The organism is Sporosarcina sp. SAFN-015 (assembly GCF_051966875.1).
Taxonomy (GTDB): domain Bacteria; phylum Bacillota; class Bacilli; order Bacillales_A; family Planococcaceae; genus Sporosarcina.
Window position 1 is genome coordinate 424,564 of the sequence record NZ_JBQCKP010000002.1, and the last position, 52,229, is coordinate 476,792.

General features: G+C 44.2%; 54 protein-coding genes. 36 read left to right on the plus strand and 18 right to left on the minus strand.

Going from position 1 to position 52,229, the window contains the following annotated elements; translation table 11 throughout:
* The first annotated feature begins 123 nt into the window (after nucleotides 1–123).
* The 7 genes from ACTHPA_RS05235 (at nucleotide 124) to ACTHPA_RS05265 (ending at nucleotide 6,545) form a co-directional block, all read left to right on the plus strand.
* Nucleotides 124–822: an ABC transporter ATP-binding protein gene (locus tag ACTHPA_RS05235; protein ID WP_440499103.1), complete on the plus strand. Its 699-nt coding sequence runs from the start codon at nucleotides 124–126 to the stop codon at nucleotides 820–822.
* Entirely contained in the window at nucleotides 812–2,089 is a 1,278-nt protein-coding gene (locus ACTHPA_RS05240; protein ID WP_440499104.1) for an ABC transporter permease, read from the plus strand. The genes ACTHPA_RS05235 and ACTHPA_RS05240 overlap by 11 nt, the downstream gene beginning before the upstream one ends.
* A gap of 111 nt (nucleotides 2,090–2,200) precedes the next feature.
* Nucleotides 2,201–3,130: an HD-GYP domain-containing protein gene (locus ACTHPA_RS05245; protein ID WP_440499105.1), complete on the plus strand. Its 930-nt coding sequence runs from the start codon at nucleotides 2,201–2,203 to the stop codon at nucleotides 3,128–3,130.
* Between the two features lie 79 nt (nucleotides 3,131–3,209).
* Complete coding sequence (fumC, locus tag ACTHPA_RS05250; protein WP_440499106.1) at nucleotides 3,210–4,592, plus strand: class II fumarate hydratase; 1,383 nt, start codon at nucleotides 3,210–3,212, stop codon at nucleotides 4,590–4,592.
* Between the two features lies 1 nt (nucleotide 4,593).
* Nucleotides 4,594–5,007: an HIT family protein gene (locus tag ACTHPA_RS05255; protein ID WP_440499107.1), complete on the plus strand. Its 414-nt coding sequence runs from the start codon at nucleotides 4,594–4,596 to the stop codon at nucleotides 5,005–5,007.
* A 62-nt stretch (nucleotides 5,008–5,069) separates the two neighbouring features.
* Entirely contained in the window at nucleotides 5,070–5,567 is a 498-nt protein-coding gene (locus tag ACTHPA_RS05260) for a PCYCGC motif-containing (lipo)protein (RefSeq protein ID WP_440499108.1), read from the plus strand.
* 456 nt (nucleotides 5,568–6,023) lie between these two features.
* Nucleotides 6,024–6,545 carry a DinB family protein gene (locus ACTHPA_RS05265; protein ID WP_440499109.1) on the plus strand — a complete coding sequence of 174 codons (522 nt, stop codon included), beginning with the start codon at nucleotides 6,024–6,026 and terminating at the stop codon, nucleotides 6,543–6,545.
* Nucleotides 6,546–6,602: 57 nt separating this feature from the next.
* Here the strand turns inward: ACTHPA_RS05265 and ACTHPA_RS05270 are convergent, their stop codons facing one another.
* The gene (locus tag ACTHPA_RS05270) at nucleotides 6,603–7,478 is read right to left on the minus strand and encodes a DUF3298 domain-containing protein (protein ID WP_440499110.1); all 876 of its coding nucleotides are present in this window, start codon (nucleotides 7,476–7,478) and stop codon (nucleotides 6,603–6,605) included.
* On the minus strand, nucleotides 7,471–7,971 hold the full coding sequence (locus ACTHPA_RS05275) for an RNA polymerase sigma factor (protein ID WP_440499111.1): 501 nt from the start codon (nucleotides 7,969–7,971) through the stop codon (nucleotides 7,471–7,473). Before ACTHPA_RS05275 ends, ACTHPA_RS05270 begins: the two co-directional genes overlap by 8 nt.
* Before the next feature lie 132 nt (nucleotides 7,972–8,103).
* On the opposite strand from ACTHPA_RS05275, the gene ACTHPA_RS05280 reads away from it, so the two are divergent.
* Nucleotides 8,104–8,760, plus strand: a complete 657-nt coding sequence (locus tag ACTHPA_RS05280) for a diphthine--ammonia ligase (protein ID WP_440499112.1) — start codon at nucleotides 8,104–8,106, stop codon at nucleotides 8,758–8,760.
* A gap of 328 nt (nucleotides 8,761–9,088) precedes the next feature.
* Nucleotides 9,089–9,649, plus strand: a complete 561-nt coding sequence (locus ACTHPA_RS05285) for an integrase (RefSeq protein ID WP_440499113.1) — start codon at nucleotides 9,089–9,091, stop codon at nucleotides 9,647–9,649.
* Between the two features lie 75 nt (nucleotides 9,650–9,724).
* On the opposite strand, the gene ACTHPA_RS05290 is transcribed toward ACTHPA_RS05285, so the two are convergent.
* The 3 genes from ACTHPA_RS05290 to nfsA form a co-directional block, all read right to left on the minus strand.
* Nucleotides 9,725–10,051, minus strand: a complete 327-nt coding sequence (locus tag ACTHPA_RS05290) for a nucleoside triphosphate pyrophosphohydrolase (protein WP_440499114.1) — start codon at nucleotides 10,049–10,051, stop codon at nucleotides 9,725–9,727.
* 40 nt (nucleotides 10,052–10,091) lie between these two features.
* On the minus strand, nucleotides 10,092–11,261 hold the full coding sequence (locus ACTHPA_RS05295; RefSeq protein WP_440499217.1) for a class I SAM-dependent methyltransferase: 1,170 nt from the start codon (nucleotides 11,259–11,261) through the stop codon (nucleotides 10,092–10,094).
* A 221-nt stretch (nucleotides 11,262–11,482) separates the two neighbouring features.
* Nucleotides 11,483–12,214 carry an oxygen-insensitive NADPH nitroreductase gene (gene nfsA, locus ACTHPA_RS05300; protein WP_440499115.1) on the minus strand — a complete coding sequence of 244 codons (732 nt, stop codon included), beginning with the start codon at nucleotides 12,212–12,214 and terminating at the stop codon, nucleotides 11,483–11,485.
* Nucleotides 12,215–12,300: 86 nt separating this feature from the next.
* On the opposite strand from nfsA, the gene ACTHPA_RS05305 reads away from it, so the two are divergent.
* Complete coding sequence (locus ACTHPA_RS05305; protein ID WP_440499116.1) at nucleotides 12,301–13,860, plus strand: FMN-binding glutamate synthase family protein; 1,560 nt, start codon at nucleotides 12,301–12,303, stop codon at nucleotides 13,858–13,860.
* A 123-nt stretch (nucleotides 13,861–13,983) separates the two neighbouring features.
* Nucleotides 13,984–15,627, plus strand: a complete 1,644-nt coding sequence (locus tag ACTHPA_RS05310; RefSeq protein ID WP_440499117.1) for an AMP-binding protein — start codon at nucleotides 13,984–13,986, stop codon at nucleotides 15,625–15,627.
* A gap of 115 nt (nucleotides 15,628–15,742) precedes the next feature.
* On the opposite strand, the gene ACTHPA_RS05315 is transcribed toward ACTHPA_RS05310, so the two are convergent.
* Nucleotides 15,743–16,108 (minus strand): DUF2188 domain-containing protein, encoded by a 366-nt coding sequence (locus ACTHPA_RS05315; RefSeq protein ID WP_440499118.1) that lies wholly within the window; start codon nucleotides 16,106–16,108, stop codon nucleotides 15,743–15,745.
* Nucleotides 16,109–16,324: 216 nt separating this feature from the next.
* Here ACTHPA_RS05315 and putP point away from each other — a divergent pair, with 216 nt between their 5' ends.
* From putP to hflX, 3 genes are all read left to right on the plus strand, one after another.
* Nucleotides 16,325–17,809: a sodium/proline symporter PutP gene (gene putP / locus ACTHPA_RS05320; protein ID WP_440499119.1), complete on the plus strand. Its 1,485-nt coding sequence runs from the start codon at nucleotides 16,325–16,327 to the stop codon at nucleotides 17,807–17,809.
* An 81-nt stretch (nucleotides 17,810–17,890) separates the two neighbouring features.
* Nucleotides 17,891–18,577, plus strand: coding sequence for a VOC family protein (locus ACTHPA_RS05325; RefSeq protein WP_440499120.1), 687 nt, complete (start codon nucleotides 17,891–17,893; stop codon nucleotides 18,575–18,577).
* A 20-nt stretch (nucleotides 18,578–18,597) separates the two neighbouring features.
* Complete coding sequence (hflX, locus tag ACTHPA_RS05330) at nucleotides 18,598–19,869, plus strand: GTPase HflX (protein ID WP_440499121.1); 1,272 nt, start codon at nucleotides 18,598–18,600, stop codon at nucleotides 19,867–19,869.
* Between the two features lie 261 nt (nucleotides 19,870–20,130).
* Here the strand turns inward: hflX and ACTHPA_RS05335 are convergent, their stop codons facing one another.
* Complete coding sequence (locus ACTHPA_RS05335; protein ID WP_440499122.1) at nucleotides 20,131–21,849, minus strand: ABC transporter ATP-binding protein; 1,719 nt, start codon at nucleotides 21,847–21,849, stop codon at nucleotides 20,131–20,133.
* A 230-nt stretch (nucleotides 21,850–22,079) separates the two neighbouring features.
* Between ACTHPA_RS05335 and ACTHPA_RS05340 the strand changes: the two genes are divergently transcribed.
* The 17 genes from ACTHPA_RS05340 (at nucleotide 22,080) to ACTHPA_RS05420 (ending at nucleotide 37,097) form a co-directional block, all read left to right on the plus strand.
* Nucleotides 22,080–22,967 (plus strand): DUF6612 family protein, encoded by an 888-nt coding sequence (locus tag ACTHPA_RS05340; protein WP_440499123.1) that lies wholly within the window; start codon nucleotides 22,080–22,082, stop codon nucleotides 22,965–22,967.
* A 280-nt stretch (nucleotides 22,968–23,247) separates the two neighbouring features.
* The gene (locus tag ACTHPA_RS05345) at nucleotides 23,248–24,198 is read left to right on the plus strand and encodes an ABC transporter permease (protein ID WP_440499124.1); all 951 of its coding nucleotides are present in this window, start codon (nucleotides 23,248–23,250) and stop codon (nucleotides 24,196–24,198) included.
* Nucleotides 24,191–25,141 carry an iron chelate uptake ABC transporter family permease subunit gene (locus ACTHPA_RS05350; protein WP_440499125.1) on the plus strand — a complete coding sequence of 317 codons (951 nt, stop codon included), beginning with the start codon at nucleotides 24,191–24,193 and terminating at the stop codon, nucleotides 25,139–25,141. Before ACTHPA_RS05345 ends, ACTHPA_RS05350 begins: the two co-directional genes overlap by 8 nt.
* Nucleotides 25,138–25,899, plus strand: a complete 762-nt coding sequence (locus tag ACTHPA_RS05355; protein WP_440499126.1) for an iron ABC transporter ATP-binding protein — start codon at nucleotides 25,138–25,140, stop codon at nucleotides 25,897–25,899. The genes ACTHPA_RS05350 and ACTHPA_RS05355 overlap by 4 nt, the downstream gene beginning before the upstream one ends.
* A gap of 17 nt (nucleotides 25,900–25,916) precedes the next feature.
* The gene (locus ACTHPA_RS05360) at nucleotides 25,917–26,879 is read left to right on the plus strand and encodes a siderophore ABC transporter substrate-binding protein (protein WP_440499127.1); all 963 of its coding nucleotides are present in this window, start codon (nucleotides 25,917–25,919) and stop codon (nucleotides 26,877–26,879) included.
* Nucleotides 26,880–26,978: 99 nt separating this feature from the next.
* A complete protein-coding gene (locus ACTHPA_RS05365) occupies nucleotides 26,979–27,965 on the plus strand; it encodes a FapA family protein (protein WP_440499128.1) in 987 nt (328 codons plus the stop codon).
* Between the two features lie 146 nt (nucleotides 27,966–28,111).
* A complete protein-coding gene (locus ACTHPA_RS05370; protein ID WP_440499218.1) occupies nucleotides 28,112–29,254 on the plus strand; it encodes an MFS transporter in 1,143 nt (380 codons plus the stop codon).
* Nucleotides 29,255–29,557: 303 nt separating this feature from the next.
* A complete protein-coding gene (locus tag ACTHPA_RS05375) occupies nucleotides 29,558–29,905 on the plus strand; it encodes a DUF6054 family protein (RefSeq protein WP_440499129.1) in 348 nt (115 codons plus the stop codon).
* A gap of 1 nt (nucleotide 29,906) precedes the next feature.
* A complete protein-coding gene (locus ACTHPA_RS05380) occupies nucleotides 29,907–30,848 on the plus strand; it encodes a phosphotransferase enzyme family protein (RefSeq protein ID WP_440499130.1) in 942 nt (313 codons plus the stop codon).
* A gap of 44 nt (nucleotides 30,849–30,892) precedes the next feature.
* Nucleotides 30,893–31,546, plus strand: coding sequence for a uracil-DNA glycosylase (locus ACTHPA_RS05385; RefSeq protein ID WP_440499131.1), 654 nt, complete (start codon nucleotides 30,893–30,895; stop codon nucleotides 31,544–31,546).
* Nucleotides 31,539–32,069 (plus strand): DNA topology modulation protein, encoded by a 531-nt coding sequence (locus ACTHPA_RS05390; RefSeq protein WP_440499132.1) that lies wholly within the window; start codon nucleotides 31,539–31,541, stop codon nucleotides 32,067–32,069. The genes ACTHPA_RS05385 and ACTHPA_RS05390 overlap by 8 nt, the downstream gene beginning before the upstream one ends.
* Nucleotides 32,066–32,638 carry a hypothetical protein gene (locus tag ACTHPA_RS05395; protein WP_440499133.1) on the plus strand — a complete coding sequence of 191 codons (573 nt, stop codon included), beginning with the start codon at nucleotides 32,066–32,068 and terminating at the stop codon, nucleotides 32,636–32,638. The genes ACTHPA_RS05390 and ACTHPA_RS05395 overlap by 4 nt, the downstream gene beginning before the upstream one ends.
* A 15-nt stretch (nucleotides 32,639–32,653) precedes the next feature.
* Complete coding sequence (locus tag ACTHPA_RS05400) at nucleotides 32,654–34,387, plus strand: ABC transporter ATP-binding protein (RefSeq protein WP_440499134.1); 1,734 nt, start codon at nucleotides 32,654–32,656, stop codon at nucleotides 34,385–34,387.
* A gap of 47 nt (nucleotides 34,388–34,434) precedes the next feature.
* Complete coding sequence (locus ACTHPA_RS05405) at nucleotides 34,435–34,647, plus strand: hypothetical protein (RefSeq protein ID WP_440499135.1); 213 nt, start codon at nucleotides 34,435–34,437, stop codon at nucleotides 34,645–34,647.
* A 26-nt stretch (nucleotides 34,648–34,673) separates the two neighbouring features.
* Nucleotides 34,674–35,267, plus strand: a complete 594-nt coding sequence (locus ACTHPA_RS05410) for a DNA-3-methyladenine glycosylase (protein WP_440499136.1) — start codon at nucleotides 34,674–34,676, stop codon at nucleotides 35,265–35,267.
* A gap of 63 nt (nucleotides 35,268–35,330) precedes the next feature.
* Entirely contained in the window at nucleotides 35,331–35,846 is a 516-nt protein-coding gene (locus tag ACTHPA_RS05415; protein WP_440499137.1) for a type 1 glutamine amidotransferase domain-containing protein, read from the plus strand.
* A gap of 195 nt (nucleotides 35,847–36,041) precedes the next feature.
* The gene (locus ACTHPA_RS05420; RefSeq protein ID WP_440499138.1) at nucleotides 36,042–37,097 is read left to right on the plus strand and encodes a YkvI family membrane protein; all 1,056 of its coding nucleotides are present in this window, start codon (nucleotides 36,042–36,044) and stop codon (nucleotides 37,095–37,097) included.
* A 77-nt stretch (nucleotides 37,098–37,174) separates the two neighbouring features.
* Here the strand turns inward: ACTHPA_RS05420 and hmpA are convergent, their stop codons facing one another.
* The gene (hmpA, locus tag ACTHPA_RS05425) at nucleotides 37,175–38,362 is read right to left on the minus strand and encodes an NO-inducible flavohemoprotein (RefSeq protein ID WP_440499139.1); all 1,188 of its coding nucleotides are present in this window, start codon (nucleotides 38,360–38,362) and stop codon (nucleotides 37,175–37,177) included.
* 163 nt (nucleotides 38,363–38,525) lie between these two features.
* Here hmpA and ACTHPA_RS05430 point away from each other — a divergent pair, with 163 nt between their 5' ends.
* Both ACTHPA_RS05430 and ACTHPA_RS05435 read left to right on the plus strand, forming a co-directional pair.
* A complete protein-coding gene (locus ACTHPA_RS05430; RefSeq protein ID WP_440499140.1) occupies nucleotides 38,526–38,969 on the plus strand; it encodes an RrF2 family transcriptional regulator in 444 nt (147 codons plus the stop codon).
* Between the two features lie 36 nt (nucleotides 38,970–39,005).
* Complete coding sequence (locus ACTHPA_RS05435) at nucleotides 39,006–39,932, plus strand: manganese-dependent inorganic pyrophosphatase (protein WP_440499141.1); 927 nt, start codon at nucleotides 39,006–39,008, stop codon at nucleotides 39,930–39,932.
* A 57-nt stretch (nucleotides 39,933–39,989) separates the two neighbouring features.
* Here ACTHPA_RS05435 and ACTHPA_RS05440 read toward each other — a convergent pair whose 3' ends face one another.
* A complete protein-coding gene (locus ACTHPA_RS05440) occupies nucleotides 39,990–40,775 on the minus strand; it encodes an AAA family ATPase (RefSeq protein WP_440499142.1) in 786 nt (261 codons plus the stop codon).
* Between the two features lie 46 nt (nucleotides 40,776–40,821).
* Nucleotides 40,822–42,198 (minus strand): FAD-dependent oxidoreductase, encoded by a 1,377-nt coding sequence (locus tag ACTHPA_RS05445; protein WP_440499143.1) that lies wholly within the window; start codon nucleotides 42,196–42,198, stop codon nucleotides 40,822–40,824.
* Nucleotides 42,199–42,300: 102 nt separating this feature from the next.
* On the opposite strand from ACTHPA_RS05445, the gene ACTHPA_RS05450 reads away from it, so the two are divergent.
* Nucleotides 42,301–43,008 carry a DsbA family oxidoreductase gene (locus ACTHPA_RS05450; protein ID WP_440499144.1) on the plus strand — a complete coding sequence of 236 codons (708 nt, stop codon included), beginning with the start codon at nucleotides 42,301–42,303 and terminating at the stop codon, nucleotides 43,006–43,008.
* Between the two features lie 19 nt (nucleotides 43,009–43,027).
* Here ACTHPA_RS05450 and ACTHPA_RS05455 read toward each other — a convergent pair whose 3' ends face one another.
* Genes ACTHPA_RS05455 through ACTHPA_RS05485 form a run of 7 tightly spaced genes read right to left on the minus strand, consistent with a single transcriptional unit; the run spans nucleotide 43,028 to nucleotide 48,821 of the window.
* Nucleotides 43,028–43,414 (minus strand): Na+/H+ antiporter subunit G, encoded by a 387-nt coding sequence (locus ACTHPA_RS05455; protein ID WP_440499145.1) that lies wholly within the window; start codon nucleotides 43,412–43,414, stop codon nucleotides 43,028–43,030.
* Complete coding sequence (locus ACTHPA_RS05460; RefSeq protein WP_440499146.1) at nucleotides 43,392–43,676, minus strand: Na(+)/H(+) antiporter subunit F1; 285 nt, start codon at nucleotides 43,674–43,676, stop codon at nucleotides 43,392–43,394. The genes ACTHPA_RS05455 and ACTHPA_RS05460 overlap by 23 nt, the downstream gene beginning before the upstream one ends.
* Complete coding sequence (locus tag ACTHPA_RS05465; RefSeq protein WP_440499147.1) at nucleotides 43,673–44,155, minus strand: Na+/H+ antiporter subunit E; 483 nt, start codon at nucleotides 44,153–44,155, stop codon at nucleotides 43,673–43,675. The genes ACTHPA_RS05460 and ACTHPA_RS05465 overlap by 4 nt, the downstream gene beginning before the upstream one ends.
* A 23-nt stretch (nucleotides 44,156–44,178) precedes the next feature.
* Entirely contained in the window at nucleotides 44,179–45,663 is a 1,485-nt protein-coding gene (locus ACTHPA_RS05470; protein ID WP_440499148.1) for a Na+/H+ antiporter subunit D, read from the minus strand.
* The gene (locus tag ACTHPA_RS05475) at nucleotides 45,656–45,994 is read right to left on the minus strand and encodes a Na(+)/H(+) antiporter subunit C (protein ID WP_440499149.1); all 339 of its coding nucleotides are present in this window, start codon (nucleotides 45,992–45,994) and stop codon (nucleotides 45,656–45,658) included. Before ACTHPA_RS05475 ends, ACTHPA_RS05470 begins: the two co-directional genes overlap by 8 nt.
* 3 nt (nucleotides 45,995–45,997) lie before the next feature.
* Nucleotides 45,998–46,420 (minus strand): Na(+)/H(+) antiporter subunit B, encoded by a 423-nt coding sequence (locus tag ACTHPA_RS05480; protein WP_440499150.1) that lies wholly within the window; start codon nucleotides 46,418–46,420, stop codon nucleotides 45,998–46,000.
* Complete coding sequence (locus ACTHPA_RS05485; RefSeq protein ID WP_440499151.1) at nucleotides 46,407–48,821, minus strand: Na+/H+ antiporter subunit A; 2,415 nt, start codon at nucleotides 48,819–48,821, stop codon at nucleotides 46,407–46,409. The genes ACTHPA_RS05480 and ACTHPA_RS05485 overlap by 14 nt, the downstream gene beginning before the upstream one ends.
* Before the next feature lie 283 nt (nucleotides 48,822–49,104).
* Between ACTHPA_RS05485 and ACTHPA_RS05490 the strand changes: the two genes are divergently transcribed.
* Nucleotides 49,105–49,779, plus strand: coding sequence for a histidine kinase (locus ACTHPA_RS05490; RefSeq protein ID WP_440499152.1), 675 nt, complete (start codon nucleotides 49,105–49,107; stop codon nucleotides 49,777–49,779).
* 63 nt (nucleotides 49,780–49,842) lie between these two features.
* Here the strand turns inward: ACTHPA_RS05490 and murB are convergent, their stop codons facing one another.
* A complete protein-coding gene (gene murB, locus ACTHPA_RS05495; protein WP_440499153.1) occupies nucleotides 49,843–50,754 on the minus strand; it encodes a UDP-N-acetylmuramate dehydrogenase in 912 nt (303 codons plus the stop codon).
* Between the two features lie 475 nt (nucleotides 50,755–51,229).
* Here murB and ACTHPA_RS05500 point away from each other — a divergent pair, with 475 nt between their 5' ends.
* The gene (locus ACTHPA_RS05500) at nucleotides 51,230–51,757 is read left to right on the plus strand and encodes a YceI family protein (protein WP_440499154.1); all 528 of its coding nucleotides are present in this window, start codon (nucleotides 51,230–51,232) and stop codon (nucleotides 51,755–51,757) included.
* Nucleotides 51,758–52,229: the final 472 nt, after the last annotated feature.

The following is a 52,229-nucleotide window of genomic DNA, read 5'->3' on the forward strand; positions in this document are numbered from 1 at the left end:
AAGAGAGTCTTCCCGCGTTCAAAGTCTACCACTATCTTAAGAATATCTTCATTTTTCTCCTCACTCCCCCTTAAGAATCTCTCCGTACAATGGGAAACAGTTAATACGTTGGAGGAGGAAATTATGATACAAGTTCAGGAATTAACGCATTCATTCAGGATTGGCAAGAAAGGCAAGGAGAAACGAGTGCCGGTGTTAAAGGGGCTGTCCTTTGCAATCAATGAAGGAGAAATTGTTTCGATTGTCGGCCGAAGCGGGTCCGGGAAATCGACGTTGCTTCATATTTTGGCAGGATTCCTTAAACCGGATGCTGGCATCATTCAAATCGGCGATGCCCGGACATCCGCGTTTAATGAAGCGGAAAGTGCAAAGTTCCGTCTCGGTCATTTCGGCTTCATCTTTCAAAACTTCCAGCTTATGCCGGGTCTCACCGCATTTGAAAATGTAGAGCTGCCATTGAAACTAGCTGGAGTAGCTAATAAGGAACGCAAGCAAAAAGTCCGCCAGCTGCTTCAGCTCGTCGGCCTTACAGACGTTCAAGATCATTATCCAAATGAGTTATCGGGTGGGCAGCAACAGCGGGTGAGCATTGCGCGTGCTCTCATCACCGATCCGCCCATCATCTTTGCGGACGAGCCGACGGGGAGCCTCGACTCGGAGACGGAGCAGGACATCTTGCTGCTCATCCAATCGCTGAATAAATCACGTGGCATTACATTCATCATCATTACGCATGATGACACGGTGGCGGAAACAGCGGATCGCATTTACCGTATGCATGACGGTGAATTGACAGAAGGGAGTGTCGTACATGCAATTTAACGATCAAATCGATTTCGTAAGGCAACATATCAAAAAAAATAAACTGCGCGTCTTCATGACAATTCTTGCCGCAACGATGGGAACAGCATTTTTGATCGTCCTTGCATCCGTCGGGTTCGGCATTCATGACACGATGCGAAAAGAAATACTCGATAACCGATTGGTAAACCAAGTTGAAGTATATTCAAGTGAGATGGATCAAGCGAAAGTGGAAGAACTGAAACAACGAGACCATGTGAAAGCGGTCGTCTTTCGCCAGTCTGTAAGCATTAATCAGCAAACCGATCTCGACGGGTTCATCGGCAGTCATAACATGACAGTTACAGAGTTTCAAGAGGAAGCAAAAGTGGGCTTTGCTTTACAAGAAGGACGCTTGCCGGAAAATAATAATGAAGTCGTTGTCGGCAGTCATTTCGCCGAAAGCCTGATCGAGATGGAAGCGGGTGACAGCGATCAAGAGGCGGAACCGCCAACTTATAAAGAGCCGCTTATCGGCAAGCAATTCACATATAAAATGGGATTGTTTGAAGAAAAAGAGCTTTTCCCGGAAGAAACAACATTGACGATCGTCGGCATCGCGAAAGAACCGGCGAAAGACTGGGTCATGGACACAAACATTTATGCGGACGCGGCAATCATGCCGGAATTGAATCAGATTTTCATCAGCCACGTTGAAGACGCAGACAGCCAGTTATTCTATGGAAATGTCAATGTCTATGCTGATAATCTAGAGAACGTGACAGCTGTCAGCAAAGCGCTTAAAGACGAAGGATACTCCGTTTATTCCATTGCAGATCAGCTTGAACAACTCGATGTCTTCTTTCTTGCATTCAAAGCAGGTCTCGTCTTCGTCGGCACAATCGCAATCTTAATTGCATCAATCGGGATTTTCAACACGATGACGATGGCAGTAACGGAGCGGACGCGTGAAATCGGGGTCATGAAAGCGATCGGAGCAAGCCCTAAATTAATTCAAAGACTGTTCCTCATGGAGAGTGCCTGGATTGGCATTGTAGGAACGATCATTGCAGTTGCAATCTCTTACGGTGTCAGTTTCATCGCCAATATAGTTTTGCCGATCATCGTTTCTACTGCACTCGGAGAAGAGGAGTTTACTAACTTGGATATTACTTTTTCCATTATTCCATGGCAGCTTGTTATTATCGCATCTGTCATCAGCATTACTGTCGCTATGGTTTCCGGTTGGCGTCCTGCTCGCAAAGCGACAAAAATTGATGTCATTCAGGCGCTTAGACAGGAATTGTAAAAGAAAATATATTCTATTTATTCTAAAAGTATTGTAGAAGTTCCCTGCATTCTCCGTTATAATGAAAAAAACATGCGAAAAAAGTCGAAACCTGTAAAACGGAGGATGCCTATGGGAACAACTCAAAACCCTTCACAGCGACAAGTAGCTGGCCAATACCCCGTTCTTCGGATGACATCAGGACAGATTACGCTTATCGGACGATGGGATAATGTTGCGGAAGCCCTCTTTTCAGTGAATGAAGGGGGGTCTTTCTGTGCCCAATATAACCCTGATAACACGATTGTCGAAACGTATACGCTATTGGATGGAGAAGTGGATATCGAATACCGCGATACTCGAATAAAGATGAAAGTCGGGGAGACGCTTGACGCTTCCTGCTACGACAAGATCGTCACATTTTACGGAACATCTGACGCAGAAATACTTATGAAAATGGATGCTGACTTCTATGAACAATTATTTTTTGAAACGTTGACATTACAAAACGAAATGGATGCCGTTTCGAGCGTTGACGGCTATACGTATCATCATTGCGACCGGATCAGACAATACGCGATCGAAGTGTGGAAACGGATGGACCAGCCGAAAAGCAGACTTAAATTGCTTCGGTGGGGTTCTTACTTCCATGACATTGGCAAGCTCGCGATTCCACTAAAAATACTAAATAAGCCCGGGAAGCTTACGCCGGATGAATGGGAAACGATGAAATCCCATTCCTTGAAAGGTGCTGACATGATGCGTTCCCATCCAGTGGAGTGGCTGAAAGATGCCGCATTTATCGTTGAGCAGCATCACGAACGATATGACGGCAAAGGCTATCCATATGGATTACAAGGAGACGAAATCTCCATCGAGGCAGCCATCGTCTCAGTCGTAGATGCCTTTGATGCAATGACAACGGAACGCGTCTATAAACAAGCGTTAACGGTGGAGGAAGCACTTGCTGAACTGAAAAAGGGCAAAGGGACACAGTTTCATCCCGATGTTGTGGATAGATTCATAGAAATAATTTTAGAAAAGAAATTGCCGGGTGCTTAAAGACTTGGATTCAACTCCGAAAAGGTGCATGATAGAAGAGGAAGTATTCAATTATTCATATGTGAAAGGCGGAGGGAACATGGAATATCGTATCGAGCATGACACATTTGGAGAAATTAAAGTACCGGCGGATAAGTTATGGGGCGCGCAGACACAGCGGAGCAAGCAGAACTTTAAAATCGGCGGAGAACGCATTCCCCTTGGCGTCATACGTGCATTCGCCCATTTGAAAAAATCGGCAGCGATTGCAAGCAACTCATTTGGCAATCTATCTGATGCGAAAATGAAAGCAATCGTCGCAGCGGCAGAAGAAGTAATTGAAGGCAAATGGGATGACCATTTCCCGCTCGTCGTTTGGCAAACTGGCAGCGGCACGCAATCGAACATGAATATGAACGAAGTGCTTGCGAACCGAGGCAATCAGCTGTTAGAGGAATGGGGCGAGGAAGAGCGCCTTCATCCGAATGACGATGTGAATAAATCACAAAGCTCTAACGATACATTCCCGACAGCATTGCATGTAGCTGGTGTAATTGCAGTTGAACGTGAATTGCTGCCTTCCTTGCAAGTGCTGAAAGAAACACTCGGCAAGAAATCTGAAGCGTTCATGGACATCATCAAAATCGGTCGTACGCATTTGCAAGATGCGACGCCGCTCACATTAGGCCAAGAAATTAGCGGCTGGCATCGCATGCTTGAGAAAACGGAAAAGATGTTGAACGAAAGCGTCCAATCGATGAAAGAACTTGCCATCGGCGGAACTGCAGTCGGAACAGGGTTGAATGCACCGAAAGGATTCGGAGAGAAAGTCGCTGAAGAAATTTCGAAATCGGTCGGTATCCAATTCACCTCGGCGGCAAATAAATTCCATGCCCTCACTAGCTATGATGAAGTCGTCTATACGCATGGTGCCATGAAGGCTCTTGCAGCAGATTTGATGAAAATCGCGAACGATGTAAGATGGCTAGCGAGCGGTCCGCGTTCAGGAATCGGCGAAATTACGATTCCTGAAAATGAGCCAGGCAGCTCCATCATGCCAGGCAAAGTGAATCCGACACAAAGTGAAGCACTCACAATGGTCGTTGCACAAGTAATGGGGAATGATGCGGCAATCGGATTTTCTGCTAGCCAAGGAAACTTCGAATTGAACGTATTCAAACCGGTCATCATTTACAACTTCCTGCAATCTGCAAAGCTGCTTGCGGACGGCATGCGCAGCTTCAATGATAATTGCGCGGTCGGAATCGAACCGAACCGGGAAGAGATTGATCGCAAAGTCAAAAACTCGCTTATGCTCGTAACGGCTTTAAATCCGTATATCGGCTATGAAAATGCGGCGAAAATTGCGAAGACGGCACATAAAGAAGGAACGACATTGAAGGAAGCAGCATTGAAAACTGGATTATTAACGGAGGAGCAATTTGACGAGTACGTTGATCCTTCGAAAATGATCGGCCGGTAATATGTACGAAGCAACTTGTCCATACTGCAATTTGACCGCGGATCCAGAGCAGCAAATCATTTTTGAGACAGAAACATGCGCTTATATTCAAAAGCCTTCCGAACAAAAAGTGTTGGAAGGCAGCGGCTTAATTGTGCCGAAACGGCATGCGGTCGACGTATTTTCATTGACGCCAGAAGAATGGCGGGATACGCAGGAGTTGTTACTGAAGGCAAAAGCTTATTTGGAAGAGCGTTATGCCAATGAGGGCTATACAGTCGGCTGGAATACAGGCGAAGTGGGCGGGCAATCGATACCGCACGCTCATCTGCATGTCATTCCACGGTTTTCGGATGAACCGTTAGCCGGCAAAGGCATCCGTTATTGGATTAAGCAGAAAGAGAATAAACGCGGCGCAATGTCCACAAAGTTGTAACCTTCTCCACGCCGTTTTCCGCTATGATGGAAGGACAAGAAATCCTAAAAGGAGCAACATGAATGAAGAAACTTACTCCACTCATACTAATTTTGATTCTTATTCTTTCCGCTTGCGGAGAAAAGGCGCAGCAACATTCCGAAGATGAACATTTGGAAGTGGGCCATGAAAAACATTTGCCGAATGGGGACTTGCAGGAAGTGACCGAATCAGCAGCAGTGCTGCCGAAATTTTTGGATGACAAGCCTGAAGATATGCGACTCGTCTACCAAGTGGCTGCATCCGCTTCGGACGTGCTGTCCTATATGCCATGCTACTGCGGCTGCGGTGAAAGCGCAGGCCATGGAAGCAATTTGAACTGCTTCGTCGACGAAATACGCGAAGATGGCTCCGTCGTCTGGGACGACCACGGAACGCGCTGCCTCGTCTGCCTAGAAATTGCTGTGAAATCGGTGCAAATGAAACAAGAAGGTAAAACGATGAAGGAAATCCGTGAATTCATCGATGAAACGTACAAAGAAGGCTACGCAGAACCGACAGATACGCCGATGCCTGCATAATTAAATGCTCCATCCTTTCCGGATGGAGCATTCAGCCTGTTGACAAACGCTCGCATCCGTTGTTGCTCGTCTCGCGCGTCCGCTCATGAACTTTAGTTCTATTCGCGTCTTCGCTCGACTTCGCGCCTAGGCTGGCAAGCGTTTTCAATCAGGCTGAGGAAATTCCTGCCCATTGCCACTTGCCTTAAAAAAGAGTGTAGACAAAGTCCAAAAACGACTTTGTCTACACTCTGAATGCTCCATCCTTTCCGGATGGAGCATTTTTTCATTTTCGCGCATAAACTCATAAAAAGACGCATAAATTGCTGCAATGACGCATAAAACATTTTATTACAAATATAACCAACAACTTATTTTTCTGAATATGTTTTTACTACTTTAATTTTTCTTCAAAACATCGTATGCTGTGGATGAGAATTGAATGCTCCTATTTCGTTCTACATAAGGAGAGATATAATGGTTTTTGAAGGGAATAATAAAATCCGAAGAAAGATCTATCAGACCATCGATGGGATGACTGATGTCGAATTCAATAGAACTCCATCCACTGGCGGGTGGTCTCCGAAGCAAATTTTGGAGCATCTTGCATTGATGGAAACATATATAGCTTCAAAAATATCAGGAGAATTAAAGAATCCAAATAGCCGAAAAGCCTCCAAGAAAATCATCGTCCTATCCGGAAGCTTGCTTGTAAAAGGGAAACTCCCTTTGCAAACACAACCGACCGATACGTACAAATCGATCGCGGAAATCAAAGAAGAGCTTCATAATTCAAGGATTTATTTGCTCGATGTTTATGATGGCAGCTGTAAGGAGCATTTACGCGAAAAGTCCTTCAAGCATCCAAATCTCGGTTTGATTCCTTTAGAACAATGGTTTCCGGTTGTTGGCCTATACGAAAAATGCCATTTGAAGCAATTGAAAAAAACGATTGATGAATTGCGAATAAACGGCTATTCATGGGAAGCGGCAGAATAATGAAAGTCCCCGAACGCTTTTACGCAAGGGGACTTTTTTTATATCGGATCGCATTTTTTATCGAATATACACATCACTCACCAACAAATCCTTCACTACACTAGTCGGGATTTCAAAGGTTACAACACCCATGTACCCAGGGGCGACTTCATATTTATCGAATGAAATGACAAGTTTTTGATCATCTGTAATATAGAAATTCTGATCCGGCTTGATTGTCGTAAAGCCTTCGCCATATTCATTGTCAGTGAAATAAGAAATCATTTCATCCGTCGCCATCTGCCGTTCCATCTCTTCTGCGATATAAGCATTAATTGCTTCGATATACGAGTCATCTTTGAATAGGCTTGGCAATGTAATCAAGACATTATCGACTTTATCGATTGTATCATATCTCATCGTTGTCGATGAGGAGCCGACTGTATTTACTTGATAACGCATGATCGAAAGAATTCGGTCATTATCCGTCAATACTTCATAGCCCGCGTCAACACCGAGATGACCGCCACCATCTTCCTTCAGCTCGGCAATCTCCTTCTCGAATTGCTCGAAAAGCTCCTTGTTCTCTTTCGCATATTTTTCGTTCAATGCTGCTTGCAATTCATCGTCCTCTAATCCGGTAATGATAGGCGTCGATACGTCTGCTTGATAAGTGCCTTCATCTATAGTGAATTGCTGTACAGTGAACACTTCTACGATTGAACCCAGAACAGGCACATCTGCCATCGACTTAGCGAATGCTGGACTGACATTGATGCCGCCTACGAAGAGAACCGCCGCAGCAGCAACTCCAATTAAGCTATTCCTAAAAACCGGCCATTTCTTTTTGCGTTTCATTTTGGCTTCGTGAATGGAAGCCCTCACAACACGATCCAATTCTTCGGGAATCTCAATGTTTTCATAATCATCCTTCAGTTTATCCAAATTACTCATTCGCTTGCTCCTCTCCCATTTCAACACGCAACTTCCGTAAAGCTGCGTATAGCCTCGTCTTCACCGTGTTAAGATTATCTCCGGTGATCTCGGCAATTTCCTCGAGTTTTAGATCCTCAAAAAACCGCAGAATTATTATTGTTTTATAAAGTGGTGGAAGGTGTTCGACCGCTTCTTGCAAATCTAAATCGCTCAATTCATTTTTCGAAGCAGGTAAATGGCTTTCCAAGATTTCGTCTTCCATAATGGACACCCGCTCATGTTTCCGGATGAAATCAATGGCGGTATTGACGATGATCCGGTACAGCCATGTCTTCAAATAGTTCACTTCTTCCAGTTTATCGATGGAACGAAGAGCTTTGAAGACCGCTTCTTGTACAATATCAAGCGCATTCTCTTTGTTTTTCACATAACTATAAGCTAATCGATAATAGGTTTGTTGATTTTCAATTATATATCTTTCCACCAGTTCGAACTTTTCTTCTTTTGTCATGACAGTTACACCTTCTTCAAAAATAACGCAGCGCGCTCACGTCTCATTAGTATGGACGGTTGATGCTAGAAAATAGTTTTCCACGATTATGCTATAATTTGAGCAATATACTGCAAGGGGATGTATTGCACAATGAACAATGAACCTTTTGTCGCTTCGTGGAGCGGCGGAAAAGACTCGGCGATGGCTTATTATCGTGCACTTCAATCAGGCGGAGTCGCCAAACGAATTTGGACAATGTTCGAAGAGGATAAGGAGCGTTCGAAATCACATGCATTGCCATTGGAAATTATTCAAGCGCAGGCTGAGAGTCTCGCACTTCCTTTGATGATACGTGGTGCAAACTGGAAAGGGTACGAAGAACAATTTTTAGATGCAATGAAGGAATGTGTAGATGCAGGCATTCCGAACGGCGTTTTCGGAGATATTGACCTGGAGGACCATTTAACATGGGTTCAAACGGCATGCGCCAAAGTCGATATGAACGCAATCCACCCGCTTTGGATGGAACCGCGCCGGAAGTTGTTGGAGGAATTCGTAAACGCTGGCTTTGAAGCATATATTATTGTCGTCAATACGAGAATGATGCCTGTTGAATTCATCGGGCGTAAATTCACGATCGAATTGATGGATGAGTTGGAGGCGCTCGGGATCGATTCATGCGGAGAATCAGGGGAGTTCCATACCGTTGTCGTCGACGGACCAATTTTTAAGGAACGTGTTCCTATCGTGTTTAAGGAGAAGCATAGGCGGGATGGATATGTATTTTTGTCCGTCGGGTTGGAATGAAATAATTAATAAAGAGAACCTGCCAACTTAGACAGTTAGCAGGTTTTTGACAATTTGGTGTAAGTTGGGATTTTTCTATTGAAAAAAAGATGTTACATATTTATAATGAAAAAGTCGCTTATTTGTAAAATTGCATTTGACGCAGATTTACTGAGTTGTACCGCGAAAAGCGCATAATTTGATACAGCCACATAAAAATCTCCTCAAAAACGCATTGAACACTTCAAATACGCATAAATCCACTTATTCACTTATAACCGTGTTGAAATATGCATAAAAACAGTTATGCCTTAATTTACAAAATAGAAAAGGATGTCAGGGAAATAGAATGGAAGAACGAATGACGGAATCGCAAATCGTCGCTTTGATTGAATCGACCATCCACGCCGTAAATATGGACGTGGAATTAAAGCAGGAAAGTACAGGTGTCAATATGATGTATGATTTCATTAAAGATGAAGTGATTGTCGATATTGCTCGTGTACGAAAGGCCTGCCAGGAACTTCCTGAACCGATGCCACTGGAAATCTATCTTCGCGTATTGACAATCCACGAGTTGGGGCATGCGATGGACCGTAAAGCCTTACTCGACTCACTTGACCGCACGAAAGAGATCATCCATATGAAAAAACAAGCCGCTGCAGAAATGCGGTCTACAGATTTGCCGTTCATGACGATGGTTATGGAAGAGCATGAAACCGATATCGCCTTCGAAGAAACTGCATGGGCCAATGCTGAAATATTGAATAGCTTTTTCGAAATCGTCGATGGAGCCAGTTTTGAAAAAGTGAAAGTTCATAGCCTTGCGACATACCGTACTGTGTATGAGGCTGATTTGGAAATCTATAATGGATTTATTCGCAAGCAAGAGAAATTATTAACTATATAACATGAAAGAAACCGCCTGCCTGAGAAATTCAGCGGCGGTTTTTCGTTGATAAAAATAGCATCCAGTTCCTTCTATTCACTCATCTTCTACATTAATCAAGAAGATTCTCTCATCAAATCCTCCACGCTTTTCTGCTTTTTGTAGACGGACTTTCTCCAATTCATCAAAGCTAGATTCATGGGAAAGGGCGGCTGCGTGGATCAGTTCCAATAAATCGGCCAATTCCTCTATCGCATCCTCCGCTGTTTCTGCTGCTTCATACTCAGCGAGTTCCTCATGCATTTTCTTGTTAATTTCGATTGTGAACTCATCATCGTTCATAATGCGAGTCGTGCAAGTTTTCCCTGAGCTTTCGATTATTTGGGGAATCAAGTCGCGGACAAGTTTATTGTAAGTGGGCATCATATCAACTCCTTAGGAGAACCGTTGTAACAGGTTAGCATTATTGTAAATAGCCCGCAGCTTTCAATTCCCGTTCCAAAAACGGTTTTGCGTTCAGCAAATCCCGAAACGCTTCATATTTTACGACAGAATCGGAAGTTGGCTTCTTACCCGTTTTATAAGCACGGATTAAAATATTCTTCGGCGTATGCTCCATATCGATGAATTCAAGCAGTTGTGCATCATATCCAACGAGCGTCAAAAGTTCAGCGCGGATGGAGTCTGTTGCAAGTGCCGAGAAGCGCTCTTTAATAAGACCGTGCTGCAACAAAACGTCTAGAGCCGGGGATTGGATTTGTGAAAACAGTTCATGCTGGCAGCAAGGGACGCTTAAAATTACTTCGGCTCCCCATTTGACAGCGCGGGCAAGTGCCATATCTGTTGCAACGTCGCATGCATGCAATGTGACGACCATATCGACGGACGTTTCATTGTTATAGTCGTTAATATCACCGACGAGGAATTCAAGTTGTTCGTATCCAAGATCTTTTGCGATTAGGTTACATTCTTCGATAACTTCTTTTTTCAAATCAAGCCCGGTTACGCGAATGTCTAATCCTTTTTCGATATGCAAATAATGATAGAGGGCAAACGTCAAATACGATTTGCCGGAGCCGAAGTCCAAAATACGAACGGGACGGTCTTTTGGCAAGTGGACGAGCGCGTCATCAATAAATTCAACGAATCGGTTGATTTGACGGAACTTATCGTATTTCTGCTTTTTCACCTTACCTTCGGGAGATTGCACGCCGAGTCGAATAAGGAAAGGATATAGAGTTTCGTCATCCAATAAATAATTCTTTTTCCGGTTATGCGACAAATCAACCGTTTTCGTCATTGCCGTCTTTTCACCTTTCCAGGAAACTTTGAACTTTTTCGTTAACTGGATATGGACTTTTTCATCTGCAAATTCCGCATGCATCTGCTTGAATTGCTCCAATAATTGTTTGAGAACTGGTTGAATATGTGGAACTCTTATATTTTCATGTTTCAAAATACGCTCATAGTGATATTCAAATTGAATATGGACTTCTTTTTTTATTTCCACAGGTTTTAGTTTCACTTTTTGCAAGCCGGTCGATTTATAACGGGGCTGACTGATCGTCCCTTGGATGAACGTCCCTTCTTCTATACGGCGGGCGACTTCTTCCACTAGTTCTTCAAATTGCATCATGATGGACCTCTTTTCGTACAAATATGTACATATAACAATACAACAAGGGATTGAAAAAATGTGCTCCTAACGCTTCGCTTTTACTCTCAACGCTTTGCTTTTGTTCGCAGAGCCCGTTCTACGTGACGGGCTGTACTCGCAAAAGCCGTTCTTCGTAACGGCTTTGGCTAATCCCTTGCAGTAAGACCCGTTTATGCGTTATGAGCATGTTTAGTGCTTTACTTAAATGTAAATCCTTTCTTTGCTAAGAAGTCTTTCATGAATGCTCGTCTTGGTGCGGAGAGGAAGTCGGCCATTTGCACGGACCAAGCCGTATCTTTCTGGTTTGACCCGCGGTTTAAATAATAGTCGTGCATTGTTTGATCATAGGCTGGCAGGAGTTCATCGTATTTGGCAGCATTGTAGCTGTTCTCATGGATGATCGCTTCGACCGGCAATCTCGGTTTCACTTCGTTCGCTTCGTCAGGAACGCCGATCGACATGGCGAACATCGGCGCGACGCCGTTCGGGAGCTCCAATAGGTCGCTAATCTCTGCCGGGGCGTTGCGGATGCCTCCGATATAACAGATGCCGTAACCTTTTGATTCCGCAGCGATGGCGACGTTTTGTGCGAAAAGCGCTACATCGATGGCGCCGACAAGCATGTTTTCTGCATGAGTATAATCGATTTCCTTGCCGTGAAGTGCAGCCGCACTAGCCAAACGGCAATAATCAGCACAAAATATGAGGACGGCTCCTGCGGTTAGGAATTGTCTTTTATTACTGGCCAGTTCCGCAAGTTGTTCACGTTTTTTCTGATCGGTTACATGGATGACCGAATAGGCTTGGACGAAATGGGAGCTTGCCGCGTGTTGCCCTGCATGGACCAGTTCTTGGACGTCTTCCTTTGATAGGGGTATGTCCTTGTATTTTCTAACGGATGCGTGTGATGTCAATAATTCGATGACCATATGTATCCCTCCAAAAATATGTTATTCAAATTGTGCGAATATATTCATGTTACACTACATGAAACGCATAGAAAAGGGGTGTGCTCATGGGGTGGTTTGAAGGTATCTCGTTAACGACGACATTGCTCGTCCTAATTTTAGTCGTCATTCCGATATCCTTTGCCATTTATCTTTATTTTTATGACAAACGGCAGAAGCAACATGCTATTCTGCGGAATTACCCGGTCCTCGGACGGATGCGGTATATGCTTGAAAAAACGGGTCCTGAGCTGCGACAATACTTGTTTAATGCCGACCATGAAGGAAAGCCGTTCAATCGGGAAGAATATTTGCATATGGTGCTGCCGGGGAAGTATTTGAACAGCATTATCGGTTTTGGATCAAAACGTAATTTTGAAGAAGCTGGCTACTATATCCGCAATGCACTGTTCACGAAGCAGAATGAGGAAATGCGTGTCGATAATGACGGGTTGATCAATACGATGCGCTACCGTATTGATGAAGATAATCTGTTTTCTCGGAAAGAGCATCGAGAGGAGATACCTGCATTGCCTTGGTTGTTGCCCAAAGAAGATGCGATAGTTATCGGGCCGAACTGTGAGCATCCTTTCCATGTCCGAAGCTTGCTCGGACAATCTGGCATGAGCTATGGGGCACTCGGTGAAAATGCAATCTCAGCTTTGTCGAAAGGGATCGGGATGGCGAAAGAAGCTTGGATGAACACTGGAGAAGGTGGTCTTTCCCCTTACCATTTGGCTGGGGACGCTCATATCATCGCGCAAATTGGATCGGGACTATTTGGATTTCGCACAGAGGAAGGGGAATTCAGCTGGGAGCGCCTCCGTGAAAAGGCGGAAATCCCGCAAGTGAAAGCATTTGAAATTAAAATGGCGCAAGGCGCGAAAATGCGGGGAGGCCATGTTGAAGGGGAGAAGGTGACGGAAGAGATTGCAAAAATCCGAAATGTCGTCCCTTATACGACGATCAACAGTCCGAACCGCTTTAACCAATTCTCGGATTACCCGACCTTATTTGATTTTATCGAACAAATTAGAGACCGTGGAGGCAAGCCTGTTGGTATTAAGATTGTCATCGGCGGCAAGGAGGACGCGGAGGAGCTTGCGTCGTTCATGCATGAGACGGGCAAAGGTCCGGATTTCATTTCCTTGGATGGAGCGGAAGGGGGATCCGGTGCTACGTATCAAGATTTGGCGGACAGTGTCGGATTGCCGCTAAAATCGGCACTCGTCTTATTGGACGATGCACTGCGAAAATATGAAGTGCGAGACCAAGTGAAAATTATAGCTTCCGGGAAAATAACGACGCCGGATAAAGCTGCAATCGCTTTGGCGATGGGAGCCGATCTTGTTCAAATTGCCCGGGGCTTCATGATTTCAGTCGGATGCATTATGGCTGAACGATGCCATACGAATGAGTGTCCAGCGGGTGTAGCAACGACGGATAAACATCTGCAAAGAGGACTTGTCGTGGAGGAAAAGAAATTCCGCGTCACAAATTATATTTTGACGATGCGTGAAGGGTTATTTAGAATCGCGGCTGCTGCCGGACTCGATTCACCGACAAAATTCGAGCGTCATCATGTCGTTTACAAAGATGAAAGGGGACGTGTATTCCCTGTTGAATAAACTGTTTGAGTCGTTCCGCCTAGTTGGTGGGACGACTTATTTTAATGTAAAGTACCTAAGACACCTTCTGAATTTTGTGATAATATATAAATAAATATAGATTCGTAGAAAGGGGTTTGATGGATGTCTTTGTTAAGTAAAACGGTTGGCGAGGTCGTAAGGGATTGGGCAGCAGCGTTGCCAGAGCAAGAGGCCTATGTATATCCGGAACTTGGAATTAGAAGGACATATAAACAGTTTGATCGAGAGACAGATGAGCTGGCGAAGGCATTCATCGGGATGGGGATCAAACGCGGAGAGCATATCGCCATTTGGTCCGATAACAAACCGCAATGGTTGTTGAGTCAGTTTGCAACAGGGAAAATGGGAGCTGTCCTCGTTACGGTGAATACAAATTACCAAGCGAAAGAGCTCGAATATTTGTTGAAGCAATCAGATGCGACGACGTTAATACTGGATGAAGGATTCAAAGGGACGAGTTATATCGACATTATCCGTTCGATCTGTCCAGAACTGCATGATAGTAAAGATGGTGTCGTTTCCTGTGACAAGCTGCCTAAATTGAAAAGAATTATTCTTATGTCGGATCGTGAAGAATCCGGAATTTATAAATGGTCAGAATTTCTTGCCCATGCTGAAGGTATTACAGACGAGGAATTGGCTGAACGGGAGAATGGCATGTCACCCGATGATGTCATTAACATACAATACACGTCAGGGACAACAGGTTTTCCAAAAGGTGTCATGTTAACACACCATAATATTGTGAATAACGGAAAGATTATCGGGGATTTTATGAAATTGACGGAGAAGGACCGTCTATGCATTCCTGTGCCGTTCTTCCATTGTTTCGGAGCTGTTTTGAGCAATCTGGCGGCAGTGACGCATGGTTCGACTATGGTCATCCTTGAGCAATTCCATCCTCTCCGCGTCTTAGAAGCGGTTCAAGAGGAGAAGTGTACAGCTCTTAATGGTGTACCGACAATGTTTATTGCCGAATTGAATCATCCGGATTTCAAGAAATTTGATACATCGACATTACGAACTGGTATTATGGCAGGATCCACTTGCCCGATTGAAGTTATGAAACAAGTGATTCACGAGATGGGTGCAGATGAAATTACGATTTGCTATGGACAGACGGAAGCATCACCTGTCATTACACAGACGCAAACTGATGATCCGATTGAAAAGCGGGTGTCCACTGTTGGAAAACCACATCCATTTGTCGAAGTGAAAATTATAGATCCTGTGACGGGAACCGAGATGCCTGTTGGCAGTCCGGGCGAACTATGTACACGTGGTTATCATGTGATGAAAGGGTATTATAACAATGAAGAAGCAACGCGAGAGGCGGTCGATGGAGATGGTTGGCTTCGTACAGGAGATATCGCAATCATGGACGAGGACGGCTATATCGACATTACGGGTCGAATAAAAGACGTAATCATCCGTGGGGGTGAAAACATCTATCCACGTGAAGTAGAAGAATTCCTTTACACACATCCAGGAATATCAGACGTTCAAGTTGTCGGAGTGCCGGATCCGAAATATGGAGAGGAATTGATGGCGTGGATCATCCCGAAAAAGGGTTCTTCCATTGACGAGGAAGCTGTACGTTCATTTTGCCAAGGAAGTATTTCATATCACAAAATCCCGAAATATATTAAGTTCATTGACGAATATCCGATGACCGCGTCAGGGAAGATCCAGAAGTTCAAACTTCGTGAAATGTCGATTGACGAATCATTGAGTCATCAAGTGTAAAGTTCTACACATAGCAACAGGTGAAGGAATGCAAACTTCCTCCACCTGTTTTTAAATTGAGGATTAAGATTCTTATTAAATCGGTATATAAACTCATTTATAAGTTGCTTTGGTATCAGTCATATAGAGTTGATTCGACTGATCCGTCGGCGTGGTGGATGACTAGGATTCCATTATGTTCATTTACGTACGGTTTCGCTTTTTCAAGAAGATCATCTTTTGTGTCCTCTTTGAAGATTGCGCGTTCGCCATTTTCTTTTATAAGAATCCAATCTTCGTTCCGTGCTTTCGCTTCATATTTAGCACGGTCAGAGTTATCGCCATGTACGTATTCCCTTGCTTTAGCTGTCGCAATGGAAATCGCTCGGCCCTCTTCATTCCCTTCTCGCAATAAAGCATTCGCAATTTCGATTGCCTTATTACGTACTTCGGGCTCCAAATTTTTAAAGGAATCGGGATAATCGTTTTTATTCCAAGGCATCAGGAATCGCCTCCTTACGCAGATATTCCCGTTTTTTTGCAAGCGTAAACTTCCTTCGTTTAAAATCATTTCAACTACGTTGTCGAAATATGTACATTTCCCGGGAAATTTGTTTCATTGGCATTTTTATAGGAATAATGACGTGGTTTTTCAAAAGATGTCTTTAATTAACGAAAAGGTGTTATTATATAGAAAAATGAAGCGGGAGGGGAAAGTATGTCTAGTGATTTTTATCAATTGATAGCCATTGTTGTATATATGGTGGCGATGCTCTTCATCGGATGGTATGCATATAGGAAAACAACGAATTTGAATGATTACATGCTAGGCGGGCGTTCACTTGGACCTGCTGTCACTGCACTCAGTGCCGGTGCAGCAGATATGTCGGGCTGGTTGCTTATGGGGTTGCCAGGAGCCATTTATGCTGTCGGGTTAACGGAAGCCTGGATTGCAATCGGTTTGACAGTAGGTGCGTATTTAAACTGGCTATTAGTTGCACCAAGACTTCGTGTGTATACGCAAGTGTCGAGCGACTCAATTACAATCCCGAGTTACTTGGAAAGTCGACTTAAAGACAAGTCAAGACTGCTTCGAATTGCCTCAGGTATTATTATTCTTGTCTTCTTTACGTTTTATGTCTCTTCGGGTATGGTTGCTGGCGGTAAATTTTTCATGAGTTCATTCGGACTGAGTTATCATTCCGGAATGTTGATCGTTTCGGCTGTCGTTATTGCGTATACGCTTTTCGGAGGGTTTTTAGCCGTAAGCTATACCGATTTTGTACAAGGTCTTACGATGTTCTTTGCGTTATTATTAGTTCCAATTATCGGTTTGACTTTGACAGGTGGATTTGCGGAAACGGCTGCAAGCATTAGGGAAGTGAATCCAGACATGCTAAGTCTTGTGAAAGGGGCCACAGTAGCTGGTGTTATTTCATCCGTTGCATGGGGGCTCGGTTATTTTGGACAACCACATATTATCGTTCGTTTCATGGCGATTAAATCAGTAAAGGAAACAAAAAGTGCACGCCGGATCGGAATTGGCTGGATGGCGTTAAGCTTGTTCGGTGCTATCGCAACCGCGCTCGTTGGGATTGCTTATTACCAACAGAACGCAGGCGCTGAATTGGTCGATGAGGAAACTGTATTTATTGCATTAGGACAGATCATTTTCCATCCATTCATTGCAGGGATCATGCTTGCGGCAGTACTTGCGGCTGTTATGAGTACGATTTCTTCGCAGTTGATTGTTACTTCATCAGCTCTTATCGAAGATTTGTACAAGGCAATCATCAAGGCGGATGCGACAGATAAGCGATATGTGTTCTTGGGCAGGATGGCAGTGCTTGTCGTTTCATTAATCGCTATGGCGCTTGCATGGCCAAACAATGAATCAATTCTAAAGCTCGTTTCATTTGCATGGGCGGGCTTCGGAGGAGCGTTTGGACCGATCATCTTGCTGTCTCTATATTGGCGCAAGCTGACAGCGACAGGTGCGTTATGGGGAATGGTGGCAGGTGCAATCACTGTCGGTATTTGGGGCACCGTCGACGTTCTGTCAGATAGTTTATATGAAATCGTCCCTGGATTCCTTATCTGTCTAGTCGTAACATATTTCGTCAGCTTGATGACGTATCGTCCGAACGCGGAAATCGACAAGGAATTCTATGACGCGATGGTTTTATTGAAAAAAGAAAGATAATGGAAACGGCCTCCTGCGTATGTAGCGGAGGTCGTATTTTTTTGGATATGGTAATCTATTCTTAAAAGGGGGATCTCGCAGATGAAACTTGATCATGTTGTTTATTTCACATCGAAAAGTCCTGACGAAATTGTAAGCGAGCAGAGGAATGAAGGTAAACATGCAGTGATTGGCGGTAGGCATGAAAAGTGGGGAACGCATAATGCATTACTATATGTGAAAAATGCTTATGTAGAATGGCTATCTGTGGAACGCGCCGAATTTGCGGCAAAAGTGGACCATCCGTTGACACGCTTGCTGCTTCATGATTTGAAGGACAAGGATGGATGGGGCACAATATGTTTATCCGTAACAGATATTGAGCAATTTAATGAGGACATTACAAACAAAGGCTTTGCGACTTCCGGTGTGTTGAATGCAGAGCGGCGGACAGCCGCGGGAGAATTGAAAAAATGGAAAATGCTATTTGTCGATCAACCGGTTTCCGGTGAACTGCCATATCCTTTTTTCATCGAGTGGGAAACGCCTGAAGAGATTCGTTTCGAGCAGTTGCGCGCTGAAGGTGTATTGACTGTGGAAAATGAGGAGATGGAAATCCGGGAGTGCATTTTTGGCGTTGAAGACCCTTTGCGAGACACTGGTGAATGGGCAGTGTTGCTTTCGCAGAAAGTCGGAGATTCAAATGACATTACGATTGGAAATGTCCGGCTGCGGTTCGTCGAACAAGAAGGCGGGAAAGATCGTTTGCAGGAAGTCGTCATTCGTTAAATGAAGAAAGGGGTTTTTTAGTGGATATATTGGTAGAATATGCGGTTCTTGTCGGAGTACAGGAACAGAATGATGAGCATTTTGAATACGAAATGGAAGAGCTTCGAAATTTGGCGGAGGCTATCGATGTGAAAGTCGTTGGCAGCGTAACGCAAAATTTGGAGCGCAGACATCCGACAACTTATGTCGGAAAAGGGAAAATCGCAGAAATTAAGCGTTTTTATGAAGAGACAGATGCAAATCTGATCATCTTCAATGATGAACTTTCTCCTTCGCAGATCCGAAATTTGGAGCAGGAGCTTGAAGTGAAGGTTATTGACCGAACGATGCTCATCCTCGATATATTTGCGAGACGGGCACGTACGCATGAAGCTAGGATGCAAGTAGAATTGGCGCAGCTCCAGTATACATTGCCGCGGCTTGTCGGATTGCGCGCTTCCTTAAGCAGGCAAGGGGGAGGAACCGGCGGAGGCTTCCAAAACAAGGGGGCCGGGGAAACGAAGCTTGAGCTCGATCGTCGGAAAATCGAAGACCAAATTTCGAAGTTGCGCAGGGATCTCGAGCATGTAAGAGATCGGCGTGATACACAGCGGAAACAACGGAAGAAAAGCGGCATACCGGTCGTATCGATTGTTGGATATACGAATGCTGGTAAATCAACGTTAATGAACGCATTACTTCGAAAAATGGATGATGAAAATTCGAAGCAAGTGTATGAAGAGAATATGCTTTTCGCAACGCTTGACACTTCTGTGCGTCGTTTAGTGTTTGCCGACAATAAGGAATTTCTCCTGACGGATACGGTCGGATTCGTTTCGAAGCTGCCCCATCACTTGGTCAAGGCATTCCGCTCCACTTTAGAGGAAGCTCGTGGAGCAGATCTTCTTATACATGTCGTCGACGTTTCAAATCCTGAATACCGTTATATGATGGAAGTGACAAACGACACATTGCATGACGTCGGTGTGGAAAATATTACGACCATCAATGTATATAATAAAGCAGACTTAGCAGGAGTCCCGTATCCTCGGGAAACAGCGGATAGCGTTTGGATTTCGGCTAAAGAAGAGATGGGATTAGATGAGTTGCTTGATTTGATCAAGAAAAAAGTTTTTGAACAGTACATTACTTGCAAGCTGCTCGTTCCGTTTGATCGCGGAGATGTCGTTTCGTATTTGAATGACAAAGCGAATGTGAAGAAGACGGAGTACGAGGAAGAGGGGACATTAATGACCGTCGAAATGGATGGTTCTGAACGAATCAAGTTTGAGGAATTCATTATCAGCCATTAACGAAAAGCGGAAGGCGCCTGCATAGGGGCGACAAGCATAAGGTGAAGATACGGCGTTGCGCTTTTTGCAACAGAGTATCATCGCCTTATGACCTCGAGCCCCTGGCGCCTGAAGCTAGACATTAACGAAAAGCGGAAGGCGCCTGTAGCTGGACATTAAACGAAAAAACCGTACCGTGTGACTCGAAAGTCTACGGTACGGTTTTTATCTATAAAGAGAAAGGGGGTGGGATGGTAGTAGTATCCCCCGGTTCTCGAAATGTTAAACCTCTTGGAATTGAATATTGTGCAGACGGGCGAAAATGCCGCCCTTTCTTACTAACTCATCGTATTTTCCGTCTTCTGCAATTCCGTCTTCTGTCACGACGACAACTCGATCTGCATCCCGGATTGTTGCCAATCGATGGGCGATGACAAGTGTCGTCCGATTTTCGGCAAGCTCGTTCAACGATTGTTGAATGATGCGCTCCGTTTCTGTATCAAGTGCAGAAGTTGCTTCATCCAAGATGAGGATCGGAGGATTTTTCAAAAACATCCTCGCAATTGCAAGCCGCTGCTTCTGCCCGCCGGATAATTTCAACCCGCGTTCACCAATCTGCGTTTCATAGCCGTCAGGAAGCGACGAGATGAAATCTTCCAAATGCGCTTTTTTCGCAGCCGCTATCACTTCTTCATCTGTCGCATTCAAATTTCCGTACGCGATGTTTTCCTTGATCGTCCCTGTGAATAAAAAGACGTCTTGTTGTACGATCCCGATTTGGGAACGCAACGACTGCTGTGTCATGTTGCGAATGTCAATGCCATCAATTGAAATCGCTCCGGAATCAACATCGTAAAATCGCGGTATAAGGGAGCAGATTGTTGTCTTTCCAGCCCCTGATGGACCGACGAAAGCAATCGTTTCACCAGATTTAATTGATAAGTCAATGCCATTCAATACATTTTTATTATCGTCGTATTGGAAATGGACATCGTCGAAATAAATATCTCCATGCAAGTGGCTGACAGTTTTCGCATTTGGCCGATCTTTAATTTCCGGTTCCTGTTCGATTAAATCAAGAAATCTACGGAAGCCTGCCATTCCTTTAGGATATAATTCAAGCAATGCACTGATCTTATCGACAGGCTTGATGAGAATATTGACGAAAAGAATGAATCCGACAAGCTCCCCTGGCTTCAGAATGCCCTTGTACGTATACCATGCTCCTACAACGAGCACGACTAACGTCACAAGCCTAGTCATCATATACATACTAGAATGCGTCCACGCCATTACATTATAAGCGACAAGTTTAGCGAGTCTGAAACTGCCGTTGTCTTTTTTGAAACGCGAAATTTCGAAGTCTTCGTTCGTGAACGATTTAACGACCCGCGCACCGGATACCGAGTCCTCGACCCGCGCATTGACATCCGCAATTTTCCCGTACATGTTCTGCCATGCTGCGTTCATCTTGATATTACAGAATGTCACGAGAACGACGAGTAGAGGCACCATGCAGATTGCGATGATTGCTAGTTCAGGATTAATCCCGTACATAAGAATGAAAGCACCGATGATCGTCATGACCGCAATGAAAGCATCTTCAGGACCGTGATGGGCGAGCTCGCCAATATCGAATAGGTCATTCGTGATCCGGCTCATTACATGCCCGGTCTTCGTATTGTCGAAGAAACGGAAAGATTGCCGATGGACATGATTGAATAGCTGCTGCCTCATATCCGTCTCGATATTGATGCCAAGCTTATGCCCCAAATAACTGACGATGTATTGAAGGAATGTGCTTAGCAAGTAAACTAGCAACAACAAAACGCTCGTCGTAACGATTTTCCCCCAATCTCCGGAAGGCAGAAGGGTATCAATGAACCATTGGACAGCCATCGGAAACGCCAATTCAAGCAAAGCAACGAATATGGCGCTTGAGAAGTCGATGATGAAAAGCCGTCTATGCGGCTTATAATAGGAAAAGAATTTTTTTAGCATAATTATGACGTCCTTTCTGTAGTCCAAGCTATTATAGCGAAATTTATTTAAAAGTGGTACGAAAAGTTTCAGAAGTCGAAATAGTTTAGTGGGTGAGAAAAGACATATAGGATTTTACTGGTAGAAAAGATTCAAATTAGAGGAATTCCGAAAAATGGTGGAACCCTTTTCCTTTAATACCGTATCATTAGGTGTGACATAAAGAGAATTACAGAAGGGAAGCGAATCAGATGAAAAAGTGGTTAAAGGGTCTTGGTGTTGGTGTTCTGGCACTTGGGTTAGCAGCTTGTGGATCTGCAGCGGAACCGAAGAAGGATGCAGAAACTGGTAAAGAAGTAGAGTTAGAAAACAAAAGTGAGATGACGGCGCAGGAAGTATATAGTAAAGCGATGGAAGTGTCTGCAGAGCAAAAGAGCATGCATGCAGTCATGGATATCGACCAAAAAATTTCCATACCAAGTCAAGAGCTTGAAATGGATTCAAAAATTAAAATGGACATGGATGCCATCGTTGAGCCATTGGCTATGCACCAAAAGATGAAGATGGACATGGGCGATCTAGGTAAAATGGATATGGAACTGTACATGACTGATTCAGGTTTCTTCATGAACGACCCTGAGTCTGGCCAATGGATTAAGATGCCTAAGGACATGTACGATGAAATGATGGCGCAAATGGGCGGTGAAACAGACCCGACGTTGGATATGAAAATGTTCAATGAATTCAAAGATGATTTCAAGTTCGAACAGACGGACGACGAGTACATCTTGACGCTATCCGCTTCTGGCGATAAATTCAGCGGTCTAATGAAAGAATTGATGGGTTCTGCTCTACCTGCAGATATGGAAATGACTGAGGAAGATGCTGATCTGTTGAACAACATGGATGTGAAAAGCCTTGAAGTCGTTATGTACATCGACAAAGAGACGTATTACACGAATGCATTTGATTTAGACATGGATATGACGATGAAAGTCGAAGAAGAAGAAATGCACATCGTTCAAAAGATGAAATCTGTCATTTCGAAAATCAATGAAATCGATGAAATCGTAGTTCCTCAAGAAATCCTCGACGAAGCAGTTGACCTTGAAGAATTGATGAACGAAACTCAAGAGTAAAAAAGAGAAAGTGGTCATGGATAGCCAAAAGCGGCTGTCTATGGCTGCTTTTTTATGTGATGAAAAGCGTTAGATTCTCGTCACAATTGCCGAAACCGCTTGAAGTGAGGATTTTATCAATCAATTCTCAACTAACAAACTTGTAATTGATAATCATTTTCAATTATCGGTTGACACTGAATACATACCTGCTATAATTGGATTTGCAGCTAACTGATAATCGTTTTCACTTGAAGGATTCTCAGTTAGAGCAAATATTCGATATCGGAGTTCTTTCTTCATGAAGAAACGTTATTTGTTCATTGCATTACTATTACTCTCATTTCTCTCATTATTCGTCGGAGTGAGCTCCATTAAACCGACGGATCTCCTCGATTTCGGATCTGAGGAGACTGAGATTTTTCTGATCAGCCGTGTACCGAGACTTGTAGCGATCCTACTCGCCGGGGCAGGGATGAGCATCGCCGGTTTGATCATGCAGCAACTAAGCCGAAACAAATTCGTTTCGCCCACAACTGCAGGAACGCTGGATGCTACACGGTTAGGTATTTTAGTATCGATGCTATTGTTTACCAATGCATCGACGATCGAGAAGATGGTTGTGGCTTTTGCATTCGCCCTTGCAGGGACGTTGCTGTTCATGCAAATCCTCGATCGAATCAAGTTCAAGGATGCGATATTCATTCCGCTCGTCGGACTCATGTTTGGGAATATCTTGTCCTCGATCACTACGTTCTTCGCCTATAAATCGAATGTCATTCAAAATATGGCAGCATGGCTGCAAGGTGACTTTTCGATGATTATGAAAGGGCGATATGAACTTCTATACATAAGCATCCCGGTTCTGATCATCACTTATTTGTACGCGAACCGCTTTACGGTTGCGGGAATGGGTGAGGATTTCTCGAAGAACTTGGGTCTTGCGTATAAGCGGATCGTCAATATTGGCCTCATCTTAGTGGCACTTGTTACGACGACGGTCATTTTGACGGTTGGGATGATTCCGTTCCTCGGGTTGATCATCCCGAATATCGTATCGATCTTCCATGGTGATCATTTGAAGAAAACATTGCCGCACACCGCTTTGTTAGGTGCGATCTTCCTGTTGATCTGTGACATATTAGGCAGGGTTCTCATTTACCCTTATGAGATTTCCATCAGTCTGATGGTCGGCGTCATCGGAAGCGGTATATTCCTCTACTTGCTGTTTAGGAGGAAGGCATATGCGTAATTCTACTAAATTGATTATCTTATCTGTTTTGGCTGCCGCATTTTGTGCTTTATATTTATTCCAAGATTTAAATGGCAGTTTTGACTATGCACTTCCTCGCCGGAGCATCAAAGTGATCGCGATGGCGTTGACAGGGGTGGCAATCGCGTATTCGACAGTCATATTCCAGACGATTACACATAACCGGATCTTGACGCCAAGTATAATGGGATTGGATTCCTTGTATTTATTGCTTCAGACGGCCATTATTTTCTTCCTTGGTTCAAACCATATTACAATCGTCAACAAGCATGTCAATTTCATATTATCCGTATCTACAATGATTGTTTTTGCGCTCATTTTATACCGTTTCCTCTTCAAAAGGGGCGGTCAGCCGATTTACTTCCTATTGCTCGTCGGCATAATTGTCGGGACATTTTTCGGAAGCATATCGACATTCCTGCAAGTTCTCATCGACCCGAATGAATTTATGCGGGTGCAGGACAAAATGTTTGCAAGCTTCAATAATGTAAGCGGTGAATTGGTTTGGTGGGCGCTTGGAATTGTCATCATCACGTTCGTCGTAGGTTGGAAATCATTCAATGATCTTGATGTACTGTCGCTCGGCAGGGACACGGCTATCAACCTTGGTGTTTCGTATGATAAAGTCGTCAAAATGATGCTCGTCATATCCGCGGTTTTGATCTCCGTATCGACAGCGCTTGTCGGACCGATTACATTCTTTGGTTTAATCGTCGCCAATTTATCTTATCAATTTTTAAAAACATATAAACATACAGTTCTTATTGCGGGTGCTTCTGTCATGAGCATCATCGCGCTCGTCGGAGGACAGTGGGTCGTAGAAAGGATCTTCACGTTTTCGACGACGCTAAGTGTTATCATCAATTTTGCGGGCGGTATTTATTTCATCTATCTACTATTAAAGGAGAGTCGATCCTCATGATCCAAGTCCGGGAGTTGTCAAAGTTCTATGGAAAAAAAGCGGTCGTTGAAAAGGTGAGTGTCAATATCCATCGAGGAAAGATCACTTCTTTCATCGGGCCCAATGGAGCTGGGAAATCGACGCTGCTTTCAATGGTAAGCCGTCTGATCGATGCTGATACGGGTGAAGTGCTCGTCGATGATGATCGTGTTCAAAAAATGAAATCCAATGAATTTTCCAAGCGGGTTTCAATTTTGAAGCAGTCCAACTTCATGAATGTAAAATTGACAATCCGGGAATTGGTGTCGTTTGGACGTTTCCCTTATTCGCGAGGGAAGTTGAATGCTGAAGACATCAGGATTGTAGAACAGGCAATGGATTATATGGGATTGATGGATATGCAGCATAGCTATATGGATGAATTATCCGGCGGTCAACGCCAACGTGCTTTTATCGCAATGGTTATCGCCCAGGATACCGATTATATCCTCTTGGATGAACCATTGAATAACTTGGATATGAAACATTCCGTCCAAATTATGAAAATCCTGCGCAGATTAGTTGACGATCTTGGGAAGACTGTTGTCATCGTACTCCATGACATCAATTTCGCATCTGTCTATTCCGATCGGATTGTCGCTTTGAAAGATGGGCGAGTCGTCAGAGATGGTCTGACAGAAGAAATCATCAATTCGGATGCGTTGAAGGAAATTTATGATATGGATATTCCTATTAAAAGAATGAACAACTGTAATATTTGCGTCTATTTTAATTCTTAAAAAAAAGGATGGTACTAATGAAAAAGCTTTCAATAACTCTTTTGCTTACGGCTCTAATGATTGTACTTGCTGCATGCGGCACGAAGGACAAAGATAATGAAAAAGCAACAGGTTCCGATGCAGAAAAAAACAATGCAGCTGAAACGATTTCAGTTGAACATGAACTTAGCGACAAGCCTGTTGAAGTGCCGAAAAACCCTGAAAAAGTAGTTGTCTTCGATTTCGGGACACTTGATACGCTGGATGAACTTGGTGTTGAAGTGGCAGGTTTGCCAAGAGCGAACGTTCCAGGATACCTTTCAAAATATGACGACGATAAATATGCAAATCTTGGAAGCTTGAAAGAACCTGATTTTGAAGCAATTCATGCAATGAAACCAGACCTTATCATTATCTCGACTCGTCAAGCGGAGTTGTATGAGGATTTTGCAGAAATCGCTCCAACGATTTATGTAGGAATCGACTATGCTCATTATATTGATTCCTTTAAGCATAATGCTGAATTGATGGGACAAATTTTTGGCAAGGAAGACGAAGTGAAAGCTGAGCTTGCGGAGATTGACGAAAACGTTGAAGCCATTCGTGAAAAAACATCTTCTGTAAATGAAAAGGCGCTTATCGTTCTTGCAAGCGAAGGTAAAGTGAGTGCATATGGTCCGAATTCTCGTTTTGGATTAATTCACGACGTGTTGGGCTTTACAGCGGCCGATGAGAAAATTGAAATCTCTACACATGGGCAAAATATTGCGTTTGAATACATTGTAGAGAAAAACCCTGATGTCCTATTCGTCATCGATCGTGATGCAGCAATCGGCAACGGTGCAAGTGCAAAAGACTCTATTGAAAACGATCTTGTGAAAAAGACTAATGCTTATAAAAACAATAAGATTATCTACCTGAACGGGGAATACTGGTACCTGTCCGGCGGAGGCTTGTTGTCCATGAAGGAAATGATTAAAGAGGTAGAAGCAGCACTATAACTGTAATGAGCAACTGTGCTCAAAAGGTCTGTTCACTAATTAGGTGAACAGGCCTTTTTTTGCTATTATGAGATTAAAACAGTGACTCGAGGTGAGAGCATGGAGAAATCTGTGACGGAAATAACGCAAAATGTCAATGAACTTTTGCATGATGGAAATGTCGATGTGAGAAGCGGCAATATTTGCTTCAACGGTGATGTCCGCATCGGCAAAGATGTGGAAAACTCAATGTTTGTCGGCGCATCGGGGAAGATTTTTATTCACGGGACTGTCCGGAAAGCGACCGTCGAAGCGGGAGCGTCTGCCACCATCGAAGGAAATGTCTTCTCCTCCACTGTGACAGTCGGAATGCAGGAAGTGTTGGAAGAAATACTTGCGGAACAATTAAGCGAACTTATTTCCTATTTGGAGAAGGTGCAGGAAACCGTACTTCAAATCATCCATTTACGCGGCGTCAAGCCAGATGAAGTAAATGCTGGTGAATTGAAAGACGTTATGCGGGTTATTCTAAAGGAAAAATATTTGGATTTTCAACGCGACAAGCTTGAATTCATTCAAAAGGCAAAAGATCATTCTGCCCAATTGTCGCCGGAATGGGAGCCGATCATTGAGAAGTTGTCTAACGTTTTTACAGACACATCGTTGACGGTTGTCAATAATGCGGAAGAGTTTGTAAAGCTTTTAAAGGAGGCCAATGTGCTTGTCGAGAAATTCTCGGCAAAGGGATGCATTGATTCTTTTCTAAAGCTTCCTTATGCCAGTAATAGCGCCTTGTCATGCAATGGATCTATCGAGGTGACGGATGCAGGGCTTTGCAATTGTTCAGTTACAGCGAAAAGTCAAGTTTCCGTCGAAGGCTCTTGTCGTGGTGGGCTCATCGAAGCCGGTGAAAAGGTGTCCATTAAAGAAACTGGGTCTGCGAATGGTGTGAAAACGGTTGTCAAGACGGATAGTGGCGGGACAATTACGATTGGGCTCGCCCGATGCGGCACAGAAATTTGGATAGGAGATCAAGTCCATCATATTGACGTGGATAAATTAGGGGTTCATGCGCGAATGATAGATGGACGATTAAGTATCGTTTAAAAACTGCTTGTGATTACTAGTAGCCTGGTAGTATAATGACAAGTGTCAAGACACTAAACTATACAACGAAGGGCAGACTTATTTTGAATACAAAAAATAGCAGCATCTCCCGCAATAAATTACTCGCGATTTCTGGGACAGGTTGGATGTTCGATGCGATGGACGTCGGTATCCTTTCGTTCGTCATTGCAGCCATTTCGGTCGAATGGCATTTGACGACAAGTGAAATGGGTTGGATCGGAAGCATGAACTCGATCGGTATGGCAATCGGGGCATTTGGCTTTGGATTACTTGCAGACCGGATTGGACGGAAAAATGTTTTCATGATGACGCTCGTACTCTTTTCATTGGCGAGCGGATTATCGGCATTGACGACAACGTTGACCGTCTTCCTCATTTTGCGCTTTTTCGTAGGGGCAGGTCTTGGTGGAGAGCTTCCAGTTGCTTCGACGCTTGTTTCGGAGAGCGTATCGGCAAAAGAGCGTGGACGAGTCGTTGTCTTATTGGAAAGCTTTTGGGCTGCAGGCTGGCTTATTGCAGCGTTGCTTGCGTACTTCATCATCCCTGAATTCGGATGGCGGATAGCGCTCATCCTGACTGCGCTCCCGGCATTTTACGCCATCTATTTACGGAGCAATTTGCCCGACTCCCCGAAATTTGAAAGGGAGGGAGAACCGAAACAGTCAATCGGCGACAAGTTGAAGCTAATTTGGTCCAAGGAATACTCGCGTAGGACGACGATGCTATGGATTGTCTGGTTTACCGTCGTGTTCTCCTATTATGGGATGTTCCTCTGGCTGCCGAGCGTCATGGTCATGAAAGGATTCGATATGATCCATAGCTTCAAGTATGTGTTTATCATGACTCTCGCACAATTGCCGGGCTACTTCACAGCTGCCTGGCTTATTGAAAGGGCAGGACGAAAATTTGTCCTTGCGACCTACTTGATCGGTACAGCGGTGAGCGCACTTCTTTTCGGAAATGCTGAGTCGCTTACGATGTTACTCATTTCAGGCGCTTTCCTTTCATTCTTCAACTTAGGGGCATGGGGGGCATTATACGCCTATTCACCGGAACAATATCCAACTGCCGTCCGGGCGACCGGCTCGGGAATGGCGGCTGCAGTTGGCAGAATCGGCGGCATCTTCGGCCCATTGCTAGTCGGCTCGATGTTGACTGCTGGATACGGCTTCGGATTCATTTTCACGATTTTTTGCGGTGCCATTATTATCGGCGTCCTCGCAGTTCTGCTGCTAGGGACCGAAACTAAACAATTGGAATTGGAATAAGAGATAGGACTGCCGTGGCAGTCCTTTTTTGATTGGAAAAGTCAGCGCGTCCAAAGCGGCAGGACTGCGCTCAAGAAACAGGTTCCGTGCTCAAGAAATCAAATTTGCGCTCAAGAACCGGCTTTTGCGCTCAAGAAATCAAAACCGTGCTCAAGAAGTGGAATTCTGCGCTCAAAGCGTAGCGTTCTGCGCCCAAAGAACGCCTTTTCACGCTCAAACCCACCTCTCCTCCGGTAACCTCAACAAATTGAAACTTCCAAACGATTCCAAACGTATATAAAAATATAGAGAGGGGATGTTGATATGTCAGTTAAGGACTTCAACGTGTCGATTACGCCAGGAGAAGCAGTAGACATCATTCAGTCTGAAATCCTCCGTGGAAGCATTAGCGGTACGTTAGTAGATCATTATAGGAGGACAGCCGGTTCGTCGGAAGTCCATGTGTTGATAATGGAAAAATATTATATGCGTTCGAATAACAGAGCTTCTGTCACGACGACGATTGATAACTTTGATGGTGCAACACGTGTCCATGTCGTCGCGGCGGGCAGCTCGGAAGGTGTATTTTTCCGCTTTGATTGGGGAGCTGGCAATAGCTTCGCGACAAGCGTAGAGCGATCGTTGCAACAACATATTGTTGGAGGCGAATGAATTGATCCAAAAGGTAATGCAGCACTATTTTTCAAAGCCGATAACCCGCCAAGAAATTTTGCGAGATAAAGATCGGCTTGTTGCAGAGGTGGAAGTGGAAGGGGAAACGTATTTCTTGAAAGGTGAAAAACAGCCAGCTGCTTTTATTGAAAGTATCATCGAATTCACCGTGATTATGAATGATGCGGGTTTACCTTTTATCATGCCGGAAAAAACAATAGATGGAAACGGGTATGTAAAGCACGAGGGTTTGCTTTTCATTCTCGAACAGAAAGGGAAGGGAGAAGAGATAAAGAAACTCCACTTATCACATATTAAAGAAATTGGAAAGATGCTCGGTAAACAACATGCCGTTTCATCAAAAACAGATTTCCGTTTCCATACAGGAACAAGCTGGGGCATGTTCGGCGGGAACCAAACGGATGCATTTGGTGAATATGATGAAAATGAATTAAGTTATTTGGACTTGATCAAAACTGTGGCTGAAGATAAAAACTATGCTGTTGAGTTGGCCATGATAAAAGAACTGTATCAAAGTAGAAGAACGCAATTACAAAAAGAGTGGGATTCACTTCCATCGGGGCCGGTACAAGGAGATCTATGTCCTTATAATCTTCTATTCCAACAAGATAAAATTTCCGCTGTTTTTGATTACAATATCGCAGGGGATGAAGTTTTGCTTAATGAGTGTATAGGCGTTGCTGTTTTCTTAGCATGGCATTATGACTTCGAGGGAAAAGAAACTTCTGAAGAACGATACGAAGCATACATAGACGCTTATGAAACTGAAAGGCCTTTATCTGATCGCGAAAAGGAGATGATCCCTCATCTATTCGCAATTATCCGCGCATTTCGATATGATCGGATAGAAGAAGGAATCGAGAAGATCAAACAATGTGACGGGAAAGCATTTTTAGATGAAACAATAAAGTTACTAACTTAACCCAGATATGAAAAACCCGGATAAGGTTGAAAGGGAGTGTGTCGATGTTTCGAATACCTGAATCGATAGCTGAACTTGGCAGGGAGCGGATCAAAGGGTTTCCGGTGGAAGGGTTTGTCTATGGGGAAGGACCCCAGAAGCCAGAGCTGTTGCTGATCGGCGAAGCGCCTGGGGAATTTGAGGCGATAAATGGAATTCCTTTCATCGGCAGGGCTGGTAAGGAATTGATGAAGTCACTTGATTCGATCGGACTTACGCGTGACGATGTGTATATTACGAGTGCAGTGCGCAGCCGTCCATACAAATGGGGAGAGAAGCGGGAGCGTGACGGTTCGATGACGAAACGGAAGTATAATCGGCCGCCGACAACAAAAGAGATCTTGGCGCATGCCCCAGTACTTGATTATGAGTTGGCGAATATTGAGCCGAAGCTTATTGTAGCGCTCGGGAATGTCGGATTGCAAAGGCTGCTCGGCAAAGATGCGAAAGTGACGGAGCTTCACGGCCAATTGCTGGAACGGCCAGTTCGGTTTCTCCCTGATCTTGATGCAACTACGTTTGAGTGGACAGAGCGTCTATATCGAATTGTTCCGACTTTCCATCCGGCAGCGGTATTTTATCGACCGTCCCACCGTCCCGACTTAGATGCGGATTGGTTGGCGATTGGCAGGATGCTGGAGGAATTGCGAGATGAATGACAAGTCATATAACCGGATTTTAATTATCGGATGCAGCGGGGCGGGAAAGTCAACGTTATCTGTTGAGCTTGCAGAACGTCTCAGATTGCCGGTCCTCCATTTAGACGCCCTTTTTTGGAATGAAGGATGGGTGCCGACCCCGAATCCTGAGTTTCGTGAAAAACTTCAAAATGAATTAAAAAAGCCCGCATGGATCATCGATGGAAATTTCAACTCCACGATTGAGATGCGGGCTCAATATGCTGATTTGATTATTTTCCTCGACTTCCCGAATTGGCTATGCCTATCGAGGGTTTTCAAAAGAAGATGGATGTATCGCGGGAAAACGCGTCCGGATATGGCGGAAGGCTGTCCAGAAAAGATCGATTGGGAGTTTGTGAAGTTCATATGGACGTATCCAAAAAAGAAACGGCCGGGCGTTTTGCAAATGCTTGAGCGTGCCAATGCGGAAGTGATAATTTTGAAATCGCCGAAGGAAGTGGAGAGGTGGCTGGCGGTTTTGCATAAGGGGGATATGGATTGAAAAAGGAGATGTGGATCGGGTTAGTTATTGTCACAGGGTTATTATTTGCACAGGTGTTTTTCCCCTATTCGGCTTTCAGCGTCTATCAATCCGTTTCAGTCAGTACGGAGCTTCCTATTTTGCAAGATTACAAAATGAAATTATATGAATTCAGGAAGGTGGATGAAGAGAATGAGGGGAAGGATCCGGAAGGCTATACGATGGATCATGTTAAGTACGCTACTCCATACATTCTCGAAACGTATGAAATGGATATGATGACGACCTCCAGATCAAGAATCAGTAAAAGTGACTTGAATATTATTGTGGAAGACCTTAGATTCTTGCAGGACAGGTTATTGGATATCACTTTTGAGGAGGCACACTCGTCGGAATCCAGAAAGTATCTCAATGCCGCTTTGAGTCGGAGTCGAGCAGCTGAGGAGGAGATTGTGAGCATTATGAACACCCCATTTTATTCAAGATTCCATATGATCCATCGTCTTGAAGAAATTCAAAATGACATTAGAATGAGCTTTGATATGTATACGAAATTTTATAATGCTTATTATTGGTATGAAGGAAAATAGAGAGTCGGTGATTGGATGGAAGATGAGTTAAAAACGAAGGGATCGATGAAGGAATTCATTGCTTTATTGCGGCAGCTGAAATGGCCAAAGGGGAAGACGGCGATTGCGCTGGTGCTTGCTCTGTTTTCGACTGCGGCGAGTTTGGCGGTTCCGTTAGTGACGAGGGAGCTTGTTGATTCGTTGACGGCGGCATCGTTTAATTGGAAAACAGCTGTGTTCCTTTTTACTGTTTTTATTTTACAGGCGGTGTTGGGCGGAGTTTCGTATTATTTGCTTGCGTATATCGGCGAAACAATAGTTGCCGATTTGCGGGGCAAGCTATGGGGGAAAGTGCTGAGGCTGCCCGTTGCCTATTACGATGAAAATGAAACCGGTGAAACGATGAGTCGCATTACGCAAGATACGACGATGTTGAAACAATTAGTATCTGATCATCTCGTGTCGTTCATAACGGGCATCATTTCAATCATTGGAGCAGTTGCGATTCTGTTGTATTTGGACTGGAAGATGACGTTGATCATGTTGATTAGCATTCCGGTCAGCATGGCGATCATTTTTCCGCTTGGCCGGATTATGCATAAGATTGCGAAGGCGACACAAGGGGAAATGGCAAAGTTTTCGGGTCATCTCGGACGTGTGCTTGGCGATATTCGTTTGGTGAAGGCATACCGGGCAGAGCCCAATGAAGGGGCGAAAGGAGAGAAGGCAATTCAATCTTTGTTTTCGTTTGGATTGAAGGAAGCAAGAATACAGGCGATTATATCTCCTGTCATGACGCTTGTGATGATGAGCATTTTGGTCGTCATCTTAGGATATGGCGGTGCACAAGTTTCAAAAGGTGTTTTATCCGCAGGAACGCTCGTCGCCATTATTTTTCTCATGTTCCAGATCATTATGCCATTTGCGCAAATGGCGCAAGTGTTTACGATTTTCCAGAAGGCAGTCGGCGCAACGGAGCGCATTCAGCAGATTTTGGGAATGGACAGCGAGAAGGCGGAAGGTGCCGATATGGTGCTGGATGGAAGTATTCATTTCGAATCGGTTAGCTTTTCGTACGAAAGTGGAAAGGAAGTCTTAGAGGGGATTTCATTCCAAGCAAAACCCGGGACAGTAACTGCGTTTGTAGGACCGAGCGGCGGAGGGAAAACGACGATTTTTTCTTTGATTGAACGGTTTTATTTACCGACGGAAGGTGAGATTTCTATCGGAGATGTACCGATTTCGAAAATCTCATTGTCTGATTGGAGGAAGCGGATCGGTTATGTATCGCAGGAAAGCCCATTGTTGAGCGGAACGATTATGGATAATATTGCGTACGGCTTAGAAGTGCGTCCAACAATCGATGAAGTGCAGAAGGCTGCTGAGGCGGCGAATGCTCTGCAATTTATTGAAGCGATGTCAGACGGTTTTGAAACGCTCGTCGGGGAGAGGGGAATGAAGCTTTCGGGTGGCCAACGGCAGCGGATTGCAATTGCGAGGGCGTTATTGCATGATCCGGAAATTTTGCTGCTCGATGAAGCGACCTCTAATTTGGATAGCGGATCCGAAGCGCATGTTCAAGAGGCGTTGCAGAGATTGATGGAAGGGAGAACGACGCTCATTATCGCGCATCGCTTATCGACTGTCATTGATGCAGACCAGCTCATTTTCCTTGAAGCGGGGCGTATTACGGGGATCGGCACGCATAATGAATTAATTGAATCACATCCTCTTTATAAAGAGTTTGCGGAAGGGCAAGGATTGTCGTAACCTATTGGAATAAAACATTTGAAGAACATTATCGGAGGAACTATGTAATGGCAACAAAGAAATCGCTTGCGGATTATCAAACAGAATATGAGGAAATCATTCATTCAGACCAACCAAGAAGGGATATGCTGCTGGTTGGTTTAATGAATGAGTTGGAGAAGCAATATAAGATTCCCATGCCGAGAAATAAAGAATGGGAAAGAGAGAACCCAAAAATCGCAGCGATGTACAGAAAATTAATGATAACGAGATCTCTATAAAAAACTTGCACGGAGGGAGGATATGGATGTACGAGCCAATTGATAAATCATTTTTCGAGCCGCATGTGCTGGAGCTTGCCCGCAATCTTGTCGGACAATATATTGTGCATGAGCGGCCGGATGGGGTTATTGCCGCAAGGATAGTTGAGACGGAAGCGTATCACGGACCTGAAGATCGTGCAGCACACAGTTTCGGGAACCGGCGTACGAAGCGGACGGAGATCATGTTCGGTGCCCCTGGGCTTGTGTATACGTATCAAATGCACACCCATACGTTGATGAATGTCGTGAGTGGACCGATTGGGACGCCGCATGCTGTTCTGATCCGTGCGGCGGAACCTGTCGATGGTCTTGAGCTGATGAGGGATAATCGCGGACCGCATTTAAAAATGAAAGATTGGACGAATGGGCCGGGCAAGCTGTCAAAAGCGCTCGGTGTGACAATGAAGTACTATGGGCATCATTGGGCCGACGAGCCGCTGTTCATTGCCGAAGGTCCAGGAGGAATTGAGATTGAAACGGGCCCTCGTGTAGGAATTGGTAATTCGGGAGAAGCCGTCCATTATCCGTGGAGATTTTTTGAAAAAGATAATCCTTTTGTCTCAAAGTATCGCCCTTAAGTTTAGTAGTACAACAATGTGGAATAGTAGTAAGGTGAACATAAACGAAAGGGTGAGTGCTTAATGGCTAAAATTGCTACAGTGATCACGAATCTATTCGAAGACTCGGAGTATACGGAGCCGGCTAAGGCTTTTCAAGAAGCGGGACATGAAGTCGTCGCTATCGAGAAAGAAGCTGGCAAAGAAGTGAAAGGCAAGCAAGGTGAGTCAACGGTCAAGATTGACGTTGGAATCGACGATGCTTCACCTGAAGACTTCGATGCCCTGTTCATTCCTGGCGGCTTTTCACCGGATCAGCTACGTGCGGACGATCGATTCGTACAATTTGCGAAAAAGTTCATGGATGATAAGAAACCTGTATTCGCCATTTGCCATGGACCGCAACTGCTGCTAACGGCGAAGACATTGGAAGGCAGAGATGCAACAGGCTATAAGTCCATCAAAGTCGATATGGAATATGCAGGTGCAAAATATGCGGATAAAGAGGTCGTTGTTTGTCAAAATCAATTGGTGACGAGCCGAACGCCTGACGATTTGCCGGCATTCATCGAAGAATCTAAGAAATTACTTGAAAAATAATAAGATGGAACTGTCCTCGATGGGGGCGGTTCTTTTTTTGTAAGATTTGGGAATAAAAAAATAAAGAAAAAATATCATGTTGAAAAGAGTTGAGGAGCATGGTAAATTGGAACGGGACAACTTAATCCGCGTTAAAAATTCGGACTATTTGGTACATATTCGTTTTTTTTACGGGGACACCAAGGGGGAAACACCATGATAAAAATAATGAAAATGGGAAGCGCTTTCATCGGAATTATCGTTGGAGCCGGTTTTGCGTCTGGCCAAGAGATTTTGCAGTACTTTACAAGTTTCGGAATGATGGGGATTGCAGCTGCAATTGTTTCTACTGCTTTATTTGCTTACATAGGGATGGCACTGACAAGGCTTGGAAGCCGGTTGCGTACAACATCCCATAAGGAAGTCATTTATAAGATTAGCGGGCGTTTTTTAGGCACGATTATTGACTACATAATTATTTTCACGTTGTTTGGTGTAGGTGTTGTCATGGTAGCGGGTGCTGGATCGAATCTTGAACAGCAATTTGGCATCCCTTCATTCGTCGGTAGCTTACTGATGGTTGTGCTTGTCTTCATCACGATTTTATTAAATGTTGACAAAGTCGTAGCGGTTATCGGAAGTATTACTCCATTCCTTATTCTTGCGGTTGTCGGCGTTGCGGTCTATTGCTTAGTGACAATGGATACGTCGTTTGCAGTGCTTGACCCGATTGCCCAAGGTGTAGATACTACATTGCCGAACTGGTTTATTTCTGCAGTGAACTATGTGTCGTTCAATATTGCGGTTGGTGCGTCCATGTCACTCGTTATGGGAGGCGCGGAGAAAGATGAAAGGACAGCAGCGCTTGGAGGATTAGTAGGCGGTTTAGGTTTAGGTATTCTTATCTTACTAAGCCATTTGGCAATCTTCTCTAAAGTGGATGTAGTTGGTGATGCACAATTGCCAATGCTGGCAATTATTAACGACATTTCTCCAGCACTAGCAATTTTCATGGCATTCGTTTTGTACGGAATGATTTTCAACACGGCTGTCAGTATGTTTTATGCTTTTGGAGCACGTTTTGTGAAAATCGGTACGAAGAATTTTAAGCTATTTGTTTTGGTAACCTTAGTAATCGGCTTTGCGGTGAGCTTCCTAGGCTTCAAAAACCTTGTTGCATATTTCTATCCGTTGATCGGTTATTTAGGATTATTACTATCAGGTATTTTGATTGTCGCTTCAGTAAAATTGCCTGAGAAGGTTCGAAGATAATAATAAAAGTGAACGCGGCTCCCTTCGGTTGGGGGCCGCGTTTTTTCATCCAGCTTCAGACGTCAAATGCATTTGAATTAAGCAGTAACCATTTCCAATTCTTCTTTTGGTCCGAAGAATTCGAAGTGAATGTTTTCTTCTTTTACTCCGATGCTGTGCAATGCAGAGACGACGGCTTGCATGAATGGTGTCGGTCCGCAGACGTACACGTCGCTGCCTTCAAGTACGTGCTTCGCAAGGAATTCACTGTTAATGAACCCATCGCCTTCTTCAGAATAAAGCACTTCATATTTGGAATGTGGAAGTGATCCGTTCAAGTTGCGTACGACTTCATTGAATGCTTGGTGATTGCGTGTACGTGCTGAATGAAGGAATGCAACTGGACGTTCAGGTGTAGCATTCGCAATCGTTTCGTACATAGCCATCATCGGTGTGATGCCGACGCCACCGCTAATTAGTGTTACAGGTGCTGCGCTCTCTGTATCCAAGAAGAAATCTCCCGCTGGAGCACTCACTTCGATTTTGTCGCCGATGTTCATATTTTGGTGAAGGTGGACGGACGCTTTTCCGTTCGGCATGCATTCGTCTTCACGTTTTACCGAGATGCGGAATGTGTCTTTCCCTGGTGCTTGGGACAAGCTATATTGTCGGTTCAATGTGAATTTATCTCCAGGGACCCGGAAACGCACTGTAATGTATTGACCTGGTTTGTACGTAGGCAATTGTTTGCCATCCGCAGGTTTCAAGTAGAATGATGTAATGACGTCGCTTTCTGGAACTTTGTCGACGATGACGAATTCCTTGAACGTTCTCCAGCCGCCTTCAGCTTCTTCAGTTGCATCATACATCTCTTTCTCAATGCCGATGAATGCATCTGCGATAACTCCGTATGCTTCTCCCCATGCTTCGATGATTTCTGGAGTTGCTGCTTCACCAAGCACTTCCTTGATAGCGCCGAGAAGATGGTAGCCGACGATTGGATAATGTTCTTTTTCGATGCCTAATGAACGGTGCTTATGCGCGATCTGAACGACCGCTGGAATGATGGCACCTAGATTGTCGATGTTTGCAGCTGCTGCGTACACAGCATTAGCGAGTGCTGTTTGCTGACGCCCTTTCGATTGGTTTGCATGGTTGAAGATATTTAATAGCTCAGGATGAGCGGCGAACATATTTTTATAAAAGACTGTCGTAATTGTTTTGCCATGTTGTTCAAGAACGGGAACTGTCGATTTTACAATATCAATTGTTTTTTGGGATAACATAAGGTGCACAACCTTTCTTGTTTTGTTAATTCCACTATAAACGATTATTTTTCTAAAAGGTATATTTAAAATGCATCTTTATATTGATGTAAAATTTTAGACACATTTCTTTCACGATACCGACATAATCGCTTATAATAGGTTGGTGAATGGCGGTGAAAATATGCGGTTAACTTTATATACAGATTTTTCTTTGCGGGTATTAATGTATTTGGCAACAAAGGAAGCAGAAGAGTTATCGACGATCCAGGAAATTTCGGATCGCTACCAAATTTCTAAAAACCATTTGACAAAGGTCGTCCATGAGCTAGGAAAAATGGGGCTTATCGAAACGGTGCGCGGGAGAGGCGGAGGAATCAGGCTGAACGTGAAGCCGGAAGATATAAATGTAGGCGCACTCGTCCGGAAAACAGAAGATGATTTCTATTTAGTCGAATGTTTCCGTCCGGATGGCAATCATTGCATCCTATCGTCTGCATGCAAGTTGAAAGGCGCGTTGCATGAAGCACTTTCCGCTTATTTGGCCGTGTTGGACAAGTATACGATTGCCGATTTTCTTGTGAATAAAGAAGAGCTGGCAGCAATTTTGTTCAGTAAACCTTTATGATAGAATAAATAGGAATATATTAGTAGGAGGATTATGATGGGGAAAGTATTAGTATTTGGACATAAAAACCCTGACACCGATTCCATTACGTCGGCGATCAGCTATGCTTATTTGAAACAACAGCTTGGAATGGATGCAGAAGCGGTGCGTCTCGGTTCCATTTCAGGTGAAACTGCTTATGCGCTCGGTCAATTCGGCTTTGAAGCTCCACGATTGATCGAAAAAGCAACGCCCGAAGCAAAGCAAGTCATCCTTGTCGATCATAATGAAAAACAGCAAAGCGTCGATGATCTGGATGATGTACAAGTCATCGAAGTTGTCGATCATCATCGGATCGCCAATTTCCAGACAGCGGACCCGCTCTATTACCGTGCTGAACCGGTCGGCTGCACTGCGACGATCTTGAAAAAGCTTTATAAGGAACATGGAGTAGAAATTCCGAAGGATATTGCGGGGCTTATGCTATCTGCGATCATTTCCGATTCATTGCTTTTCAAATCACCGACATTCACGGAAGAGGATCGTGCGGCGGCTGATGAATTGGCTGCGATTGCGGATGTGGATGCGCAGACGTATGGCCTTGAAATGTTGAAGGCTGGGGCAGATTTGAGCGGAAAATCGCTTGAAGAACTTGTCTCGCTTGATGCGAAGGAGTTCACAATCGGGGATTCGAAAATTGAAATCGCCCAAGTGAACGCGATTGAAGTCAATGATGTCATGAGCCGCCAGTCTGAGCTGGAAGTTCTATTAAACAGCATCATTGAAGAAAAAGGATTGGATCTGTTCTTGTTCGTCGTAACGGACATCTTGAACAATGATTCTACTGTCATTGCGCTCGGCAACGCAGCTGAACGCGCTTGCGCTGCATTCAACGTTCCTTTGAAAAACAATACGACTTTGTTCAAAGGTGTCGTTTCAAGGAAAAAACAAATCGTGCCTGTTTTGACAGAAGCGCTAAAATAATGAATTGAAATGATGAAAAGAAGCGGAAGGGGAGCGAAATTTCCCTCCGCTTCTTTTTCATTCAAATAAATGCCGTAAATATCGGTCAGGTGCGTTTAGGAAATCACGCGTCAATTGGACGTGGGACATTTCCTCGAAAGTGGCTCTAATGAGCTCGCCATCCTGAATTTCATACAGATCTGCTTCAGGGTATGCCATGAAGATCGGGGAATGCGTGGAGATGAGAAATTTGGCGCCTTCCTTCGTCATGTCGTGGATCATCGCAAGGAGCGACAACTGGTTTTGCGGAGATAAAGGCGCTTCGGGCTCATCGAGTATGTAAAAACCACCGGGACGGAATCTTGCTTGAAATAAATCGAAAAAACTTTCACCGTGAGACCTTTTCTCAAGCCCCTCCCCGTATAAATTACGCAGTTCATGATACGTCTTGGCATAAGGAAGGACTTCAAGGCTATATGGATCGTGTCGTTTGATTTCCTCCACTTTCGCCTTCGCCTCTTCACGGATTATTGCAAGGCTACGCGTATACGTAATGAAATCGGATGCCCTGAAAAAGAATCCATTTCTCGTTTTAACATCCCATACAAGTTTTAAATCATCTGCTAGATCGAATGCGGGGGAGAGGGAATGATCCCGTTCCATATGCTCGCCGCTGATGAGGATGCTACCCGCAGCCGCCGCAATCCCTTCTAACAGTGTCGTCTTTCCGCTGCCATTGTCGCCTGCGATAATTGTAACGGGCGAATCGAGGGAGAGGGATTCGAAATTCTGTATAAGATCTAGATTGAACGGGTAGTTGTCTTCAATCGTTTCCTGTTTCCGTATGATTTTCCGCAAGGACATCCGTGTCACCCCTTTTGGACAGTATACTGGATAACAGAAGAAGTGCCTATCCTAAATCTAATGGCTTCGTTGCAGGTCCTTCGAGGACAGAGCCATCCTTTCGGAAACGTGATCCGTGGCACGGGCAGTCCCACGTCTGGTCGGCTTCATTCCAGCGCGTCCTGCACCCCATATGAGTGCAAATAGGGGAGTCTGTCCTAGAAATGTGACCGCCGGTAAATTCTTTCAGCACAAGTCCCGTGTTTTTCAACGCTTGGACGAGGAATGAACCAAAACCTGTGCGATCGGGAGCATAAAGTGAAGCTGCCTTGTTTTGACGTCCGACAATCTGGTCGCTGATGATTCGTGCACTGACGAGCGAATTCGTAAGCCCCCATTTTCTAAAGCCCGTATTCAAATAGACATACGGCATGCTCGTCGAAATGCAGCCGGCGTATGGAATAAGGTCTGGTGTCTGCGGATCTTGTGCCGACCAGCCGTATTTCATCTCGTCTAGCTGATAGACGTTTCTCAATTCGGAGGATAAAGTTTCATAATGTACTTGTGTCTCTTTTTCCATCCCCGCCTGATGCCCTTCGCCGGATAAAAGAAAATGTGTTTTTCCATCTATATAAGCTGTTCTGATCGAACGTTTCGGATTGTCGACAGAAATATATTGACCGGTCAACGGCATATTCGCCTGTGCGGAGACGATATATGATCTACTGACAGACAACTTCAATATTTGCAATCCTCTCAGCGCTTCTATCGGATAATGTGTGCAAAGAATAAGTTCATTGAATTGGATTTCGTGTTCAGCATTTGTATAGAGCAAACGTTTTTTCAAGTCCATCAATCGTACATCCGATTTCTCAAAAATGCGTGCGCCCGCCTGTACGGCTAACTTCGCTAAATGCTGGCCGAAGCGGACAGGATGGATTTGCGTTTCATCTCTCAACGTCAATGTAGCTTCCGTTTTCAATGGAAGTTCGCTATTTTTGCCAAACTCTCCTACTATACCTATGTCATCGTACGCCTTCTTTTCATCTTGAAGCAGCTCAGTCCCATACTTGGATTGAGAAAAAAGGATAGAATCTGCGTTCCTTAATTCATCCCCTTTAGAAATAGACCTTCCAAACAGGACGGCTTGTCGGTTTACATCATAATAAATTCTTGCATTGTCATGTCCAAACTGTTTGATCAGATTTGCATAGACGATATCATGCTGTGTCGTCAATTTGCCTGTTGAATTGCCTGTTGCACCACACAGAATTTCATCTTTCTCGAGCAGGATGACGTCCTTTCCTTCTTTTGCAAGAAAATAAGCGTTGGCAATTCCGCTCAAACCTCCTCCGATAATGCAAACATCGCAATTGACATCTTTGTCTAAAGCGGGATATGAATCACGAGGATAAGCGGTTCGCAACCATAGTGAATTGTACATGTTCAGCCCTCCAAATAATCTTCGATAACGATAGCAGTAGGCATATTCATTGTTGCCAATTTGAATGAATTCTAAAATGGAAGATGAAAGGTGGTAGGTATGATGAAAATTGAAGTGTGGTCAGACTATGTTTGCCCTTTTTGTTACATTGGAAAACGAAGATTGGAAGAAGCGTTAAAAGAAACAGGCTTAGAAAGCAAGGCGGAAGTCGTGTTCAAGGCGTACCAATTGGATCCGAATACACCAGTAGGAGCAAGTGGCTCTGTGCCGGAAGGGTTAGCAAAAAAATATGGCATCGGCTTGGATGAAGCAAAAGGGATGTTGCAGAACGTCGCCATGCAGGCGAAAACAGTCAATCTCGACTATGATGTCGACGGCATGAAAGTCGCAAACACTTTCAGCGCACATCGCCTTGCAAAGCTCTCCGAAGCGGAAGGTAAGGGTGCAGCTGCTTCGGAACGTCTGTTGAAAGCTCATTTCGTGAATGGGGAAGTAATCGACAGTGAGGAGACGTTGCTTGCGATAGCCGAAGAAGTGGGACTGTCAATGGAACGCGCTCAGCAAACGCTTCAATCTGACGAATTTGCAGATGACGTGAAAAAAGATATCGCAGAAGCAGGACAACTCGGTGTTCAAGGTGTGCCATTCTTCGTTATCAACCGCAAATACGCCATTTCAGGAGCACAGCCCGCAGAAGTATTTACACAAGCTTTGGAAAAAGTGGCTGCTGAAGAAGGAATCCAACCACAATTAAAAGTGCTAGGTTCAGAAAGCCAAGGCGTATGTACAGACGATAACTGCGATATTTGATAAGAATAAAATAACGGTTCTAGCTTTTTTCGCTAGAACCGTCATCTTTGTTTTCATTCCCATATAACACATCATACAACTCATCTTCCGTCGAAATATCCGCCAGCTTCACCTTCGATCGATACGCAGCCCGGACAATCAAATGCCCTGCAACCGGTGCTGTGAGAAAGACGAAAACGATGCCGAGAAGCACCCGCACACTAACAAACTGCTCGCGGAACAAGAAATATAGAAAAGTACCTGAAAGCGTCAGCAGCACTGCCAAGGTCGAGCTTTTCGTTGCAGCGTGCGATCTTGTATAAATATCCGGCAATCGAATAAGCCCGAAGGCACTAATGACGCTCGCTATTCCCCCTGTCAAAATAAGCAATGCCCCTAAAAATTCACCTGTCTCGTTTACGCTCAACGATGACCCCCCTCTCAATGGACTTCGAAAAGGCGATCGTTCCGATGAAAGATAAAATTCCTAAAATCAAAATGACCTCTAAAAAGGCTTTCGTCTTCAAGATGATCGACACAACAGCAATCATAGCAATCAAATTGACTCCAATCATATCAAGTGCAATGACACGGTCCGGCATGGATGGGCCGAGAATGATCCGAATGACGGCAATGGAGATCGTGATGGAAAAGAGGAAAAGTGCAATTGTAATCATTGTTTCGATCATCGTGTCACCTCCATGATAGCTCTCTCGAAATTCTTCAGTTGTTTAATTAAACCTGCACGTGACTGCTCGACGTCCATCGCGTGGATATAAAGTGTGTTGCCTTCAGGGGATACTTCCATTACGACAGATCCAGGCGTCAAGGTAAGGAGAAGCGACAGCATAGTCACTTCCACATCACTAATCAAAATGGTCTCATATTTAAAAATGCCAGGCTTGATTTTCAATCTTGGACTTAGAATCTGCCGCAAAACGACGATGCTAGACTGGGTCAATTCCGAGATGAAAATCAAGAGCAATTTAAATGAAGAAAATAACCGGCGCAAATAAAATTGAGTGCCGAAAAAGCGGTGCATGAAAAAGATGATCCCAATCCCGACTAGGAAACCGGCAAAGAAAGTCGTAAATTTCAATTCATCTTCATCCATTAAAGTCATCCATAAAAACGCGATGAACAGATTCAGTAATAACTGGGCTGGCATTAACCTCCACCTCCACTTTCCGCTTAACGATTTCCTTGTAAAACAGCTTCTATATAGATACTAGGGTTCATAAGCGTCTTCGCGGCATCACTGACATAAGGAGCGAGACCTTCGACGCCGATCCCGATGGCAATCGTCATAATCCCAAATACGATACATGGGATAAGCATCCCTTTTTTCAATGGCACGTCGTCATCCTCGCTTATGATCGTCTCACCCCAGAAACAATTTAGGAAGATGCGCAAAAGCGAATACAAAACGAAAATGCCGGATATAAAGGCGGCTGCCAACAATATGAATGAGCCGGCTTCAATTGCTCCTTGGCCTATGTACACCTTTCCGATGAACCCGCTTAACGGCGGAATGCCCGCCAAAGACAGCATTGTTATGAAAAACAGCCAGCCGAGCGTAGGGTAGTTCCGGATCAAACCGCTCATTTCTTCGATCTTTGATTTCCCCGTCAAATAAATCATCGTTCCTGCAAGAAGGAACAGTAAAGCTTTGACGATTATGTCATGAATCAAATAATAGATAGCTCCTTGGAAAGCAACTTCCGATTGAACCGCAAGCCCTGCCAAAATAAATCCTACTGCAATGACAACATTATAGGACACAATTTTTCGGATATCGTTGTACGCAATGGCTCCGATACTTCCACCAATCATCGTAATAATTGCCATGACACCAATCACGGTATGAGTAATGGACGATTCGTGATAAAAGATGAGAGTGAAGATACGGAACATCGCATAAATTCCCACCTTCGTAAGCAAGGCGCCGAAAAGGGCGGCTATTACAGTCGGTGGTGCACTGTAAGACCCAGGCAGCCAGAAATAAAGGAGCAAGCCTGCCTTCAAACTAAATACGATTAAAAATAGAAGGCTGATCACTGTCAGCAACGGACCTTGTCCTACTTCTGCGACTCTGACTGACAAATGCGCCATATTTAGTGTGCCGAGTGTTCCGTATAAGTACGCAATCCCGATTAAGAAGAACCATGAGGACAACACGTTGATTGTGACATATTTGATTGACTCTACCAGCTGGATCTTCCTGCCTCCCATCGTAATGAGTACATAAGAGGATAGAAGCATCACTTCAAAACAGACGAATAAGTTGAATAAGTCACCTGTTAGGAATGAGCCGTTAACACCCGCGACAAGGAAGAAGACGAACGGATAGAAAAACATATTCTCATGCTGCTTGCCGATGGACGAAAAAGCGTATAGTAGAAGAATTCCTGTTACGATCGAAGTCGTCACAACGAGGAGCATGGAAAAAGAATCCGCAACAAATAAAATGCCGTACGGCGGCATCCAGCCACCAAAATCGAGCCTTAAGATTCCTTCCTGCTGAATCGTGTCTAATATTATAATACTGACAACTCCCGTCGCAATGCTCGATGCAATGGCGACCACGCGCTGTATGATTACATAAGGACGTAAAAAAACTAAGATGATTCCGGTTAGTAACGGAATGATCATTGGCATAACTATTATATTATTCATCTTCAAACCCTCTCAATGCTTGGAGGTTGTCCGTTCCTGTCTTCTTGTATGTGCGGTAGGCAAGCACGAGTAAAAAAGCGGTAACGGCGAAGCTGATGACAATCGCTGTAAGAATAAGCGCTTGTGGCAATGCATCCGTATAGCTTTCCGCTTCTTCGCCAAGCAACGGTGCACTGCCTTTCTTCAATCCTCCCATAGTCATCAATAGCAGATGCGCTGCGTGTGACAGGACAGCAGTCCCTAAAATCACGCGAATTAAATTGCGGGACAGCAGCAAATAGACAGCGATCGTTACAAGAATGCCGACAAGTACCGTTATTAATGTTTCCATTTGCTACACATCCTCACTAATCGTTGAAATAATTGTCACGACAACGCCGACAACCGTCAATGCAACCCCCGCTTCAAATACGATGACTGTCGATAGTTCGGTATTGCCGAAAACAGGCAAGTGTAAATGTCCGGCTGCCTGCGTTAAGAATTGGTTGCCAAACAGAGCGGAACCAATCCCCGTCCCGACGGCAAGAAACGCTCCAAGTGCAGCTACTTTCTTGAAATCGAACGGAATGCCTTTATGCACTGTTTCAATATCATTTACTAAGTAAAGCAGTACAAACGCAGAGGAGAGGACGAGGCCGCCAATAAAACCGCCGCCGGGATTGTTATGTCCCGAAAGAAAGAGCTCCACGCCGAACGTCAATATTATGAATACGACAATTCTCGATACCGTTTTCAATATGACATCATTGATCTTCAAATTCTCGTCCCTCCTTCCTCGTTTTCAATTTAATAAGTGTAAACACACCGATTCCGGCGATGAAAAGTACAACGACTTCGAGCATTGTATCGAAAGCTCGGAAATCTCCTAAAATCGTATTGACGATATTTTTACCGCCGGCAAGGTTGTAGGAGTCTTCAAAGTAAGCCGAAATCGATTCGAACATTCTATTCCCTTGCACGGTTAAACCAAGAATTGTCACGATCGCGCCGACAGAAATGGCAATCAATCCATTCAACAATTTCGTGCGAGGTGCTGAACTTTCCTTCTTCCATTCCGGAAGAAAATGAAAACATAAAAGGAACAGTGCAGTCGTCACCGTTTCAACGATTACTTGAGTGAGCGCCAAATCAGGTGCGCGGAAGATGACGAAGAAAAATGCGATTGAATAGCCAAGCACACCATTTAAAATAATTGCCGTCTTCCGGGATTTTGCAAAGAGTATTGCGATTCCCGCCACGGTCATAGTTATCACAATTAGAAATTCATTTGCTGTAATCGGCCCGTCATTCGAAAAGTCGAATGAATAGGAACCTGTCAGTAAAAGAGCTCCTCCGACCGCCACGATAAAAAACGAGAATATATAGACAAGGTAATCTTTCAAGTACCCTTTCATATAGAGGCGGGTAAAGTAATTCGATCCCTTTTCCAATAATATTAATGTGGCATTGAAAGCGGCATCCAAATTCCATTTCAAAGGGGCGATCGTATAAACGCCTCTCCAATATCGTAGGAACTTATAAAGGATGATTCCGAGAATAACGACGCCAACTGTCATCCATAATGCAGGGTTCGTAAAGCCGTGCCACGCGACGATATGCGGAATGAGACCTTCCGCGTTTTCAAATGAAGGATACACTGCGGCCATGGCAGGACGCAGCAAGTAATTACCGATAATATTAGGGAAGAAAAAGATTCCGACAACAAGAGTGGCCAAAATGGAAGGCGCCAAGAGCATGCCGAAAGGAGCTTCCCTGGATGGCTTCTCGATTCGATCCGGTTGGAATTCCCCGAAAAACGTTTGGAAGACGATAATCATGCTGTATACGAATGTCAGTACACTCGCAAGCCAAGCGACAACGAGGAAGAGCGTCCCCAAGGTGCTTGCGTCAAATAGATCTAGATTGCGCGCATTGACAAGCGACTCAAAAAACATTTCCTTACTTAGGAAACCATTAAAAGGAGGTAGTCCTGCCATTGAAAAGCTGCCGATCAAAGCGATAGTGAAAGTAATCGGCATGAATGCCATGAGGCCGCCTAATCTACGGACATCCCGCGTACCGAGTTCATGGTCGACAATACCGACAACCATGAAGAGTGCTCCTTTAAAAGTGGAATGGTTAATGAGATGGAATAATGCTGCAAATGTGGCTTGTGCATAGATGATCGAATTGGCGCTGTGCCCTTCATTGAGCGCAGCGGATCCGAGGCCGAAGAGGCTCATGACTAATCCAAGCTGGCTGATCGTGGAATAAGCGAGCAACGCCTTTAGATCAGTCTGCTTCACTGCATTAAACGAACCCCAGAACAAAGTGAAAATCCCAATACTGCTAACAATATAAAACCAAGTCATTTCACCGCCAAAAACGGGAGTGAAACGTGCGACTAAGTAAATGCCTGCTTTGACCATCGTTGCAGAATGCAAGTAGGCACTGACTGGAGTTGGTGCTTCCATTGCATCCGGCAGCCAAATATGAAACGGAAATTGTGCGGATTTCGTAAATGCACCTACTAACACAAGCAACATAGCGAACAAAAAGAGAGGTTTGTCCGTATGCTGACCAATCGTGTCGACTATCTCACGCACGCTATACGATCCTGTCATAGTATGTAGCATAATGAAACCAGCAAGCATCGCTATTCCGCCAGATACTGTAATAAGCATTGATTTTTGTGCCCCGTACCTTGACTTTTTCCGATAGTACCAGAAGGCGATCAGCAGGAAAGAGGAAATGCTCGTCAGTTCCCAAAAGACGTACAGCACCAAGAGATTATCGGAAAATACGACGCCGAGCATAGCACCCATAAACATCAAAAGATAAACGTAAAAGCGTCCTAATGATTCCCGTTCTGATAAATAATAGATGGAGTATAGGATGACCAAGGTGCCGACACCCGTTATAAGTAGACCGAAAATTAAACTGAGACCATCAAGATATGTCGTGAAATTAATGCCCGCGGAGTCGATCCACCGGATTGTATGGATATATGTTTCCCCATTCGCGATGGAAGGGATGAAGCTTGCAAGCATTGCAAATAACACAAATGGAACAAGTAAGACAAACCAACCGATTTTCCGGCTATGTATCCACTTATATAGTAAGGGAACGAAGATGGCTGCCACAAAGGGGATGAATATAGATAATGTAATCGTCAACAACAGCGAACCTCCTGTTTTATGCGGATTTTCAACTACTTATGTAAATTTATTCTTAATTTTTGGGGATTGACTTGACTCACGACAGAACTGGGGACATAATAGGTAGCTACAGATAGCTTGCGGAAAAGTGTATATTTGAATTATACACTAAAAAAATTTCTATCGCACAATGTTACATTTACATCTTGTCAATCAATCATCTTTTTTGTATAATACTAAGGTTTTCAATTGTAGATGATAAAATGAAGCTGAACGAAAAAAACTGTAAGAGGTGACTACGGTCATGGGCAAAGTAAAAGGACGTATGGACGAAAGTATATTAGTTTGTGTCTACTACGGTCCAAATGGTGAACGTCTCATTAGACGTGGGCATAAAATGGCAACTATTGCGGATTGTCCACTATATATATTAACGATTGACCCATTGCCATTCGATGAATTTGACGCCGAAAAATCCGAGTATATCGAAAGATGGCAAGAGCTAGCCAAAGAGCTTGATGTTGAAGATTTCATCATTATGGACAATGAAAAACGGCCAGTTGCAAAAGTGATCAAAGAAGTAGCCCATAAACATAATATTACGCAAATTATTATCGGCCAAACTGCTCAAAGCAGATGGGAAGAGATCACAAAAGGTTCATTCATGAACGTTTTACTGCGGGAAATCACGTTTGTCGATTTCCACGTCGTTTCCGTCGACCGAGCTATTAAAGATGAAATAGAAGGCATGTTCGAAAAAGGCGTACGAGCTTACTTAGTGGAAGATGGGGACGGATTTCAAATCCAGTTCACCCTATCAAAAGAAGCGCGTTTCGAAGGCATTTTCTTTAAGGAAATCGGAACGGATTTCAATAACGGGATATTTAAATTCATGAACAATAATAAAATGTGCCAAGTGCAGATCACAGACGATAGAGTGACTGAAGCGACTCAGTTTGTCTGCAAAACGGAACAGTGAACATATCGATTCCAAATACAAGCGGATGGCCGGTTTATGGTCATCCGCTTTTTGTTTTTCGCTTTATTCTTCCCCTACAATCTTTACTTCCAATTCCAAGTCGACTCCAAATTTCTTCTTCACTTCTGTCTTTACCATATTGATTGTGTTGATATAATCGGATGCGGTTGCTCCGTTTTTATTAATAATGAAACCTGCATGCTTCGTTGACACTTCTGCGCCGCCATGACCTTTTCCTTGCAAGCCGCAATCTTGGATCAGTTTACCTGCAAAATAACCAGGTGGCCGTTTAAATACACTTCCTGCCGAAGGATATTCCAAAGGTTGCTTGGATTCCCGCTGGAACGTCAAGTCTGCCACTTTCGCATTGATTGCTTCGGGATCTCCTTCCGCTAGCTCAAAATCGGCGGACAAAACGAAATATCCTTCAGACGCAATGATGCTTTTTCGATAGCCAAGCTCGAGTTCATCTTTTGATAGAACGAGGCGTTCCCCGGATTTTGTAAGGACAGTGCATTGACGAATGATATCTTTAATTTCTCCGCCATACGCGCCTGCATTCATAGCCATCGCGCCTCCGATTGAACCAGGGATTCCGCAAGCAAATTCGAGGCCGGTCAACGATTCCTCAGCTGCTCGTCTGGAAACGTCGATGATGAGGGCTCCTGCTTCCGCATGGACATTTGTGCCATTCACTTGGATTGCATCCAACTTCGCCAGATGAAGAACGATTCCGCGTACTCCGCCATCTCTTACGACCATATTCGATCCGTTTCCTAATAATAAAAGCGGAATGTCATTTTCATATGCATAGCGCACTGTTGCTTCCGTTTCCTCGAGCGTCCCCGGAATGACTAATAAATCAGCGGCTCCGCCAAGTTTTGTCATCGTATATTTGTTTAATGGTTCATCCATCCGTAATATGCCTTCTGCAATAATTCCGCGTAGTTCCTCAAACCACTGATGTTTCGACATCAACATCCAGTCCCTTCAATTCTTATGCATGAAAACCTTCGTTTCTTGATGAATAAAAAGAAGGCTTCACTTGTATAAGTATGCTGGCTATCAAGTGATTTGACAAGAAAATATAACCGGCGTCCTTGATGTTGAAAAATTCCATTCACAAATAGAGACGATGAATAGCCATTCATAGAAATGAATAGCAGGTGGGGTGCATTTTGAGAAAAAGGAAAATGGGGAAGTGGACAGGGGTATTGCTATCCGTCTTCGGTGGATTATTTGCAATAGACTCGTTCACAGTGCATGCATAATTGGGTAGTTTTGAACTTTTGTTATTATCTTGACTTCGAGACATATTCAGGTTATCATATGGAATATATCTTGAAGTGGAGATATTTTTACTGGACGACAATATCTCTTGGGAAATTCGGGTATATAGAAAAGGGCAATGAAAAATGAAGAACAAAAAATGGAAAGGGTGGATGTTAAAATGACGACATGGAAAGTAGACGCATCACACACGAGTGTTGGTTTTTCAGTAAAACATATGATGGTTTCAAAAGTTAAAGGAAGTTTTGCAGGAGTGGAAGGGACAATTGAGGGGAATCCCGAAGACTTGACAGGTGCAAAAATCAATTTCACAATCGATGCAAATTCTATTAATACAAATAGCGAAGATCGCGACAATCACCTTCGTTCAGGCGATTTCTTTGATACTGAAAAATTTCCTCAATTGACATTCGTCTCTACGAATATCGTGAAAAAAGGCGATGATGAGTACGAAGTAACAGGTGATTTGACTATTAAAGACGTAACAAAGCAAGTTACATTTGAAGCAGAATTCGAAGGTACAGGAACAAACCCATGGGGCGTTCAAGTAGCTGCATTCGAAGTAGAAGGGAAAATCTCCCGTAAAGAGTTCGGCCTAACGTGGAACCAAGCACTAGAAGCAGGCGGCGTACTCGTAGGCGATGACATCAAAATTTCGATCGACCTACAAGCAAATCCAGCACAATAATAGAACACGGCACGCATGAGAGAAATCCATGCGTGCCGTTTTTTAATTGGAAAGAATATATAACCTCGCGCTCAAAAAAATGCGTTTTGCGCTCAAGCATGCCACTCCCGCGCTCAAGAATCCCATTTGGCGCTCAAGCATATCGCACTCGCGCTCAAGAATCGCATTTGGCGCTCAAGCAAGCCGCCCCCGCGCTCAAGAATCGCATTTGGCGCTCAAGCAAGCCGCCCCCGCGCTCAAGAATGGCATTTGGCGCTCAAGCAAGCCGCCCCCGCGCTCAAGAATCGCATTTGGCGCTCAAGCATGCCACACTCGCGCTCAAGAATCCCATTTGGCGCTCAAGCAAGCCACTCCCGCGCTCAAGAATCGCATTTGGCGCTCAAGCAAGCCACTCCCGCGCTCAAGAATCGCATTTGGCGCTCAAGCAAGCCGCCCCCGCGCTCAAGAATCGCATTTGGCGCTCAAGCAAGCC

Excerpts from the sequence above, each read along its gene's own strand:
- ACTHPA_RS05375 (WP_440499129.1), top strand. The coding sequence starts at position 29,558 with ATGTCAGTTAAGGACTTCAACGTGTCGATTACGCCAGGAGAAGCAGTA.
- ACTHPA_RS05410 (WP_440499136.1), top strand. The coding sequence starts at position 34,674 with ATGTACGAGCCAATTGATAAATCATTTTTCGAGCCGCATGTGCTGGAG.
- ACTHPA_RS05245 (WP_440499105.1), top strand. The coding sequence starts at position 2,201 with ATGGGAACAACTCAAAACCCTTCACAGCGACAAGTAGCTGGCCAATAC.
- ACTHPA_RS05325 (WP_440499120.1), top strand. The coding sequence starts at position 17,891 with ATGAAACTTGATCATGTTGTTTATTTCACATCGAAAAGTCCTGACGAA.
- murB (WP_440499153.1), bottom strand. The coding sequence starts at position 50,754 with ATGTCGAAACATCAGTGGTTTGAGGAACTACGCGGAATTATTGCAGAA.
- ACTHPA_RS05460 (WP_440499146.1), bottom strand. The coding sequence starts at position 43,676 with ATGATCGAAACAATGATTACAATTGCACTTTTCCTCTTTTCCATCACG.
- ACTHPA_RS05470 (WP_440499148.1), bottom strand. The coding sequence starts at position 45,663 with ATGAATAATATAATAGTTATGCCAATGATCATTCCGTTACTAACCGGA.
- ACTHPA_RS05490 (WP_440499152.1), top strand. The coding sequence starts at position 49,105 with ATGGGCAAAGTAAAAGGACGTATGGACGAAAGTATATTAGTTTGTGTC.
- ACTHPA_RS05420 (WP_440499138.1), top strand. The coding sequence starts at position 36,042 with ATGATAAAAATAATGAAAATGGGAAGCGCTTTCATCGGAATTATCGTT.
- ACTHPA_RS05340 (WP_440499123.1), top strand. The coding sequence starts at position 22,080 with ATGAAAAAGTGGTTAAAGGGTCTTGGTGTTGGTGTTCTGGCACTTGGG.
- ACTHPA_RS05415 (WP_440499137.1), top strand. The coding sequence starts at position 35,331 with ATGGCTAAAATTGCTACAGTGATCACGAATCTATTCGAAGACTCGGAG.
- ACTHPA_RS05285 (WP_440499113.1), top strand. The coding sequence starts at position 9,089 with ATGGAAGAACGAATGACGGAATCGCAAATCGTCGCTTTGATTGAATCG.
- hmpA (WP_440499139.1), bottom strand. The coding sequence starts at position 38,362 with ATGTTATCCCAAAAAACAATTGATATTGTAAAATCGACAGTTCCCGTT.
- ACTHPA_RS05270 (WP_440499110.1), bottom strand. The coding sequence starts at position 7,478 with ATGAGTAATTTGGATAAACTGAAGGATGATTATGAAAACATTGAGATT.
- fumC (WP_440499106.1), top strand. The coding sequence starts at position 3,210 with ATGGAATATCGTATCGAGCATGACACATTTGGAGAAATTAAAGTACCG.
- ACTHPA_RS05280 (WP_440499112.1), top strand. The coding sequence starts at position 8,104 with ATGAACAATGAACCTTTTGTCGCTTCGTGGAGCGGCGGAAAAGACTCG.
- ACTHPA_RS05265 (WP_440499109.1), top strand. The coding sequence starts at position 6,024 with ATGGTTTTTGAAGGGAATAATAAAATCCGAAGAAAGATCTATCAGACC.
- ACTHPA_RS05290 (WP_440499114.1), bottom strand. The coding sequence starts at position 10,051 with ATGCCCACTTACAATAAACTTGTCCGCGACTTGATTCCCCAAATAATC.
- ACTHPA_RS05335 (WP_440499122.1), bottom strand. The coding sequence starts at position 21,849 with ATGCTAAAAAAATTCTTTTCCTATTATAAGCCGCATAGACGGCTTTTC.
- ACTHPA_RS05390 (WP_440499132.1), top strand. The coding sequence starts at position 31,539 with ATGAATGACAAGTCATATAACCGGATTTTAATTATCGGATGCAGCGGG.
- ACTHPA_RS05355 (WP_440499126.1), top strand. The coding sequence starts at position 25,138 with ATGATCCAAGTCCGGGAGTTGTCAAAGTTCTATGGAAAAAAAGCGGTC.
- ACTHPA_RS05350 (WP_440499125.1), top strand. The coding sequence starts at position 24,191 with ATGCGTAATTCTACTAAATTGATTATCTTATCTGTTTTGGCTGCCGCA.
- ACTHPA_RS05500 (WP_440499154.1), top strand. The coding sequence starts at position 51,230 with ATGACGACATGGAAAGTAGACGCATCACACACGAGTGTTGGTTTTTCA.
- ACTHPA_RS05475 (WP_440499149.1), bottom strand. The coding sequence starts at position 45,994 with ATGGAAACATTAATAACGGTACTTGTCGGCATTCTTGTAACGATCGCT.
- ACTHPA_RS05450 (WP_440499144.1), top strand. The coding sequence starts at position 42,301 with ATGAAAATTGAAGTGTGGTCAGACTATGTTTGCCCTTTTTGTTACATT.
- ACTHPA_RS05435 (WP_440499141.1), top strand. The coding sequence starts at position 39,006 with ATGGGGAAAGTATTAGTATTTGGACATAAAAACCCTGACACCGATTCC.
- ACTHPA_RS05400 (WP_440499134.1), top strand. The coding sequence starts at position 32,654 with ATGGAAGATGAGTTAAAAACGAAGGGATCGATGAAGGAATTCATTGCT.
- ACTHPA_RS05370 (WP_440499218.1), top strand. The coding sequence starts at position 28,112 with ATGTTCGATGCGATGGACGTCGGTATCCTTTCGTTCGTCATTGCAGCC.
- ACTHPA_RS05315 (WP_440499118.1), bottom strand. The coding sequence starts at position 16,108 with ATGCCTTGGAATAAAAACGATTATCCCGATTCCTTTAAAAATTTGGAG.
- ACTHPA_RS05260 (WP_440499108.1), top strand. The coding sequence starts at position 5,070 with ATGAAGAAACTTACTCCACTCATACTAATTTTGATTCTTATTCTTTCC.
- ACTHPA_RS05465 (WP_440499147.1), bottom strand. The coding sequence starts at position 44,155 with ATGCCAGCCCAGTTATTACTGAATCTGTTCATCGCGTTTTTATGGATG.
- ACTHPA_RS05440 (WP_440499142.1), bottom strand. The coding sequence starts at position 40,775 with ATGTCCTTGCGGAAAATCATACGGAAACAGGAAACGATTGAAGACAAC.
- ACTHPA_RS05360 (WP_440499127.1), top strand. The coding sequence starts at position 25,917 with ATGAAAAAGCTTTCAATAACTCTTTTGCTTACGGCTCTAATGATTGTA.
- ACTHPA_RS05405 (WP_440499135.1), top strand. The coding sequence starts at position 34,435 with ATGGCAACAAAGAAATCGCTTGCGGATTATCAAACAGAATATGAGGAA.
- ACTHPA_RS05305 (WP_440499116.1), top strand. The coding sequence starts at position 12,301 with ATGGGGTGGTTTGAAGGTATCTCGTTAACGACGACATTGCTCGTCCTA.
- ACTHPA_RS05385 (WP_440499131.1), top strand. The coding sequence starts at position 30,893 with ATGTTTCGAATACCTGAATCGATAGCTGAACTTGGCAGGGAGCGGATC.
- putP (WP_440499119.1), top strand. The coding sequence starts at position 16,325 with ATGTCTAGTGATTTTTATCAATTGATAGCCATTGTTGTATATATGGTG.
- nfsA (WP_440499115.1), bottom strand. The coding sequence starts at position 12,214 with ATGGTCATCGAATTATTGACATCACACGCATCCGTTAGAAAATACAAG.
- ACTHPA_RS05295 (WP_440499217.1), bottom strand. The coding sequence starts at position 11,261 with ATGCAATTTGAAGAACTAGTGGAAGAAGTCGCCCGCCGTATAGAAGAA.
- ACTHPA_RS05240 (WP_440499104.1), top strand. The coding sequence starts at position 812 with ATGCAATTTAACGATCAAATCGATTTCGTAAGGCAACATATCAAAAAA.
- ACTHPA_RS05430 (WP_440499140.1), top strand. The coding sequence starts at position 38,526 with ATGCGGTTAACTTTATATACAGATTTTTCTTTGCGGGTATTAATGTAT.
- ACTHPA_RS05255 (WP_440499107.1), top strand. The coding sequence starts at position 4,594 with ATGTACGAAGCAACTTGTCCATACTGCAATTTGACCGCGGATCCAGAG.
- ACTHPA_RS05275 (WP_440499111.1), bottom strand. The coding sequence starts at position 7,971 with ATGACAAAAGAAGAAAAGTTCGAACTGGTGGAAAGATATATAATTGAA.
- ACTHPA_RS05365 (WP_440499128.1), top strand. The coding sequence starts at position 26,979 with ATGGAGAAATCTGTGACGGAAATAACGCAAAATGTCAATGAACTTTTG.
- ACTHPA_RS05235 (WP_440499103.1), top strand. The coding sequence starts at position 124 with ATGATACAAGTTCAGGAATTAACGCATTCATTCAGGATTGGCAAGAAA.
- ACTHPA_RS05345 (WP_440499124.1), top strand. The coding sequence starts at position 23,248 with ATGAAGAAACGTTATTTGTTCATTGCATTACTATTACTCTCATTTCTC.
- ACTHPA_RS05445 (WP_440499143.1), bottom strand. The coding sequence starts at position 42,198 with ATGTACAATTCACTATGGTTGCGAACCGCTTATCCTCGTGATTCATAT.
- ACTHPA_RS05310 (WP_440499117.1), top strand. The coding sequence starts at position 13,984 with ATGTCTTTGTTAAGTAAAACGGTTGGCGAGGTCGTAAGGGATTGGGCA.